The 56897-nt window shown below is 71.9% G+C and carries 49 protein-coding genes and 3 pseudogenes (1 of these 52 cut by a window edge); 12 read left to right on the forward strand and 40 right to left on the reverse strand.

Annotation, left to right across the window (positions count from 1 at the left end):
• The 5 genes from ilvC to AQJ11_RS22235 form a co-directional block, all read right to left on the reverse strand.
• The coding region (ilvC, locus tag AQJ11_RS22215) for a ketol-acid reductoisomerase (protein WP_059264254.1) at window positions 1-684 on the reverse strand (684 nt) is incomplete at its 3' end.
• 119 nt (window positions 685-803) lie between these two features.
• A complete protein-coding gene (gene ilvN / locus AQJ11_RS22220; protein ID WP_014675169.1) occupies window positions 804-1328 on the reverse strand; it encodes an acetolactate synthase small subunit in 525 nt (174 codons plus the stop codon).
• A gap of 20 nt (window positions 1329-1348) precedes the next feature.
• Window positions 1349-3199, reverse strand: a complete 1851-nt coding sequence (locus tag AQJ11_RS22225; protein WP_014675168.1) for an acetolactate synthase large subunit — start codon at window positions 3197-3199, stop codon at window positions 1349-1351.
• Window positions 3200-3442: 243 nt separating this feature from the next.
• Window positions 3443-6460, reverse strand: coding sequence for a putative bifunctional diguanylate cyclase/phosphodiesterase (locus AQJ11_RS22230; RefSeq protein WP_014675166.1), 3018 nt, complete (start codon window positions 6458-6460; stop codon window positions 3443-3445).
• Between the two features lie 386 nt (window positions 6461-6846).
• A complete protein-coding gene (locus AQJ11_RS22235; protein ID WP_244218317.1) occupies window positions 6847-7824 on the reverse strand; it encodes a 2-hydroxyacid dehydrogenase in 978 nt (325 codons plus the stop codon).
• 75 nt (window positions 7825-7899) lie between these two features.
• Here AQJ11_RS22235 and AQJ11_RS22240 point away from each other — a divergent pair, with 75 nt between their 5' ends.
• Window positions 7900-8898, forward strand: a complete 999-nt coding sequence (locus AQJ11_RS22240) for an aldo/keto reductase (protein WP_014675163.1) — start codon at window positions 7900-7902, stop codon at window positions 8896-8898.
• Between the two features lie 197 nt (window positions 8899-9095).
• Window positions 9096-10241 carry a PQQ-dependent sugar dehydrogenase gene (locus tag AQJ11_RS22245; RefSeq protein WP_014675162.1) on the forward strand — a complete coding sequence of 382 codons (1146 nt, stop codon included), beginning with the start codon at window positions 9096-9098 and terminating at the stop codon, window positions 10239-10241.
• Window positions 10242-10306: 65 nt separating this feature from the next.
• Here the strand turns inward: AQJ11_RS22245 and AQJ11_RS22250 are convergent, their stop codons facing one another.
• The 7 genes from AQJ11_RS22250 to AQJ11_RS22280 all read right to left on the reverse strand — a co-directional run bounded on the left by AQJ11_RS22250 (window position 10307) and on the right by AQJ11_RS22280 (window position 17916).
• Complete coding sequence (locus AQJ11_RS22250; RefSeq protein ID WP_014675161.1) at window positions 10307-10513, reverse strand: DUF6191 domain-containing protein; 207 nt, start codon at window positions 10511-10513, stop codon at window positions 10307-10309.
• Window positions 10514-10550: 37 nt separating this feature from the next.
• Window positions 10551-13589, reverse strand: a complete 3039-nt coding sequence (locus AQJ11_RS22255; protein ID WP_208616585.1) for a helix-turn-helix transcriptional regulator — start codon at window positions 13587-13589, stop codon at window positions 10551-10553.
• A gap of 95 nt (window positions 13590-13684) precedes the next feature.
• Complete coding sequence (locus AQJ11_RS22260) at window positions 13685-13876, reverse strand: hypothetical protein (RefSeq protein WP_014675159.1); 192 nt, start codon at window positions 13874-13876, stop codon at window positions 13685-13687.
• A gap of 206 nt (window positions 13877-14082) precedes the next feature.
• A complete protein-coding gene (locus AQJ11_RS22265) occupies window positions 14083-14682 on the reverse strand; it encodes a hypothetical protein (protein WP_059264134.1) in 600 nt (199 codons plus the stop codon).
• Between the two features lie 35 nt (window positions 14683-14717).
• Entirely contained in the window at window positions 14718-15290 is a 573-nt protein-coding gene (locus AQJ11_RS22270; protein WP_059264135.1) for a GNAT family N-acetyltransferase, read from the reverse strand.
• The gene (locus AQJ11_RS22275; RefSeq protein WP_059264136.1) at window positions 15268-17499 is read right to left on the reverse strand and encodes an MMPL family transporter; all 2232 of its coding nucleotides are present in this window, start codon (window positions 17497-17499) and stop codon (window positions 15268-15270) included. Before AQJ11_RS22275 ends, AQJ11_RS22270 begins: the two co-directional genes overlap by 23 nt.
• Window positions 17500-17607: 108 nt before the next feature.
• Window positions 17608-17916 (reverse strand): hypothetical protein, encoded by a 309-nt coding sequence (locus AQJ11_RS22280; RefSeq protein WP_059264137.1) that lies wholly within the window; start codon window positions 17914-17916, stop codon window positions 17608-17610.
• Between AQJ11_RS22280 and AQJ11_RS22285 the strand changes: the two are divergent.
• Window positions 17891-18576 (forward strand): annotated as a pseudogene (locus AQJ11_RS22285) (SAM-dependent methyltransferase). The gene AQJ11_RS22280 and the pseudogene AQJ11_RS22285 overlap by 26 nt on opposite strands.
• Here AQJ11_RS22285 and gatB read toward each other — a convergent pair.
• The 6 genes from gatB to AQJ11_RS22315 form a co-directional block, all read right to left on the reverse strand.
• Window positions 18563-20077: an Asp-tRNA(Asn)/Glu-tRNA(Gln) amidotransferase subunit GatB gene (gene gatB / locus AQJ11_RS22290; protein ID WP_014675153.1), complete on the reverse strand. Its 1515-nt coding sequence runs from the start codon at window positions 20075-20077 to the stop codon at window positions 18563-18565. The pseudogene AQJ11_RS22285 and the gene gatB overlap by 14 nt on opposite strands.
• Before the next feature lie 16 nt (window positions 20078-20093).
• On the reverse strand, window positions 20094-20333 hold the full coding sequence (locus AQJ11_RS22295) for a hypothetical protein (RefSeq protein WP_030346630.1): 240 nt from the start codon (window positions 20331-20333) through the stop codon (window positions 20094-20096).
• Window positions 20330-21832, reverse strand: a complete 1503-nt coding sequence (gene gatA, locus AQJ11_RS22300) for an Asp-tRNA(Asn)/Glu-tRNA(Gln) amidotransferase subunit GatA (protein WP_014675151.1) — start codon at window positions 21830-21832, stop codon at window positions 20330-20332. The genes AQJ11_RS22295 and gatA overlap by 4 nt, the downstream gene beginning before the upstream one ends.
• A 5-nt stretch (window positions 21833-21837) precedes the next feature.
• Window positions 21838-22134, reverse strand: coding sequence for an Asp-tRNA(Asn)/Glu-tRNA(Gln) amidotransferase subunit GatC (gene gatC, locus AQJ11_RS22305; protein ID WP_004925108.1), 297 nt, complete (start codon window positions 22132-22134; stop codon window positions 21838-21840).
• Between the two features lie 268 nt (window positions 22135-22402).
• Window positions 22403-22897, reverse strand: coding sequence for a cupin domain-containing protein (locus tag AQJ11_RS22310; RefSeq protein WP_059264139.1), 495 nt, complete (start codon window positions 22895-22897; stop codon window positions 22403-22405).
• Between the two features lie 77 nt (window positions 22898-22974).
• Window positions 22975-23346 carry a DUF4267 domain-containing protein gene (locus AQJ11_RS22315; protein WP_014675149.1) on the reverse strand — a complete coding sequence of 124 codons (372 nt, stop codon included), beginning with the start codon at window positions 23344-23346 and terminating at the stop codon, window positions 22975-22977.
• 96 nt (window positions 23347-23442) lie between these two features.
• On the opposite strand from AQJ11_RS22315, the gene AQJ11_RS22320 reads away from it, so the two are divergent.
• Complete coding sequence (locus AQJ11_RS22320; RefSeq protein ID WP_059264140.1) at window positions 23443-24021, forward strand: TetR/AcrR family transcriptional regulator; 579 nt, start codon at window positions 23443-23445, stop codon at window positions 24019-24021.
• 5 nt (window positions 24022-24026) lie between these two features.
• On the opposite strand, the gene AQJ11_RS22325 is transcribed toward AQJ11_RS22320, so the two are convergent.
• The 5 genes from AQJ11_RS22325 to AQJ11_RS22345 form a co-directional block, all read right to left on the reverse strand.
• Window positions 24027-26264 carry a putative bifunctional diguanylate cyclase/phosphodiesterase gene (locus AQJ11_RS22325; protein ID WP_059264141.1) on the reverse strand — a complete coding sequence of 746 codons (2238 nt, stop codon included), beginning with the start codon at window positions 26262-26264 and terminating at the stop codon, window positions 24027-24029.
• Window positions 26265-26523: 259 nt separating this feature from the next.
• Window positions 26524-28719 carry an NAD-dependent DNA ligase LigA gene (ligA, locus tag AQJ11_RS22330; RefSeq protein WP_059264142.1) on the reverse strand — a complete coding sequence of 732 codons (2196 nt, stop codon included), beginning with the start codon at window positions 28717-28719 and terminating at the stop codon, window positions 26524-26526.
• A gap of 15 nt (window positions 28720-28734) precedes the next feature.
• Window positions 28735-29742 (reverse strand): methionine synthase, encoded by a 1008-nt coding sequence (locus tag AQJ11_RS22335; protein ID WP_059264143.1) that lies wholly within the window; start codon window positions 29740-29742, stop codon window positions 28735-28737.
• Window positions 29743-29772: 30 nt separating this feature from the next.
• Window positions 29773-30471 (reverse strand): SDR family oxidoreductase, encoded by a 699-nt coding sequence (locus tag AQJ11_RS22340; protein ID WP_059264144.1) that lies wholly within the window; start codon window positions 30469-30471, stop codon window positions 29773-29775.
• A gap of 40 nt (window positions 30472-30511) precedes the next feature.
• Window positions 30512-31042 carry an LOG family protein gene (locus AQJ11_RS22345; protein WP_014675143.1) on the reverse strand — a complete coding sequence of 177 codons (531 nt, stop codon included), beginning with the start codon at window positions 31040-31042 and terminating at the stop codon, window positions 30512-30514.
• Between the two features lie 66 nt (window positions 31043-31108).
• Between AQJ11_RS22345 and AQJ11_RS22350 the strand changes: the two genes are divergently transcribed.
• Together AQJ11_RS22350 and AQJ11_RS22355 are read left to right on the forward strand one after the other, a co-directional pair.
• On the forward strand, window positions 31109-31432 hold the full coding sequence (locus tag AQJ11_RS22350; RefSeq protein ID WP_059264145.1) for a DUF427 domain-containing protein: 324 nt from the start codon (window positions 31109-31111) through the stop codon (window positions 31430-31432).
• Window positions 31433-31495: 63 nt separating this feature from the next.
• Complete coding sequence (locus tag AQJ11_RS22355) at window positions 31496-32278, forward strand: alpha/beta fold hydrolase (RefSeq protein ID WP_059264146.1); 783 nt, start codon at window positions 31496-31498, stop codon at window positions 32276-32278.
• A gap of 31 nt (window positions 32279-32309) precedes the next feature.
• Here AQJ11_RS22355 and AQJ11_RS22360 read toward each other — a convergent pair.
• The 4 genes and pseudogenes from AQJ11_RS22360 to AQJ11_RS22375 all read right to left on the reverse strand — a co-directional run.
• A pseudogene (locus tag AQJ11_RS22360) lies at window positions 32310-32936 on the reverse strand (tRNA methyl transferase PRC-barrel domain-containing protein); the annotation flags it as partial.
• A gap of 10 nt (window positions 32937-32946) precedes the next feature.
• On the reverse strand, window positions 32947-33699 hold the full coding sequence (locus tag AQJ11_RS22365; RefSeq protein WP_030741914.1) for a M48 family metallopeptidase: 753 nt from the start codon (window positions 33697-33699) through the stop codon (window positions 32947-32949).
• Window positions 33700-33760: 61 nt separating this feature from the next.
• Window positions 33761-37414 carry a type I restriction endonuclease subunit R gene (locus AQJ11_RS22370; RefSeq protein WP_244218319.1) on the reverse strand — a complete coding sequence of 1218 codons (3654 nt, stop codon included), beginning with the start codon at window positions 37412-37414 and terminating at the stop codon, window positions 33761-33763.
• Window positions 37415-37521: 107 nt separating this feature from the next.
• Window positions 37522-38079, reverse strand: a complete 558-nt coding sequence (locus AQJ11_RS22375; RefSeq protein ID WP_079082379.1) for an ATP-binding protein — start codon at window positions 38077-38079, stop codon at window positions 37522-37524.
• A 271-nt stretch (window positions 38080-38350) separates the two neighbouring features.
• Between AQJ11_RS22375 and AQJ11_RS22380 the strand changes: the two genes are divergently transcribed.
• Both AQJ11_RS22380 and AQJ11_RS46195 read left to right on the forward strand, forming a co-directional pair.
• Window positions 38351-39202 (forward strand): helix-turn-helix domain-containing protein, encoded by an 852-nt coding sequence (locus AQJ11_RS22380; RefSeq protein ID WP_059264147.1) that lies wholly within the window; start codon window positions 38351-38353, stop codon window positions 39200-39202.
• A 12-nt stretch (window positions 39203-39214) separates the two neighbouring features.
• Window positions 39215-39409, forward strand: a complete 195-nt coding sequence (locus tag AQJ11_RS46195; protein WP_079082386.1) for a DUF397 domain-containing protein — start codon at window positions 39215-39217, stop codon at window positions 39407-39409.
• Here AQJ11_RS46195 and AQJ11_RS22385 read toward each other — a convergent pair.
• The 5 genes from AQJ11_RS22385 to mnmA all read right to left on the reverse strand — a co-directional run bounded on the left by AQJ11_RS22385 (window position 39378) and on the right by mnmA (window position 46655).
• The gene (locus AQJ11_RS22385; protein WP_059264148.1) at window positions 39378-40613 is read right to left on the reverse strand and encodes a restriction endonuclease subunit S; all 1236 of its coding nucleotides are present in this window, start codon (window positions 40611-40613) and stop codon (window positions 39378-39380) included. The genes AQJ11_RS46195 and AQJ11_RS22385 overlap by 32 nt on opposite strands.
• A complete protein-coding gene (locus tag AQJ11_RS22390; protein WP_059264149.1) occupies window positions 40603-43197 on the reverse strand; it encodes a type I restriction-modification system subunit M in 2595 nt (864 codons plus the stop codon). The genes AQJ11_RS22385 and AQJ11_RS22390 overlap by 11 nt, the downstream gene beginning before the upstream one ends.
• Before the next feature lie 121 nt (window positions 43198-43318).
• Window positions 43319-44086, reverse strand: a complete 768-nt coding sequence (locus AQJ11_RS22395) for an RloB family protein (protein ID WP_059264150.1) — start codon at window positions 44084-44086, stop codon at window positions 43319-43321.
• Window positions 44087-44108: 22 nt separating this feature from the next.
• Complete coding sequence (locus AQJ11_RS22400; RefSeq protein WP_059264151.1) at window positions 44109-45404, reverse strand: AAA family ATPase; 1296 nt, start codon at window positions 45402-45404, stop codon at window positions 44109-44111.
• A 120-nt stretch (window positions 45405-45524) separates the two neighbouring features.
• Complete coding sequence (gene mnmA / locus AQJ11_RS22405; protein ID WP_059264152.1) at window positions 45525-46655, reverse strand: tRNA 2-thiouridine(34) synthase MnmA; 1131 nt, start codon at window positions 46653-46655, stop codon at window positions 45525-45527.
• A gap of 106 nt (window positions 46656-46761) precedes the next feature.
• Between mnmA and AQJ11_RS22410 the strand changes: the two genes are divergently transcribed.
• Window positions 46762-47448, forward strand: coding sequence for an N-acetylmuramoyl-L-alanine amidase (locus tag AQJ11_RS22410; protein ID WP_014675139.1), 687 nt, complete (start codon window positions 46762-46764; stop codon window positions 47446-47448).
• Here the strand turns inward: AQJ11_RS22410 and AQJ11_RS22415 are convergent.
• The 3 genes from AQJ11_RS22415 to AQJ11_RS49885 form a co-directional block, all read right to left on the reverse strand.
• A complete protein-coding gene (locus AQJ11_RS22415) occupies window positions 47441-48610 on the reverse strand; it encodes a cysteine desulfurase family protein (RefSeq protein WP_059264153.1) in 1170 nt (389 codons plus the stop codon). The two genes, AQJ11_RS22410 and AQJ11_RS22415, sit on opposite strands and share 8 nt — an antisense overlap.
• 380 nt (window positions 48611-48990) lie before the next feature.
• Window positions 48991-49275 (reverse strand): hypothetical protein, encoded by a 285-nt coding sequence (locus tag AQJ11_RS22420; RefSeq protein WP_014675137.1) that lies wholly within the window; start codon window positions 49273-49275, stop codon window positions 48991-48993.
• Window positions 49276-49353: 78 nt separating this feature from the next.
• Window positions 49354-49521, reverse strand: coding sequence for a hypothetical protein (locus tag AQJ11_RS49885; protein ID WP_014675136.1), 168 nt, complete (start codon window positions 49519-49521; stop codon window positions 49354-49356).
• Between the two features lie 145 nt (window positions 49522-49666).
• On the opposite strand from AQJ11_RS49885, the gene AQJ11_RS22425 reads away from it, so the two are divergent.
• Complete coding sequence (locus AQJ11_RS22425; RefSeq protein ID WP_014675135.1) at window positions 49667-50293, forward strand: TetR family transcriptional regulator; 627 nt, start codon at window positions 49667-49669, stop codon at window positions 50291-50293.
• Between the two features lie 29 nt (window positions 50294-50322).
• Here the strand turns inward: AQJ11_RS22425 and AQJ11_RS22430 are convergent, their stop codons facing one another.
• Complete coding sequence (locus AQJ11_RS22430) at window positions 50323-51285, reverse strand: helix-turn-helix transcriptional regulator (protein WP_059264154.1); 963 nt, start codon at window positions 51283-51285, stop codon at window positions 50323-50325.
• A gap of 101 nt (window positions 51286-51386) precedes the next feature.
• Here AQJ11_RS22430 and AQJ11_RS22435 point away from each other — a divergent pair, with 101 nt between their 5' ends.
• Complete coding sequence (locus tag AQJ11_RS22435) at window positions 51387-51986, forward strand: TIGR03086 family metal-binding protein (protein WP_059264155.1); 600 nt, start codon at window positions 51387-51389, stop codon at window positions 51984-51986.
• On the opposite strand, the gene AQJ11_RS22440 is transcribed toward AQJ11_RS22435, so the two are convergent.
• Window positions 51973-52863 carry a thioesterase family protein gene (locus tag AQJ11_RS22440; protein WP_059264156.1) on the reverse strand — a complete coding sequence of 297 codons (891 nt, stop codon included), beginning with the start codon at window positions 52861-52863 and terminating at the stop codon, window positions 51973-51975. The genes AQJ11_RS22435 and AQJ11_RS22440 overlap by 14 nt on opposite strands.
• Before the next feature lie 165 nt (window positions 52864-53028).
• On the opposite strand from AQJ11_RS22440, the gene AQJ11_RS22445 reads away from it, so the two are divergent.
• Complete coding sequence (locus AQJ11_RS22445) at window positions 53029-54288, forward strand: alpha/beta hydrolase (protein ID WP_059264258.1); 1260 nt, start codon at window positions 53029-53031, stop codon at window positions 54286-54288.
• Here the strand turns inward: AQJ11_RS22445 and AQJ11_RS46200 are convergent.
• The 3 genes and pseudogenes from AQJ11_RS46200 to AQJ11_RS22460 form a co-directional block, all read right to left on the reverse strand.
• Complete coding sequence (locus tag AQJ11_RS46200) at window positions 54197-54856, reverse strand: trimeric intracellular cation channel family protein (RefSeq protein ID WP_041665509.1); 660 nt, start codon at window positions 54854-54856, stop codon at window positions 54197-54199. The two genes, AQJ11_RS22445 and AQJ11_RS46200, sit on opposite strands and share 92 nt — an antisense overlap.
• A gap of 47 nt (window positions 54857-54903) precedes the next feature.
• The gene (locus AQJ11_RS22455) at window positions 54904-56295 is read right to left on the reverse strand and encodes a M1 family metallopeptidase (RefSeq protein WP_059264158.1); all 1392 of its coding nucleotides are present in this window, start codon (window positions 56293-56295) and stop codon (window positions 54904-54906) included.
• Between the two features lie 308 nt (window positions 56296-56603).
• A pseudogene (locus tag AQJ11_RS22460) lies at window positions 56604-56897 on the reverse strand (ABC transporter ATP-binding protein) (its annotated part continues 1185 nt past the right edge of the window); the annotation flags it as partial.

Below are 56897 nucleotides of genomic sequence, written 5' to 3' on the forward strand. Positions count from 1 at the left end.
ACACTCGAAGTAGGCGATCTCCGGCTGGTAACCGGCCTCGGTCAGCGTCTCGAAGCCCGCCTTGACCAGGGCGGCGGTGCCACCGCAGAGCACGGCCTGCTCACCGAACAGGTCGGTCTCGGTCTCCTCGGTGAAGGTGGTCTTGATGACGCCGGCGCGGGTGCCGCCGATGCCCTTGGCGTACGACAGGGCCAGCGCGAAGGCGTTGCCGGAGGCGTCCTGCTCCACGGCCACGATGCACGGGACGCCGCGGCCCTCCTCGTACTGACGGCGCACCAGGTGGCCCGGGCCCTTCGGCGCGACCATGCAGACGTCCACGCCCGCCGGGGGCTTGATGAAGCCGAAGCGGATGTTGAAGCCGTGGCCGAAGAACAGCGCGTCGCCGTCCTTCAGGTTCGGGGCGATGGACTCCTCGTACACCTGGGCCTGGATCGGGTCCGGGACGAGGATCATGATCACGTCGGCCTCGGCGGCGGCCTCGGCCGGGGTCACCACGCGCAGGCCCTGCTCCTCGGCCTTGGCCTTGGACTTGGAGCCCTCGTGCAGACCGACACGCACGTCCACACCGGAGTCACGCAGCGACAGGGCGTGGGCGTGGCCCTGGCTGCCGTAGCCGATGACCGCGACCTTGCGGCCCTGGATGATGGACAGGTCGGCGTCGGCGTCGTAGAACAGCTCGGCCACTTTTGGTTCTCTCCTTGTGTGCAGGTGGTGCGTCCCACCGTATGACGGCGGGCGGGAAGGAAGTTCGGGGGTCTCGGCATACGGGCGGCCGTTGATCCCAAGGCCGCCCGTTCCCAGTCTTACGCCGTCCGGTCGAGGGCGCGCAGCGAGCGGTCCGTGATCGAACGGGCGCCGCGGCCGATCGCGATCGTGCCGGACTGGACCAGCTCCTTGATGCCGTACGGCTCCAGCATCTTGAGCATGGCGGACAGCTTCTCGGTGGAACCGGTGGCCTCGATGGTCACGGCCTCCGGGGAGACGTCGACGGTCTTGGCGCGGAACAGCTGGACGATCTCCACGATCTGCGAGCGGGTCTCGTTGTCGGCGCGGACCTTCACCAGAACGAGTTCACGCTGCACGGCCTGACCGGGCTCCAGCTCCACGATCTTCAGCACGTTGACGAGCTTGTTGAGCTGCTTGGTCACCTGCTCCAGCGGCAGGTCCTCGACGCCCACCACGATGGTGATGCGGGAGATGTCGGGGTGCTCGGTGACGCCGACCGCGAGCGAGTCGATGTTGAATCCGCGCCGGGAGAACAGGGCGGCGATGCGGGCGAGGATGCCCGGCGTGTTCTCCACCAGGACGGAGAGCGTGTGCTTGGACATGTCTTCTTGCTCTTCCTCGCTCAGTCGTCTTCGTTGTCGCCGAAGTCGGGGCGGACGTCCCGGGCGGCCATGATCTCGTCGTTGGAGGTGCCGGCGGCGACCATCGGCCAGACCATCGCGTCCTCGTGGACGATGAAGTCCACGACGACCGGGCGGTCGTTGATGGCGTTGGCCTCCGCGATGACCTTGTCCAGGTCCTCCGGGCGCTCGCAGCGCAGGCCCACGCAGCCCATCGCCTCGGACAGCTTCACGAAGTCCGGCACGCGCGTGCCCTTGGCCTCCGGGTTGACGTCGTCGGGGCCGCTGTGCAGCACGGTGTTGGAGTAGCGCTGGTTGTAGAAGAGGGTCTGCCACTGGCGGACCATCCCGAGGGCGCCGTTGTTGATGATGGCGACCTTGATCGGGATGTTGTTCAGGGCACAGGTGGTCAGCTCCTGATTGGTCATCTGGAAGCAGCCGTCGCCGTCGATCGCCCAGACGGTACGGCCCGGCTGTCCGGCCTTGGCGCCCATCGCGGCCGGGACCGCGTAGCCCATCGTCCCGGCGCCGCCGGAGTTCAGCCAGGTGGCGGGCGTGTCGTACTGGATGAAGTGCGCGGCCCACATCTGGTGCTGGCCGACGCCCGCCGCGAAGATCGTGCCCTCGGGGGCGAGCTGCCCGATGCGCTCGATGACCGCCTGCGGGGAGAGCGAGCCGTCGCCGGGCTGGTCGTAGCCGAGCGGGTAGGTCTCGCGCCACCGGTTCAGGTCGTTCCACCAGGCGGTGTAGTCGCCCTTGTGGCCCTCGCTGTGCTCCTTCTGGACGGCCTGGACCAGGTCGGCGATGACCTCGCGGGCGTCGCCGACGATCGGCACGTCGGCGGCGCGGTTCTTGCCGATCTCGGCCGGGTCGATGTCCGCGTGGACGATCTTGGCATAGGGGGCGAAGCTGTCCAGCTTGCCGGTGACGCGGTCGTCGAAGCGGGCACCGAGGGCCACGATCAGGTCGGCCTTCTGGAGCGCGGTGACGGCGGCGACGCTGCCGTGCATGCCGGGCATGCCCAGGTGCTGCGGGTGGCTGTCGGGGAACGCGCCGAGCGCCATCAGGGTGGTGGTGACCGGGGCGCCGGTCAGCTCGGCGAGGACCTTCAGCTCGGCGGTGGCGTGGGCCTTGAGGACGCCGCCGCCGACGTACAGCACGGGCCGGCGGGCGGCGGTGATCAGCTTGGCGGCCTCGCGGATCTGCTTGGCGTGCGGCTTGGTCACCGGGCGGTAGCCGGGCAGGTCCATGACGGGCGGCCAGGAGAAGGTGGTCTTCTTCTGGAGGATGTCCTTGGGGATGTCGACCAGGACCGGTCCGGGGCGGCCGGTGGAGGCGATGTGGAACGCCTGCGCGATCACCCGCGGGATGTCCTCGCCCTTGGTGACCAGGAAGCTGTGCTTGGTGATCGGCATGGTGATGCCGACGATGTCCGCCTCCTGGAAGGCGTCCGTGCCGATCGCGGAGGACACGACCTGACCGGTGATCGCGACCAGCGGCACGGAGTCCATGTTGGCGTCCGCGATCGGGGTGACCAGGTTGGTGGCGCCGGGGCCCGAGGTGGCCATGCAGACGCCCACCTTGCCGGTGGCCTGCGCGTAACCGGTGGCGGCGTGGCCGGCGCCCTGCTCGTGCCGGACCAGGACGTGCCGCACCCGGGTGGAGTCCATCAGCGGGTCGTACGCCGGCAGGATCGTGCCGCCCGGAATGCCGAATACCGTGTCCGCGCCGACCTCCTCAAGGGAGCGGATGAGGGACTGCGCACCCGTGACGTGCTCGACGGGGGCGGACTGCTGTCCTCCGGAACGGGGCCGCGGCTGCGGATGGTGGGCCCCGGTGGCCTGCTCGGTCATCGGCATTCTCTTCTCGATGCTGAGGGTTTTTGCGAGGTTCGGGCGGATTTCGAGTGCTGCACGAAAGGCACTCGTGCAACAAAAAACCCCTCGTGCCGCAAGGCAAGCGAGGGGAGCGCGCCGGTGAGGTCGCTGGGGATTCCGGATCGTCCTCCGGTGGGTCCCAGCTCAGCCGACGCGCTGTCCAAGTACGAGAATTCGGGTGCGCATGGGACTGACCCTCCCCCCGGCACGCACCACGTGTCAAGTGGGTGGGACGGGAGTCTCAGCATGTGAGCGAAGGGCACTGCCGCCTCCGAAGACAGCGGGAACACCCCCTGTGTACACCCTCTCCGGCTCCCTCGCGCTGCCCACGAACGCGGGTTCGGCCGGGGCGTGCGGCACCGGGTAGTGGCCGGATCCGAGCGCCCGGCGCAGCCGGTACTCGTCCAGCGGACCGGCGAACGCCATGCCCTGCCCATGGGTGCAGCCCATCGCGCGCAACGCGACCACCTGCTCGGGCAGGTCCACGCCCTCGGCGAGCGACTGGAGCCCCAGATCGCCGGCGATCCGCAGCAGACCACTGGTGATCTTGTGCAGCCGTGCCGACTCGACCACGCCCTCGACCAGGCCGCGGTCGAGCTTGAGGATGTCCACGGGCAGTCTCCTGAGGGCCGTGATGGCCGCGTAGCCGCTGCCGAAGCCGTCCAGCGCGATCCGCACCCCGAGCCGGCTCAGCGCGGTCAGCCGCCGCTCCAGCTCGTCCAGACAGACACGGGGATCGGTCTCGGACAACTCGATGACCAGCGCCCCGGGCGGCAGCCCGTGCCGGGTCAGCAGCGCCTCCACCGAGCCGAGCGGCATCGAGCGGTCCAGCAGCCGCCGGGCGCTCATCCGGACCGCCACGGGGACGACGACCCCGGTCGCGGCCCGCTCGGCCGCCTGCTCCACGGCCTCCCGCAGGATCCAGCGGTCCAGCTCGGCGGTCTTGTCACCGTCCTCGGTCACCCGCAGGAACTCGGCCGGGGTGAACAGCACCCCCTGCGAGGAGCGCCAGCGCGCCTGCGCGGAGACCGCCGTGATCCGGCCGTTCTGCAAGCACACCACGGGCTGGTGCAGCAGGGCGAACTCGCCGTCGTGCAGCGCGGCGCGCAGCCGCGTGGCCAGCTCCGCCTTGCGGACGACGTCCTGCTGCATCTGCGGCTTGTACAGCTCGACCCGGCCCTTCCCGGCCGACTTCGCGCGGTACATCGCCAGGTCGGCGTTGCGCAGCAGCTCGCCCGCGCCGAGGCCCGGTTCGGCGAAGGCGACGCCGATGGAGGCGTTGACCCGGACGTCGTTGCCGTCGATGGCGTACGGGTGGGAGAGGGTCGTCCTGAGGCGGTCGGCGAGCTCCACGATGTTCCGCTCCCGGGCGGCCCGGTCCCGGGTGCCGTCCCCGACGATCAGGGCCGCGAACTCGTCACCGCCCAGCCGGGACGCGGTGTCCCCCTGCCGGACCGCGTCCTGGAGTCTGCGGGCGGCCTGGATGAGCAGTTCGTCCCCGGCCTGGTGCCCGATCGTGTCGTTGACGGCCTTGAAGCCGTCCAGGTCGATGAAGAGCACGGCCGTGCCCCACAGGGCTGCGCCCCGGTCGGTGGCCCGGCGGCCGGACAGGGCCTGCTGCACCCGCTTGGTGAACAGCGCGCGGTTGGGCAGGTCGGTCAGCGGGTCGTGCTCGGCGTTGTGCTGCAACTGGGCCTGCAACCGCACTCTCTCGGTCACGTCCCGGCTGTTGAAGATCAGCCCGCCGTGGTGCCGGTTGACGGTCGACTCGACGTTGAGCCAGCCGCCGTCACCGGAGCGGAACCGGCACTCGATGCGCGTGGTCGGCTCCTCCAGCGGACTGGCGGCGAGGAAACGGCGCACCTCGTGCACCACGCAGCCCAGGTCCTCCGGGTGGATGAGCCCGGCGAGCTCGGTGCCCACCAGTTCCTCCGCCGGCCTGCCGTACACCCCGGCGGCGGCCGGGGAGACGTACCGGAGGATGCCGTTGGGCGCGGCGATCATGATGACGTCGCTGGAGCCCTGCACCAGGGAGCGGAAGTGGTTCTCCTTCTGCGCCAGTTCCTGGGTCAGGGTGATGTTGTCCAGCAGCATGATGCCCTGCCGGATGACGAGCGCCAGCACCACGGCGCCCGCGGTGATCAGCACCACGTGGTCGGGCCTGCGGCCGTTGAGGACGTTGTACAGGATGCCGAGGGTGCACACGGCCGCGGCGAGGTACGGGGTGAGGGCGGCGAGGGAGCCGGTGAGCGGCCGGCCGGACGGGTACCGGATGTGCTCGCCGCCCGGCGCGGACAGCGGCAGGTGCCGGTCCGTGCTCCGCCGGCCCGGCAGGTGCTCGTGGACCACGCGCGTGTGCCCGTCCGCCGCGCGTGCCTCGCGCGCGTGCCGGCGCCGGGGCGCGGCCCAGGGCGCGTAGGCGAGCAGCAGCGAACCGGCGAACCAGCCCGCGTCCAGCAGTTGCCCGGAGCGGTAGCTGCTGTGCAGCAGCGGCGAGGTGAACAGGGCGTCGCACATCACGGTCAGCGCGAGCGCGCCGATCGCGGTGTTCACCGCCGTACGGTTGCCCGGGGCGCGGCGGAAGTGCAGGGCGAGCACCATGCTGACGAGCGCGATGTCGAGCAGGGGGTACGCCAGTGACAGCGCGGCGTGCGCCACGCTGGAGCCTTCGATCCGGGCCGCCTGGGCGAGGGCGAGGCTCCACGAGAGGGTGAGCAGCGAGCCGCCGATCAGCCAGGCGTCCAGTCCCAGGCAGATCCAGCCCGCCTTCGTCACCGGCCGCTTGGCGAGGACCAGCAGGCCGACGATGGCGGGCGGCGCGAAGCAGAGGAAGAACAGGTCGGCGTAGCTGGGGCTGGGCACGGGGCGGTCCAGCACGACCTCGTACCAGCCCCAGACCGCGTTGCCCAGCGCGGCCATGAGCGAGGAGAGGGCGAACAGCAGCCAGGCCGAGCGGAAGCGCACGCGTCGGGTGCGGGCGTACAGGAAGCAGGAGACGGCGGCGGCGCCCGCCGCCGCGCTCAGACCGAAGTCGCCCATGACCAGCGCGACTTGACTCGCGCCCCAGTCGAACGCGGCTCCGACGGCGTAGGCCGCGCAGATCAGGGCGAGGACGAGTTGTTCCATCAGCCGGGTGTTGTCGCCGATGGACGGCCGGCGGGGCGGCGGCGCCTCGTGCGGGTGGGGTGCGCGCGCCGCTCCGTCGAGGGTGGTCGTCACGGAGGGCGGGGCGCTCACCGGGGCCTCCCGGTGGGCGCCGCTCCCGTGTCCCGACGGTCCCGGTGCGCTGGGTGCGCATGCCTGCGGCGGCCGCTGTGCCTGCGCTGGTGGTGGCTGTGGTGGCTGGTGTGGTGGCCGCGCCTGCGCGCGCCCGTGCGCCAGGGTCGCCGTCGGCGGCTCCGCCGCGTCGGATCGTTCGTCCATAGGCCGTGCATCGCCCGTCGCCCCCCTCACGAATCTGAAATGTCCATCCCCGGCGCCGAGTGGTCAGTCGGCGCAGCCCCTGTCGGGACGATACACCAGTATCGTCACGCAGGGACATAGCCTCTCTACGCTCCGTGACGACCAGCGGTGATACGGGTACGGGCCGCGTCCGAAAGGTTGCGGAGGGTGCCGGAAGCGGCCTAGCGCCCGTTTGCTCCCCTGGTTTCGGGTCCGGTCGTAAGGATCACGTTCCGCAGGGGCTGCCGGTTCACGAACCGGGTCAACTGGTCCACGAGCAGCCTCTCGGCGCGGGGCAGGAAGGCCGAGGAGGGGCCGCCGACATGCGGGCTGATCAGCACTCCGGGCGCCTGCCACAGGGGGTGGCCGGGGGGCAGCGGCTCGGGGTCGGTGACGTCCAGGGCGGCGGTGATCCGGCCGCGCTCCAGCTCGGCGAGGAGCGCCTTGGTGTCCACGACGGGCCCGCGCGCGACGTTGACGAGCAGCGCGCCGTCCTTCATCCGGGCGAGGAAGTCCGCGTCGACGAGCCCCCGGGTCTCCTCCGTCAGCGGGGTGCAGAGGATCACGACATCCGCGTGTGGAAGCAGTGGAAGCACTTCGGCGATCGGAAGCACGGGACCGCGCGCGGTTGTGCGACCGGAGCGCGCGACGCGCGCCACCCGCGCGACCTCGAAGGGCACGAGCCGGTCCTCGATGGCGGCACCGATGGCCCCGTACCCGACGATCAGCACGCTCTTGTCGGCGAGGGCGGGGTGGAAACCGCCCTCCCAGCGCTCCTGTTGCTGGGCGCGGACGAAGCCGGGGACGCCGCGCAGCGCGGCGAGGGTGAGGGTGAGCGCCAGCTCGGCCGTGCTCGTCTCGTGCACCCCGCGCGCGTTGCACAGCCGCACGCCCGGCGGGATCACCGACAGCTGCCCGGTGATGTCGTCGACACCGGCGGTGAGCGTCTGGATGAGCCGCACGTTCGTCAGGTGCTCCAGCGGACCCACCCGGACCGACAGCCGCTTCATGTACGGCACCACGTACACGGCGCACTCCGCCGGGTCGCCGGGGTACGGCTGCGCGCCGTCCTCTCCCCCGTCCCAGAACAGGTACCGGGGCCCCTCGGGCAGCCCCTCGATCTCCTCGGGCGGAATGGGAAGCCACACGTCTGAACTCATGCCAGGAGGCTATGTCAGGCCCGTCCGCGCGCAGAGGTTAGGTTGGGGGCCGGGCTAAGGGAGGTTCACGAGCAGGTGGAGCGCAGGACGATCGGCGCGGGGGCGCTCGCGGTGGGGGCCGTCGGACTCGGATGCATGCCGATGAGCTGGGCGTACAGCGGATCGCGGCAGCGGGGTGACGAGTCGGTCAGAGCGGTGCACCGGGCGCTGGACCTGGGCTGCGACCTCCTGGACACCGCGGACATGTACGGCCCGTTCACCAATGAGCTGCTGCTGGGGCGGGTGCTCAAGGAGCGGCGCCGGGACGCCTTCGTGTCCACGAAGGTGGGGCTGCTGGTGGGCGAGCAGCACATCGTGGCCAACGGCCGCCCCGGCTATGTGCGGCGGGCCTGCGACGCCTCGCTGCGGCGGCTCCAGACCGATGTGATCGACCTGTACCAGCTGCACCGTGCCGACCCGGAGATACCCGTCGAGGAGACCTGGGGCGCGATGGCGGACCTGGTGCGGGCCGGGAAGGTGCGGGCCCTCGGCCTGTGCGCGGTGGGGGCGCGCGGCGGGCGCCGCCCGGGCGCCGGGCTGTACGACACGACGCTGCGCCAGTTGCAGCGGGTGCAGCAGGTCTTCCCGGTGACCGCGGTGCAGGCGGAGCTGTCGGTGTGGTCGCCGGAGGCGCTCCGGGAACTGCTGCCGTGGTGCGAGGCGCGGGGGGTGGGCTTCCTGGCGGCGATGCCGCTGGGCAACGGCTTCCTGACCGGCACGCTGACGCCGGGCGAGGGCTTCGAACCGGATGACGTACGCGCCCGGCACCCCCGGTTCACCGCCGAGATGATGGCGGCCAACCAGCCGATCGTCGCGGGCCTGCGGCGCATAGCCCGCCGGCACGGTGAGGACACGACCCCGGCCCAGGTGGCCCTGGCCTGGGTGCTGGCGCAGGGCCGGCACGTGATCGCGCTGCCGGGCACCAAACGGGAACGCTGGGCGGCGCAGAACGCGACGGCCGCCGGGCTGCGGCTGACCGCGCAGGACCTGGCGGAGGTGTCCGGGCTGCCGGCGGCCCAGGGCTCGTGGGACTGAGGTGTCCGCCACGAGGGTTGCGGTCCGCCCGCCGCCCGGGGGACACGGGACAGAGGTTTTCGCGGTCGGTCGTCGGGGATCGGGAACCCTGGGGGGTGCGGCTCGTGTTCGACAGGGAGAGCGTGCCGTCGGGCCCGCCTGTGGAGCGCCACCGGACCACCGCGGCGAAGGGAACCGTGATCGTGCGACGTAGAGCTGTGCCTGCCGGGCTGGCCGTGGCCGCCCTCCTGCTGACGGCCGGCTGTTCCTCCGGCGGCGGGGACGCTCCGGGCGGTGCGCCGGGCGCGACGACCGCCGGGGCCACCGCTTCCGGGCGCGGCACCGCCTCGGCCGCGCCGGTCCCCGCGGCCAAGGGCTCGGTGAAGGTGCTGCGCACGGTGGCCGAGGGACTGAAGACGCCGTGGGGGCTGGCTCCGCTGCCCGGCGGCGGCCTGCTGGTCTCCTCCCGGGACGAGGGCACGATCAGCCGGATCGACGAGAAGACCGGCCGGACGACCGAGCTGGGCACGGTCTCCGGGGTCTCGCCGGCCGGCGAGGGCGGCCTGCTGGGCATCGCCCTCTCCCCCGACTTCGCCGCGGACCACATGATCTACGCCTACTTCACCTCGGCCTCGGACAACCGCATCGTCCGGATGCTGTACGACGAGCGGAAGCCGGCCGGTGAGCAACTGGGCGCTCCCGACACGGTGTTCAAGGGCATCCCCAAGGGCCGCATCCACAACGGCGGCCGGATCGCGTTCGGCCCCGACCGCATGCTGTACGCGGGCACCGGCGAGAGCGGGGAGAAGGGCCTGGCGCAGGACAGGAAGTCGCTGGGCGGGAAGATCCTGCGGCTGACCCCGGACGGCGAACCGGCTCCGGGCAACCCGTTCCCCGACTCGCCCGTGTACTCGTACGGCCACCGGAACGTCCAGGGCCTGGCCTGGGACGACAGACAGCGGCTGTTCGCCTCGGAGTTCGGGCAGGACACCTGGGACGAGCTGAACGCGATCAAGCCCGGTGACGACTACGGCTGGCCCCAGGCCGAGGGCAGGTCCTCCGGCACCGGCTTCCACGACCCGGTGGCCCAGTGGCACACCGACGACGCCTCCCCCAGCGGCATCGCCTACGTGAACGGCGTGATCTGGATGGCGGGCCTGAAGGGCGCGCGCCTGTGGCGCGTGCCGTTGGACGGCACGTCGGCCTCGGCCGCCCCGCAGGCGTTCCTGACGGGCGTCTACGGCCGCCTCCGTACGGTCGTCCCGGCGGGCGGCGACAGGCTCTGGCTGGTGACGAGCAACACGGACGGCCGCGGCACCCCGAAGAAGGGGGACGACCGGGTGCTGGAGCTGCGGGTGCGGTGAGCGGCGCGCCTTCCGGTGCGGGTGCGGTGAGCGGCACGCCCGCTCGCCTTCGATGAGCCGCGCGGCTACTCGTCCTCGGTGGGCGCTTCGGGCTCCGGCTCGGCCGGAGCCGTCCGCGGAAGGCGTATCACCGCCTTCCCGGAGGTCAGGTCTATGGCGCCGCGGCCGGGGTCGTTGTCGCCCACGTCCTCACGGGTCAGTTCCAGCCGGTTCTGCTCGTCCCGGGTGTGCTTGCGGCCGGGCGCGAACAGTTCCTCGAACGCGTTGAACACGGCTCCCCCTCACTGCCGGTTTTCTCCAGCGTAGGTCTCAGCCCGGCGTTTCGGCGGCGAGCGTCCCGGCGGCGAACAGTCCCAGCCGGTGGGCCACCGCCGCCGCCTCGCCCCGGCCCGAGACGCCGAGCTTGCCGAGGATGTTGGAGACGTGGACGCTCGCGGTCTTCGGGGAGATGAACAGTTCCGCCGCTATCTGACGGTTGGTGCGGCCGGCCGCGACCAGGTGCAGGACGTCCCGTTCGCGACTGGTGAGGCCGAGCGCGGTGGCCGGGTCGGCGGGGGTCCGGCGGGTGGCGCCGGTCAGGGTGAGGCGGGCGCGCTGGGCGAGCCGGGCGACGGTGTCGTCGAGGGGGCGCGCGCCGAGGTGGGCGGCGACCGCCCCGGCCAGCCGGAGCAGTTCCACCGCGCGCTCGCGCTCGTCGTCGCCGCCCTCGGCCAGCAGCGCCGCGGCGAGGCGGTGGCGGACCCGGGCGAGGGCGTAGGGCCGGTCCAGGCACTCGAAGGCGGTGACGACCGGGGACCAGGTGTCGGCGGTGTCCCGGTCCTGTGCGCGGAGCAGTTCGGCGCGGGTCCACTGGCCGTAGGCCTGCCAGAGCGGGACGCCGGTGGTGAGGGTCCGTACGGCCGCCGAGAGGCGGTCGAGGGTCTCGGCGCGGCCGGGCAGGGCGGCGGGCAGGGTGCGGGCGTCGGCCTCGGCGGTGGCGGCGGCCAGCAACAGCGGCCAGCCGTAGCGGTGGGTGCCGGGCGGGAAGCCGGCGTCCAGGGCCGGGAGCAGTGCCGCGCGGGCGTCGGTGATCCGGCCCTCGGCGGCGGCGACCCCGAGGGCGATGCGGGCGACGGGCAGGGACTGCTGGGGCATCGGGTCGTGGGTGCCGTACCAGGCGCGGGCGGCGGCGAGGTGCCGGCCGGCCTCGGCGAGGTCGCCGCGGGCGAGGGCGAGGCGGGCCTGCGTCAGGGCGCCCGCGCCACGGGGCATGGCGCCGTGGCCGACCCGGGTGGCGTGCGCGGCGGCCTCGGCGGCCTCCTGCCACTGGCCGAGCGAGTACAGCGCCTCGGACAGGTTGCCCCACATCCACGCCCCGGAGTCCAGCAGCCCGTACGCGCGGCAGAACTCGATGCCCTCGCGCAGCAGGGGGACGGCCTCCCGGTCCCGGCCGACGCTCTGCAACACGGACGGCAGGTTCACGTAGGCGCGGGCCGCGACCTGGTGCATGCCCTCCGCGCGGGTGTCCCGCAGCACCTGCCGCATCTCCGCGAGACCGGCCTTTGGCGCACCGGCCTCCACCGTCAGCCCGCCCAGGGTGAGGCGGGCGTCCAGCTCGGTCTCGCGGGCGCCGACCATGTGGGCGTACTCCACGGCCCGCTCGGCGGCGGCCAGGGCTTCGGGGCCCGGCCGGCGCTGCATGGACCAGCTGGCGGCGACCGCCAGTACCTCCGCGTGTACCTCGGACGGCGGCAGTCCGCGCACCAGGTCCTGGGCGGTGGCCAGTTCCTGCCGGCCGTCGCCGCGCGCCATGGCCTGCACCAGCCGGGAGCGCTGCACCCAGAACCAGGCGGCGCGCAGCGGGTCCGGCTCCTCGTCCAGGAGGCGCAGGGCCCGCTTGGTGATCTTCAGGGCGCGTTCGCGCTCACCGCCGAAACGGCCCGCCACGGCCGCCTCGGCCAGCAGGTCGAGGTAGCGCAGCGGTGTGGTGGCCGGGTCGCAGCCGCACGGGGGGTAGACCTCGGCGTAGTCGACCGGGCGCAGGGCGGAGCGGATCTCCTCGGGCGCGCCGTCCCACAGCTCCATCGCCCGCTCCAGCAGCCGCAGTTGCTCGGTGTAGGCGTGCCGGCGGCGGGCGACGACTGCGGCGGACAGGACGGCGGGCAGGGCCTTCGCGGGGTCGTGGGCGTGGTACCAGTAGCTGGCCAGGCGCATCACGCGGGCGTCGGCCGGGACCAGCGTCGGGTCGGCCTCCAGGGCCTCGGCGTAGCGGCGGTTGAGCCGGGAGCGTTCGCCGGGCAGCAGGTCGTCGGCGACGGCCTCGCGGACCAGGGAGTGCCGGAAGCGGTAGCCGTCGCCGGTGCGGGTGGCGGTGAGGATGTGGGCGCCGACGGCGGCCCGCAGCGCCTCGATGAGGTCGTCCTCGGCGAGCCGGGCCACGGCGGCGATCAGCCGGTACTCCACCGTGGAGCCGCCCTCGGCGACGATCCGGGCGACCTTCTGGGCGCTCTCGGACAGGGCTTCGACCCGGACGAGGAGCAGGTCGCGCAGGGAGTCGGTGAGGCCGGCGCAGTCGCCCGCCGTGGCGGCGACGGCGAGTTCCTCGATGAAGAAGGCGTTGCCGTCGGAGCGTGCGTAGATCTCGTCCACCTGGGCGGGGTCGGGTTCGGCGGCGAGGATGCCCGCGATCTGGCGGCCGGCCTCCTCGCGGGTGAAGCGGGCGAGTTCGATGCGGCGGACGGTGCGCAGCCGGTCCAGTTCGGCGAGCAGCGGGCGCAGCGGGTGGCGGCGGTGGACGTCGTCGGAGCGGTACGTGGCCAGGACGAGGAGGCGGCCGGCGCGCAGGGTGCGGAAGAGGTAGGCGAGGAGGTGGCGGGTGGAGGCGTCGGCCCAGTGCAGGTCCTCCAGGACGAGGACGGCGGTGTGCTCGGCGGCGATCCGTTCCAGCAGCCGGGCGGTGAGTTCGAACAGGCGGGCCGTGCCCTGTTCGTCGTGGCGGCCCGCGCCGGCCTCGCCGAGGTCGGGCAGCAGCCGGGCCAGTTCCTCCTCCTGGCCTGCCGCCGCGGCGGCGAACTCCTCGGGCAGGGCGTCGCGCAGGGCGCGCAGCGCGGCGGAGAAGGGGGCGAACGGCAGCCCGTCCGCGCCGATCTCCACACAGCCGCCGACGGCGACGACGGCGCCGTGCCGGGCGGCGGCGGTGGCGAACTCCTCCACGAGGCGGGTCTTGCCCACGCCCGCCTCGCCGCCGAGCAGCAGCGCCTGCGGCTCGGCCGCTGCGGCACGGGCGAGCGCGTCGTTCAGCGTGTCCAGCTCGTCGGCGCGGCCGACGAACACGGGACTGACGGACCTGTTCTCCACGGGCCCGAGCATCGCACGGGGCCGGAACGGCCCGGCACCGGTTTTCCACAGTCCCTGTGTGATGGTCGTACCGGTGTCTGGCGGTGCCGAACCGGCGGACGGCAGGGTCACGCGGTGCGTGGCAGCCGGTGCCGGCGGGGGCGGTCGGTATGCGACTCGGCGGCCGGGGCACCGTCGCCGGCGGGCTCGGCGCCGCGGGCGGCGCGACGGGAGCGCACGGCCTCGCGGGCCAGACGGTCCTCCTGGGCCGTGCGACGCAGCTCGGCGGAGCGGAGGCGGTGGAGTTCGAGGGCGTACATGGCGGGTCCTTCGGCAGAGACGGTGTCGTGTGCCGCTTTCCGCGACGCCTCCACCCTCGCCTGCCAGGGGTATCCGCCACATCGGGAGAGTGCCGCATCTTCGGGCGGCCGGCGGGCCGCACGCGCGCGTAAGGGGCCTTAGGGCGGCGGTGAGTCGCTCACGCGCGCCCTAAGGCCCCTCAAGGCTGTGGGTTCCCGGCGCCCTCTCAGCCGGTCGAGGGCAGGCCGAGCAGGGCGTCGGAGTACTTCAGGACGGCGAGCAGCAGTCCGATGACGCCGAGCGAGACGCCCGCCCAGGCGACCGACTTGATCCACGCGGCCTGCGGGCGGCCGGGCGTGCCGAACGCGGGCCGGGCCAGCACGACCACACCGGTGATGAGCGCGGCCAGCGCGAACAGGCCGGCCCACAGGGCGGTGGTGTGCCAGGCGTCGCCGTAGACCTCCTTGATCTGCGTGGCGACGCTCGCGGTGGAGGACGTCCGGAGCTGGCCGACGAGCTGCTCGCGCGCGGACGCGACGGTGCCGATCCAGCCGCCGCTGAGCGAGACCAGGCCCAGCGCCGCCGAGACGACGGCGCCGGCGCCTTGGCCGACCCCGGAGGGCGCCTTGCCGCCGGCGGCTTCCGTCGCATCGCCTGCCTCGCCGCCGTCGGCTTCCGCGGCCTCCTCGGGGGCCTGCTCCCCGGCGGCCTGGTTGTCGGCGGTCTGCTCCTCGGCAGGGCCGGCCGTCGTCGTCTCGTCGTCCTTGCGCGCCTCGGTGCCGGGCTCAGTGCCGCCCGTGGCGCCTTCCGCTGTCTTCGTTGCCATGCCTGGCACCGTACGGACGCTGTCTGAGAGGTCTCTTAATGATCGCTGTGCGCGGTACGCGCGCGTGCCGCACGCCACTCGGGCGCGAGCACCGACCAGATCTCGGTGCTGGTGCGCACGCCCCGGTGCCGGTAGTTCTCGCGGAGCACGCCCTCACACGTCATGCCGAGCCGCCGGGCCACGTTGATGCTCGGCTCGTTGGCCGAGGACACCTGCCACTCCACCCGGTGCATGCCGCGCTCCTCGAAGGCCCAGTCGAGCAGTACCCGCATCCCGCGCGTGACCAGTCCGCGCCCGGCCGCGGCCGGCTCCAGCCAGCAGCCGGCCTCGCAGACCCCGGCCGGGGTGTCCCAGACGCGGAACAGCAGGCCGCCGACGAGCTTGCCGTCCAGCCAGATGCCGTGCACGCCCCCGGCGTCGGCGGCGCGCTTGTCGGCGTACGCCTTCAGCCAGCCACGGGCGCCGTCGAGGTCGGACACCACGTCCGCCAGGCCGATGTGCCGGCCGATGAACTCCCGCCCGCGGTCGATGTTGGCGAGCAGTTCCTGCGCGTGCCAGACCTCCAGGGGCCGCAGTTCGGCGTCGTCACCGAGCGATATCGCGTACATCGTGCCGTTCTTCCTTCCGTGGTTCGTGCGCCGGGACCCGGCCGAGCCCGTCCCGCGCCGCGCGGCGCCCGGACGGCTCGATGCCGAGGCGCGGCAGGCGGCGCTCCAGCCAGCCGGGCAGCCACCAGTTGGCGGCGCCGAGCAGATGCATCAGGGCGGGCACGAGCAGCGTACGCAGGACGAAGGCGTCGACGGCCACGGCGGAGGCGAGCGCGATGCCGAACAGGGCGATGACGCGGTCGCCGCTGAGCACGAAGGCGAGGAAGACCGCGATCATGATGACCGCGGCGGAGTTGATCACCCGGCTGGTCTCGGCGAGGCCCACCCGGACGGCGCGCCGGTTGTCGCCGGTGGCCAGCCACTCCTCGTACATCCGGCTGACCAGGAAGACCTGGTAGTCCATGGAGAGCCCGAAGAGCACCGAGACCATGATCACGGGCAGGAAGGGCTCGATGGGGCCCGCGCGGCCGAGGCCGAGCGGTTCGCTGCCCCAGCCCCACTGGAAGACGGCGACGACGATGCCGAACGCGGCGGCGACGGCGGCCACGTTCATCGCGGCGGCCTTCAGGGGGATGCCCAGCGAGCGGAAGGCGACGAGCAGCAGGAGGCAGCCGAACCCGACGACCGCGCCGACGAACAGCGGCAGCTTGCCGACGATCACTTCCGCGAAGTCGTCGTAGCCCGCGGTGACGCCGCCCACCTGCACGGCGAGCGAGGTGCCGCGCTCCGCGCGCGGGAGCACACCGGTGCGCAGCCGGTCCACGAGATCGCTGGTGTCCTGGGACTGCGGCGCGGACTCGGGCACGACGGTGAGGTACGCGGTGTCCCCGCCGGTGGCGTAGGTGACCGGGGTGACGGAGGCGACGCCCGGGGTGGCGCGCAGGGTGGTGTCGAGGTTGTCGAGGGCGAGTTTGTCGTCGCCGCCGTCCACGCGCGTGACGAGTGTCAGCGGCCCGTTCACGCCGGGTCCGAAGCCTGCCGCGAGCAGGTCGTAGGCCTGGTGGGTGGTGGAGGTGCGGGGGTCGTTGCCCTGGTCGGAGGTGCCGAGGCGGAGGGAGAGGGCCGGCAGGGCGAGCACGGCGACGACCGCGAGGGCGAGCGATCCGAGCAGCCGGGGGTGGCGTTCGATCAGCGCCGACCAGCGGGCGGCGAGGCCGGTGGTCGGTTCCGGGCGCGGCCCGTGCTCGGCGAGCCGGCGCCGTTCGCGCCGGCCGAGGGCGTACGGGCCGAGGTACGACAGCAGGGCGGGCAGCAGCGTCACGGAGGCCGCGACGGTGAGCACGACCGTCAGACAGGCGGCCACGGCGACCCCGTTGAGGAAGCCCAGCCGCAGTACGAGCATCCCCAGCAGGGCGATGCACACCGTCGCACCCGCGAAGACGACCGCGCGCCCGGTGGTGGCCACGGCGTGCGCGGCGGCCTCCGGGACGCTCAGGCCGCGCTTCAGGCCGCGCCGGTGTCTGGTCACGATGAACAGCGCGTAGTCGATGCCCACGCCGAGGCCGATCAGCATGCCGAGCATGGGCGCGAAGTCGGCGACCGTCATGAGGTGTCCGAGCAGCCCGATGCCGGCGTACGCGGTGCCGACGCCGACCAGCGCGGTGGCGATCGGCAGCAGGGAGGCGGCGAGCGAACCGAAGGCGAGGAACAGCACGGCGGCGGCGACGAGCACCCCGACCGCCTCGGCGGTGTGCCCGCGCGCGGACCCGGTGAGCCCGATGGCGGTGCCGCCCAGCTCCACCCGGAGCCCCTCGCCCGCCGCGGCCCTGGCCGTGCGCACGACGGCCCGCGCCTCGGCCCCGGCGATGTCGTCGGCCTGCCGCGCGAAGGTGACGGTGGCGTAGGCCGTGTGGCCGTCGGCGCTGATCCGGTGGGCGCCCTGGCCGCCGTAGGGGCCGGACACCGAGGCCACGCCGGGCAGTGCGGCGATCCGTCGCAGGGTGCCCGCCATGGTCCGCTCGACGCCGGCCGCGCGGACCGTGCCGGTGACGGTGTGCCAGACGACGGTGCCGCTGTCCCCGCCCAGCCCCGGGAAGCCCTCCTTGAGCAGCCGGGCCGCGCGGCCGGACTCGGTGCCGGGGACCTCGTAGTCGTGCGAGTACACCGGACCGGCCAGGGCGGCGCCCGCGGTGACCCCGCCGAAGGCGAGGAGCCACAGCAGGACGGTGATCAGGCGGTGCCTGACACACCACCGCGCGAGGTCTGCCACCGACGTGCTCCCGGAAGACGATGTGTGCATCCTTCGCCGGGAACAAACGCCGATAAACCGGACACCCCGCAAAGAACACCTCGGGCTGGCGGTCGAACTGAAGGCACGTCAGTCGAACTGGTCCCCGAACGCCATGACCATCGTCCCGGCGATGAGCAGCCACAGGGCCCTGCGGGTACGGCCCTTGGAGCCGAGCAGCGCCGCGAGCGCGCAGACGGCGGCGCCGAGGGCGTAGGCCGCGGGCACGCGGGCGGGCGCGGACCCGGTGAGCCGCAGCAGGGAGGCGGCGAGTCCCGCGAGGCACAGGAGCGCTCCGGTGCCGGCCGCGGTCCACCGGGCCCGCCGGGCGTCCTCGACGTACCCCTCCGGCTCCTCGGTTATCGGGGGCTCGATGTCGGAATCGGTGCGTCCACTCATGGCGGGCGAGCGTACCGTTCCCGGCCGGGGAATCCTGGTCCGGGGCGGTGCCGGCGGCTGCGTCGAGAACCGGACGGGCCCGCACACGCTGTGGCTGCCGCAGTGGCCGGCGCCCGGGTGCTCGACCTCGGCTGCGGACGGGCCATGACCTCCGCCTTCCCGGCCAGGGGGTACGGCCTCCAGGTCACCGCGGCCGGCCTGTGGGTGAAGCCGGACGAGGACGCCGTACGCGTCGCCGAGGCGGGGGTGGCCGACCGGGTGCTGCCCGTCCTCGCCGAGGCGCACGATCCGCCGCTCGCCGAAGCCTCGTGCCACGCGGTCGTGTCCGTCGACGCCTACCCGTACTGCGGCACGAACGACCGGTACCTGCCCACCCTGACCCGGCTGCTGGAGCCCGGCGGGCGGATCGGGGCGGTGGTGCCGTCGGTGCGGGAGGAGATCGCCGGGGCCGAGCCGCCGGAGCACCGCACGGCCCCCTGGGACCCCGGGCTTCGGGCGAGCGAGTTCATGGCCGGGCCGGCACGCGACTCGGTGGAGCCGCCGACCGCCGACCGGGGCGCCTGCCGGGGTCCGCCCGGCCATGGGACGCCGTACCTGGCCGTACGGCCCCGGAGGGCGTCCCTCCGGGGCCGTACACCGCCTGCTGTCAGCCCTCGCTGACGCCCAGCTTCTGAAGGATCAGCTCCTTGACGCGGGCCGCGTCGGCCTGGCCGCGGGTGGCCTTCATGACCGCGCCGACCAGGGCGCCGGCCGCGGCCACCTTGCCGCCGCGGATCTTGTCCGCGATGGCCGGGTTGCCGGCGATGGCCTCGTCGACGGCCGTGCCGAGCGCGGAGTCGTCGGAGACGACCTTCAGACCGCGCTTGTCGACGACCTCGTCCGGGGTGCCCTCGCCGGCGAGGACGCCCTCGATGACCTGGCGGGCCAGCTTGTCGTTCAGGTCACCCTTCGCGACCAGCTCGGCGACCCGGGCCACCTGCTGCGGCGTGATCGCCAGCTCCTCCAGCGCCTTGCCGGACTCGTTGGCGCTGCGCGCCAGTTCGCCCATCCACCACTTGCGGGCGGAGGCCGCGTCGGCACCGGCGTCGATGGTGGCGACGATCGGGTCCAGCGCGCCGGCGTTGAGGATCGCCTGCATGTCGGTCGCGGAGATGCCCCACTCCGCCAGCAGCCGGGTACGGCGGGCCAGCGGCAGCTCGGGCAGCGCCGCGCGGATCTCCTCGACCCACTCGCGCGAGGGCGCGACCGGCACCAGGTCGGGCTCCGGGAAGTACCGGTAGTCCTCGGCCTCCTCCTTCACGCGGCCCGAGGTCGTGGACCCGGTGTCCTCGTGGAAGTGGCGGGTCTCCTGGACGATCGTGCCGCCGCCGGAGAGGACGGCCGCGTGCCGCTGGATCTCGAAGCGGGCCGCGCGCTCCACCGAGCGCAGGGAGTTGACGTTCTTCGTCTCCGAGCGCGTGCCGAACTTGTCGGCGCCCTTGGGCATCAGCGACAGGTTGACGTCGCAGCGCATCTGGCCCATCTCCATGCGGGCCTCGGACACGCCGAGCGCGCGGATCAGCTCGCGCAGCTCGCGGACGTACGCCTTCGCCACCTCGGGGGCGCGCTCGCCGGCGCCCACGATCGGCTTGGTGACGATCTCGATCAGCGGGATGCCGGCGCGGTTGTAGTCCAGCAGGGAGTGGGACGCGCCGTGGATACGGCCGGTGGCGCCGCCGACGTGCGTCGACTTGCCGGTGTCCTCCTCCATGTGGGCGCGCTCGATCTCCACGCGGAAGACCTCGCCGTCCTCCAGCTGCACGTCGAGGTAGCCGTTGAAGGCGATCGGCTCGTCGTACTGGGAGGTCTGGAAGTTCTTCGGCATGTCCGGATAGAAGTAGTTCTTCCGGGCGAAGCGGCACCACTCGGCGATCTCGCAGTTCAGCGCGAGACCGATCTTGATCGCGGACTCGACGCCGGTCGCGTTGACGACCGGGAGCGCGCCGGGCAGGCCGAGGCAGACCGGGCAGGTCTGGCTGTTCGGGTCGGCGCCGAGCGCCGTCGAGCAGCCGCAGAACATCTTCGTCTTGGTGCCGAGTTCGACGTGGACCTCAAGGCCCATGACGGGGTCGTACGACGCCAGCGCGTCCTCGTACGACACCAGGTCGGTCGTGGTGGTCACGGTGAAAACTTCCCTCTCAGCCCAGCAGGACGTCGTCGTCGCCCAGCCGCTTCAGCTCGCGGTAGAGGATGGCGAGGCCGGTGACGATGCCGGCGGCGGTGACGACGGCGTCGACGAGCCGCAGCGTGTCGTTCTCGGCGCGGGCCTTCTTGATCTGCTTGGCGGCGCCGACCGCGCCGAACGCGGTGGCGGCCATGGACAGGTACGTACCGGACCTGGACTTCTTGAAGCCCTTGGCCTTGGTCAGTGCGCTCACAGCGACGGTGCCTCCTCCAGCAGCGGGTGACCCCACTTTTCCACGAAGGCGGCCTCGACGGCGGCGCCCACCTTGTACAGCCTGTCGTCCTTCATCACCGGGGCGATGATCTGGAGGCCGACCGGGAGGTTGTCCTCCGGGGCGAGCCCGCAGGGCAGGGACATGGCCGCGTTGCCCGCCAGGTTGGTCGGGATGGTGCACAGGTCCGCGAGGTACATCGCCATCGGGTCGTCGGCGCGCTCGCCGATCGCGAAGGCGGTGGTCGGGGTCGTCGGGGAGACGATCACGTCGACCTGCTCGAAGGCCTTGTCGAAGTCCTGCTTGATCAGCGTGCGGACCTTCTGGGCGCTGCCGTAGTACGCGTCGTAGTAACCGCTCGACAGGGCGTACGTGCCGAGCATGATGCGGCGCTTCACCTCGGGGCCGAAGCCCGCCTCACGGGTGAGGGAGGTGACCTCCTCGGCGGAGTGCGTGCCGTCGTCGCCGGCCCGCAGGCCGTAGCGCAGGCCGTCGAAGCGGGCGAGGTTCGAGGAGCACTCGGAGGGGGCGATCAGGTAGTACGCCGACAGGGCGAGGTCGAAGGACGGGCAGTCCAGCTCGACGATCTCGGCGCCCAGCTCCTTGAGCAGCGCGACCGACTCGTCGAAGCGCTGGATGACACCCGCCTGGTAGCCCTCGCCGCGGAACTGCTTGACCACGCCGACGCGCATGCCCTCGACGCTGCCGTTGCGCGCGGCCTCGACCACCGGCGGGACCGGGGCGTCGATGGAGGTGGAGTCCAGCGGGTCGTGCCCGGCGATGACCTCGTGCAGCAGCGCCGCGTCGAGCACCGTGCGGGCGCAGGGGCCGCCCTGGTCGAGCGAGCTGGAGAACGCGACCATGCCGTAGCGGGAGACCGCGCCGTACGTCGGCTTCACACCGACCGTGCCGGTGACGGCGGCCGGCTGGCGGATGGAACCGCCGGTGTCGGTGCCGATGGCGAGGGGGGCCATGTGCGCGGCCAGCGCGGCGGAGGAGCCGCCGCCGGAACCGCCGGGGATCCGGGTGAGGTCCCACGGGTTGCCGGTCGGGCCGAAGGCGCTGTTCTCCGTCGACGAGCCCATGGCGAACTCGTCCATGTTGGTCTTGCCGAGGATGACGACGTCGGCGGCCTTGAGCCGCTTGGTGAGCGTCGCGTCGTACGGCGGGATCCAGCCCTCAAGGATCTTCGAGCCGACGGTCGTGGGCACGCCCTCGGTGGTGAAGATGTCCTTGAGCGCGAGCGGGACGCCGGCCAGCGGGCCGAGCTTCTCGCCGCGCTCCCGCTTCTCGTCCACGGCGCGGGCCTGGGCGAGGGCGCCCTCGCGGTCGACGTGGAGGAAGGCGTGCACCTTCTCGTCGACCGCCTCGATCCGGGCGAGGTGGGCCTCGGCGACCTCGACGGCCGTCAGCTCGCCGGAGGCGATCTTCGCGGCGGTCTCGGCCGCGGTGAGCCTGATGATGCTGTTCTTGTCCGTCATGGCGGTCACTCCTCCCCCAGGATCTGCGGCACCTTGAAACGCTGCTGCTCCTGTGCCGGGGCGCCGGAGAGCGCCTGCTCGGGGGTGAGCGAGGGACGGACCTCGTCCGGCCGCATGACGTTCGTCAGCGGCAGCGGGTGGGAGGTCGGCGGTACGTCTTGGTCGGCGACCTCGCTGACGCGGGCGACCGCGCCGATGATGTCGTCCAGCTGTCCCGCGAAGTGATCGAGTTCTTCGGGCTTCAGCTCCAGACGCGCCAGCCGGGCGAGGTGGGCGACCTCCTCGCGCGTGATGCCAGGCATGCAGCGATCCTCTGGGGTGAGTGTGTGTGGTTTGTGCCGGGGGCTGGTCGTGCCGTTACCGTCGTCCGCCCGAAGGGCGGGTCGCGCGGCGGCTGGTGCGTGCGATCGCAAGGCGCCGGAGCGTCCTCGTGGCGGAGCCACGTGGACGGTTCGGCGACGCGGCGATCGTGCGTGCCGGGCGTCGCGCGACAGACGGAACGGGACGACCAGCCCCAATCCTATGGGGCGGGGCGGCGTGACCGTGAAACGGTTTCCTCCCGCCCCGGCCTCAGCGGCGCCGCCCGTCCCAGGCGTCGCTCCTCAGGAAGTGGTTGTCGTACAGCTCCTGGACCTCCAGCAGGCTCTCCGGGGCGACCTCGCCGAGGCGGATGCGCTGGAGGTGGCGGAAGTACTCGAAGCGCTCGACGCCCGGGGTGATGACGATGAGCAGGTCCGCGGTGCTGCCGGGGGCGGCGGCGAAGGCGTGGGGCCGGTCCGGCGGCACGATGATCAGGTCGCCGCGCCCGGCGGTGACGACGTCGTCGCCGGACAGCACCTCGGCCTCGCCGTCGAGCAGGTAGAACATCTCCGCCGAGTTGTGGTGCACATGCGGACGGGCCCCGTCGGCGCCCTCGGCGAGCGTGACGCGCACGGTGGACAGCGCGCCGCCGCTGGCGCTGCTGTCGGCCAGCAGCTTGACGGCGACGGGCGCGCCGCCGACGACCTCGGCCCCGGCGTCCCGGACGAGCACGGTGTCGTCGAACTCGGGCACGAACAGCGACATGACACTTCCCCCTTGTGTGGTGATCGGACCGCGGGACGGCGGTCGGACCGTTGGATGACGGCCGGACCGCCGTGTGGTCAGACCGCGAAGAGCAGTCCGGCACTGATCAGTACAACGACCGCGGTGGCGAAGTGGATCCCGAAGGCGACGGCTTTCGGGCCGCCGTTGCGCAGGACTATCAGCGTGTCGACGAGCGGGACGAGCGCGACGCAGACCATGAACCAGGCCTCGGCGCGGGCTCCGGCGAAGGCGAGCAGGGCGAGGCCCACCAGCCCGAGGGTGCCGTCCCTGAGTCCCTTGACCGACAGGTAGGCGCGGGCGTCGCCGTGCGGGTCGGCGGGGACCCCGTAGCCGGCCGCCGCGGGGCCGGGCTGGAACCAGAAGCGGTAGGCGAGGAACACGCAGAACAGGTCGAGCAGGACGGCCAGGGTGTACGCGGTGACGGTCATGTGCTGGTCTCCCCCATCGGTTTCTAGCAGCGCTAGGTATGAGAGCGAAGCTAGCAGAGCATCGACAGATTGGCTAGCGTTGCTAGAATCGCGGCCATGTCGATCCAGACGCGCCGGGAGCGCGAACGAGCGGAACGGGAGCGGCTGATCGTCACGGCCGCTCGGGAACTGGCGGAGGCCGAGGGCTGGGACGCCGTGACCACGCGCCGGCTGGCCGCCGAGATCGAGTACAGCCAGCCGGTCCTCTACAGCCACTTCAAGGGCAAGGACGCGATCATGGCGGCGGTCGCGGTGCAGGGCTGCGCCGACCTGGCGACGGAGCTACGCCGGGCCCGTACGGCGGCGCGGGGCACGCGGGGGGCACTGGCGGCGGTGGCGGAGACGTACACCTCCTTCGGCAGGCGCCGGCCCGCCCTCTACGACGCGATGTTCACCCACCTGGTGGACCTGCCGTTCGCCACGGAGGAAGCTCCGGCCCCGCTGTGGGACGCCTTCACCGAACTGCGTCTCGTGGTGGAACCGATCGCGGCCGAGGGCGATGACCTCGGGCTGCTGACGGAGACGTTCTGGGCGGGGCTGCACGGGCTGGTGACGCTGATGCGGAGCGGCAGGCTGCCGGAGCACGCGCACGAGGCGCGCCTGGCCCTGCTCGTCGGCCACTTCGCGGGGCGCTAGGCGAGCTACTCCGCCGCGGGCAACGCGGCGCGCGGGCGCTGCCAGCCACGGGAGCCCCGCGCCAGCAGCCACGCCGTGGTCTCGTCGGGCGGCATCGCCGCGGCGACCAGCCACCCCTGCACCGCGTCGCATCCCAGGTCCCGCAGCCGCTCCCACGTCTCGTCGTCCTCGACCCCCTCGGCGACGACCAGCAGACCCAGCGAATGCGCGAGATCCACCGTGCAGCGCACGATCTCCGCGTCCTGGGCGTCGACGGCCAGCCGGGCCACGAAGGAGCGGTCGATCTTCAGCTCGCTGACCGGGAGCCGCCGCAGGTGCACCAGCGACGAGTAGCCGGTGCCGAAGTCGTCGAGGGACATCTTCACGCCGTGTCCGGTGAGCCCGGCGAGGGTGTCGGCGGCCCGCTGCGGGTCCTCCAGCAGCACGTGTTCCGTGATCTCCAGCTGGAGCGCTCCGGCGGGGACGCCGTGCCGGGCGAGGCGCGCGGCGACCGATCCGGCGAATCCGGGGGTGTGCACATCGCGCGGGGAGACGTTGACGGCGACCGGCACCCGCAGGCCCTGTGCGCGCCACCGGGCGACCTGGCCGAGCGCGGTCTCCAGGACGTACTCGGTGAGGTGGGGCATCAGCCCCGAGGACTCGGCTATCGCTATGAACTCGTCCGGCGGCACCTTCCCGCGCTCGGGGTGCACCCAGCGGACCAGGGCCTCCAGGCCGGCGACCTGTCCGTCGAAGCGGACCTTGGGCTGGTAGTGGAGCTGCACCTCGTGCGCGTCCAGAGCCCGGCGCAGGTCGCCCAGCAGGCCGAGGCGGTCCGGGGTGTTGGAGTCCCGCTTGGACTCGTACACCTCGACGCCCGTACGGTCCCTCTTCGCCTGGTACATCGCGACGTCGGCGCGGCGCAGGAGCCCTTCGGCGTCGAGCGCGTGGTCGGGGAAGACGGCGACGCCGGCGCTGGCCTCCAGGACGAGGGTGAGTCCGTCCAGGTCGAGCGGGGAGCTGAGGGCGGAGACGAGGCCGCGGGCGACCCGGGTGGCCGACGTGGTGGAGTCGGCTACGGGCAGTAAGACGGCGAACTCGTCACCGCCGAGCCGGGCGGCCTCGGCGCCGCGCGGCAGGGCGAGCCGCAGCCGGTCGGCGATCTGGAGCAGCAGCCGGTCACCGGCCAGATGACCGAGCGTGTCGTTCACCGACCGGAATCGATCGAGGTCGATGAGCATGAGCGCGGCGCGTGCCCCGATGCGGTCGGCGTCGTCCAGGGCGGTCCAGATGCGCTCCAGCAGCCACTGCCGGTTGGGCAGCCCGGTCAGCGGGTCGCGGAGCTGCTCCTCGGCGCGGGCGCGGGCCATCCACAGCGTGGAGTCCAGGGCGATGAGCGGGACGGCGAACAGCGGGAGGAGGACCGGCCGGGCGACGGCGACCACGCACAGCAGGGGCGCGATGCCGAGCAGGGCGACGGCGACCAGGCCCTGCCGGACCAGGGCGGTGCGGGCGACGGTGGGCACCCCGCCGCCGCGCGGGGCGTTCAGGTACCACAGCAGGCCGCGGCTGACGGCGAGGTAGGCGACCGCGACCAGCACGATCTCGGGTGCCGTGGCGACGCTCCAGCTGTCGGGCCGCCAGGGTTCCTCCACGCTCGGGACGTTGCCGAACGCGCCGAGCAGCAGGGCGCCGACGCCGATGCCGAGGATGTCCACCGCGCCGTGCAGCACCCCTTGCCGCCAGCAGTTGCGGCGGGCGATGCCGACCAGGACGACGACGGTGAGGCTGACCAGACCGGCGGGCACCCAGCCGTACAGCAGCAGGACCGCGAGGGTGAGGGCGGCGCCCGATCCGGTGCCGCCCCACCAGCGGGCGCGGCCCAGCATCACGAGGTGGCCGACGATGACGCCGGTGAGCAGGGCCAGCGACCAGCCGACCGTGCCGCCGGGGAAGAGGGCGTGGTGGCCGGCGTAGGCGCGGTAGAAGCCGGCGCCCAGGACGAGGCCGGCGGCGGCCACGACGGCCGCGGGCAAGGCGGTCCCGGACAGGTGCCGTTCGGTGTCGGCGCCGGCCAGGCCGGGGGCGGGCGCGACGGCGGACAGGGGCGTGCGGGCCTCGCCGGCGGTGCCCGGTCCGGCGGGGCGCGGCCGCACGGCCGTGCGCGCGTCGGCCCGTCCGGTCCACCGGTTCCCCCGCCACGCGCCCGCGCGGCGGCGCAGGCGCAGCCATGAGTCCGGGGCGGCGCTCTCGGTCGGTTCCATTCCCGTCCCTCTCACAGCCGGCGGTGCCCACGCCACGCGGCCCGATCCCCGACAACCATCAGCAGCTCCGCGTCGAAGAAACCCTCTCCGCGCCTCTGGAGGGCACGGAGGTGCCCCAGCCGTAGCTGGGCACGGCAGGCGCACACCTCAACAGTAGGCCGCGGAAGGCTTCCACGGGCAGCGGTCTCCGACGGTTGCCCGAATGCGCCCGGGCCACCCGTATGCATCTGATATGCGCCGATCGGGTGGCCTTCAACCGCTACTCCCCGGTCGGAAGCGCGACTTCGGCCGCCGCTTCGGGGCCCTGCTCCAAGAGGACTCCGAAACCGTCCTCGTTCAGCACGGGAACCTTCAGTTGCATGGCCTTGTCGTACTTCGATCCGGGGTTGTCACCCACAACGACGAATGAGGTCTTCTTCGACACCGAACCGGTCACCTTCGCGCCCTGGCGCTGCAATGCCTCCTTCGCGCCGTCCCGGGTGTGGTTCTCCAGCGTGCCGGTGACGACGACCGTGAGCCCCTCCAGCGGACGCGGCCCCTCCTCCTCGCCGGACGCCTCGTCCTCCAGGGGGACGCCCGCGGCCTTCCACTTGCGGAGGATCTCGCGGTGCCAGTCCTCGGCGAACCACTCCTTGAGCGCGGCGGCGATGATGGGGCCGACGCCGTCGGTGGCCGCCAGCTCCTCCTCGGTCGCCTGTTCGATGCGGTCGATGGACCGGAACTCGCGCGCGAGGGCCTGCGCGGCCACCGGCCCCACGTGCCGGATCGACAGCCCGTTCAGGAAGCGGGCCAGCGGACGGGACTTGGCCGCCTCGATGTTCGCCAGCAGGGCGAGGGTGTTCTTCTTCGGCTCGCCCTTCTGGTTGGCGAAGACCGTGACGACCTTCTCCTCGCCCGTCTTCGGGTCGTGCTTGGGCAGACCGCTGTCCGGGTCGAGGACATAGGCCTTGATGGGCAGCAGTTTCTCCACCGTCAGGTCGAACAGGTCGCCCTCGTCCACCAGCGGCGGGTCGGCGGGCTCCAGCGGGCGCGTGAGCGCGGCGGCGGCCACCGCGCCGAAGTGCTCGATGTCCAGGCACTCCCGGCCGGCGAGATAGGACACCCGCTCCCGCAACTGGGCGGGGCAGGTACGGGCGTTGGGGCAGCGGAGGTCGATGTCGCCCTCCTTCATGGGCCGCAGCGGCGTCCCGCACTCGGGGCACTCGCTCGGCATCACGAACTCCCGCTCGCTGCCGTCCCGCAGGTCGACCACCGGGCCGAGGATCTCCGGGATGACGTCACCGGCCTTGCGCAGCACCACGGTGTCGCCGATGAGCACGCCCTTGGCCTTGACGACCTCCTGGTTGTGCAGGGTGGCGAACTCCACCTCGCTGCCCGCGACCTTGACCGGCTCGACCTGCGCGTACGGCGTGACCCGGCCCGTGCGGCCGACGCCCACCTTGATGTCGACGAGCTTGGTGTTGACCTCCTCCGGCGCGTACTTGTAGGCGATCGCCCAGCGGGGCGCCCGCGCGGTGGAGCCGAGCCGGCCCTGGAGGCGGATCTCGTCCAGCTTGACCACGACACCGTCGATCTCGTGCTCGACGGAGTGGCGGTTCTCGCCGTAGTACGCGATGAACTCCCGTACGCCGGCGAGGTCGTCGACCACGCGGTTGTGCGGGGAGGTGGGCAGGCCCCAGGTCTTGAGCAGGTCGTACGCCTGCGAGAGCCGGGTCATGCCGGTGAAGCCCGCCAGGGCGCCGATGCCGTGGACGACCATGTGCAGCGGGCGGGTCGCGGTGACCCGCGGGTCCTTCTGGCGCAGCGAACCGGCGGCGGCGTTGCGGGGGTTGGCGAACGGCTTGTCGCCGGCCGCGACCAGGCGTTCGTTCAGTTCGAGGAACTTCTCCATCGGGAAGTAGACCTCGCCGCGGATCTCCACCAGGTCGGGCACCTTGTCGCCCGCCAGGCGGTCCGGGATCTCCGCGATCGTCCGGACGTTCGGCGTGATGTCCTCACCGGTGCGGCCGTCGCCGCGGGTGGCCGCGCGCGTGAGGCGGCCCTTCTCGTAGGTGAGGTTGACCGCGAGGCCGTCCACCTTCAGCTCGCACAGGAAGTGGTACGTCTGGTCGCCCAGCTCCCTGGCGACACGGTCGGCCCAGGCGGCCAGCTCGTCGTCGTTGAACGTGTTGTCGAGCGAGAGCATCCGCTCGCGGTGCTCGACCGCCGTGAACTCCGTCTCGTACGACCCCGAGACCTTCTGGGTCGGCGAGTCCGGGGTGCGCAGCTCCGGGTACCGCTCCTCCAGGGCCTCCAACGACTTGAGGAGCTGGTCGAACTCCGCGTCGCTGATGACGGGAGCGTCCTTCACGTAGTACCGGAAGCGGTGCTCCTCGACCTGCTCCGCCAGCTGCGCGTGCTGGTCGCGGGCCTCGGCGGGCACCGCCGTCGTCTCCGCCTGCTTGTCGCCGGCCACCGTGTGGTCCTCCCGTCACTCAGGGTTGTCCGCGAGGGATCTCGCCGCCCGGACGCAGTGGGCGAGCGCCTGGCGCGCGTACGCGGGGGAAGCGCCCGCCAGCCCGCACGCCGGGGTCACCGTGACCGCCTCCGCGAGCAGCTCCGGGTGCAGCCCCAGCCTGCGCCACAGCGTCCTGACACCCATGACGCTACCGGCAGGGTCTGACAACGGGCCGTCCGTGCCCGGCACGACACCGGTGAACAGCCGCGTACCGCCCTCCACGGCCTCGCCGACCGCCTCGTCGTCACGCTCGGTGAGGAGCGCGAAGTCGAAGGAGACGGCCGCCGCGCCGGCCCGCCGCAGCAGGGCGAACGGCACGTCCGGGGCGCAGGAGTGCACCACCACCGGCCCGTCGGCGTGCGCGCCGACGACGTCGCGGAGCGTGGCCTCCACGACCTGCCGGTCCACGGCCCGGTGGGTGCGGTAGCCGCTCGCCGTGCGGACCTGTCCGCGCAGGACGGCCGTGAGGGAGGGCTCGTCGAGCTGGAGGACGGTCCGGGCGCCCGGGACGCGGCGCCGCACCTCGGCGAGGTGCAGCCGCAGCCCCTCGGCGAGCGAGGCGGCGAGGTCCCGGCAGGCGCCGGGGTCCGACAGGGCGGCCTCGCCGTTCTTCAGCTCCAGGGCGGCGGCCAGCGTCCACGGCCCGACGGCCTGCACCTTCAGGTCGCCCTCGTAGCCCTGGGTGAACTCCTCCAGGGCGTCCAGGTCCTCGCCGAGGAAGGACCTGGCCCGCTTGGTGTCCCGGCCCGGCCGGTCCCCGAGCCGCCACCCGCTGGGCTCCACGCGGGCGTACAGCTCGACCAGCATCCCGGCGGTCCGGCCGATCATGTCGGCGCCGGGCCCGCGCGCGGGCAGCTCCGGGAGGAACGGGAAGTCCTCGAAGGATCCGGTGGCGGTCTTGGCGGCTTCCCTCGCGTCCCCGCCGGGCAGGGAACCAACGCCCGTGGCCCCCGGGAACCTGAACTGGCTGTTTTCGCTCACCAGGGAAGCCTACGGAACCCCCGGCCGAGGTCAGCGCCCCGGACGTACCGTCAGGTCGTTGATCTCCGCGTCCCTGGGCAGGTCCAGGGCGGTCAGGATCGTCGTGGCGACCGACTCGGGGTCGATCCACTTCGACGGGTCGTACTCCTTGCCCTCCTGCTGGTGCACCTTGGCCTGCATGGGGCTCGCGGTGCGGCCCGGGTAGACCGAGGTGACGCGGACGCCGTTCGCGTGTTCCTCCTGGCGCAGGGAGTCGGCGAGGGCCTTCAGACCGTGCTTGGAGGCGGCGTACGCGGACCAGCCGGCACTGGCGGAGAGGCCGGCGCCGGAGTTGACGAAGATCACATGGCCGCGGGCCGCGCGCAACTGCGGCAGGAAGTGCCGGGTCAGCTCGGCGGGGGCGATCAGGTTGACGTTGAGCTGGTGGCGCCAGGACTTCGGGGTCAGCTCGCCGACCTCGCCGAGGTCGACGACTCCGGCGACGTGCAGCAGGGAGTCGACCCGGTCCGGGAGCGTCTGGTGGGAGAACGCCCAGGACAGCTTGTCCGGGTCCGCCAGGTCGCCGACGAGGGTGCGCGCGCCGGGGAACCCGGCCGCCAGGTCCTTCGCGCGGCCCGCGTCGCGCGCGTGCAGCACGATCTCGTCCCCGCGCGCGTGCAGCCGGCGGGCCACGGCCGCGCCGATGCCGGAGCCCGCCCCGGTGATCACATGAGTAGCCATGACCGCCATGCTCGCATCACCGGACGCGGAGCCCCGCGGCGGCAGCCGCTCATGCCGCGGCCTCCAGGTACGCCAGGGCCCTGACCGGCTCGTCGGCGAAGAAGACCAGTTCGGCCAGCGGACGGGGCAGGAAGCCCTCGGCCTCCATGCGGCGGAACTGCTCGCGCAGGCCGTCGTAGAAGCCCGCCGTGTTCAGCAGCACGACCGGCTTGTCGGTGCGGCCGTGCTTCTTCAGCTCCAGGATCTCGGTGGCCTCGTCCAGCGTGCCGGTGCCGCCCACCATGATCACCACGGCGTCGGCCTTCTCCAGCAGCAGCTTCTTGCGTTCGGCCAGGTCGGCCGCGATGATCATCTCGTCGGCGCCGGGCCGCGCCTTGTTCGCCAGGAACTCCACGGAGACGCCCAGCAGCCTGCCGCCCGCCTCCTGCACGCCGTCGGCGACCACCTTCATCAGACCGACGTCGGAACCGCCCCAGACGAGCGTGTGGCCGGCCTTGCCGAGCAGTTCCGCGAACTCGCGCGCGGGGCGCGTGTAGCGCTCGTCGAGTTCGGCGGCGGACAGGAAGACGCAGATGTTCATGGCCCCTACCGTACGGTCTCCGCGCCGGGCGGGAAGAAGCACGCCCCGTCCTGGCGCTGAACCGGTATGACCCAAGGACACACGATCACGATCCACAAGAGCGAGCGGCACGTGCGCGTGGTGCGCGGCGACCAGGTGCTCGCGGAGTCCGACCGGCCCCTGGAGCTGCATGAGACGGGCTGCCCGGTCAGGTACTACATCCCCGCCGAGGACGTACGGCTCGATCTGCTGACGCCGTCCGGCACGCACACCGTGTGCCCCTTCAAGGGCACGGCGTCCTACTGGTCGCTGCCGGACGCGCCGGACCTCGTCTGGGCGTATCCGGACCCCAAGGACGGGGTGGCGGAGATCAAGGACCACTACTGCTTCTACGACACCGAGGTCGCATGACCACCCCCGGCACCGCCGTGTCGTGACCGATGACCGCCGCCCCGTGCGGCAGTCTGCACGGCCATGGACAAGAAGACGACTTCCCGCGACGGCACCTCCCTCGCGTACGGAGTGATCGGCCAGGGGCCCACGGTGATCCTGGTGAGCGGCGCGATGTCCACCGGCGGCACCGTGGCGCCCCTGGCCCGGCGCCTCGCGGACCGCTGCACGGCCGTCGTCTACGACCGCCGGGGCCGCGGCGCGAGCGGCGACACGGCGCCGTACGACGTCGACCGCGAGGTCGAGGACCTGGCCGCGCTGATCGACGCGGTGGGCGGCGAGGCGGCGCTCTTCGGGGTCTCCTCGGGCGGCGCGCTGGTCCTGCGCGCGGCGGCGAGCGGGCTGCCCGTCGCCCGCGCGGCGGTCTACGAGGTGCCGTACGCCGACCACCTGGCGGGCGGTGCCGCGCGTGAGGCCACCTACAAGGAGCAGTTGGGCAAGGCGCTCGGGGAGGACCGGCTCGGGGACGCGGTGGAGCTGTTCCTGCGCCTGACCGGCCTCGGCGAGGAGATGATCCAGCGCGCCCGGGAGTCGCCGATGTGGGCCGGCATGGAGGCCGTCGCCCCCAGTCTCGCCCACGACGACGCGGTCATGGGCGACGGCCTGCTCCCCCGGGACCGGCTCGCCGCGATCGGTGTGCCCGTGCTCGCGGTCGCGGGCGGCGCGAGCCCGGGGTGGATGCGCGAGGCGTCCCGGGAGATCGCCGAGACGGTGCCCCAGGGCACGTACCGGGTCCTGGAGGGCCAGACCCACATGGTGGAACCGGACGTGCTGGGGCCGGTGCTGACGGAGTTCTTCGCGGGCTGACCCCGCCGTCCTCCCGGGACGGGGGGCCGGTTCAGACCGCCGCGGCCGTCGCGCGCGTGGTCGACGCGATCGTCGCCGAGCCCACCACGCGCGTGCCGTCGTACAGGACGATCGCCTGGCCGGGGGCGACGCCGCGGACCGGCTCGGTGAAGGTCACGCGCAGCTCGCCGTCGACGGGTTCGGCGGTCACCTCGGTCTCGCCGCCGTGGGCGCGCAGCTGGGCCGTGTAGGTGCCGGGGCCGGCGGGGGCGGTGCCGCACCAGCGGGGCTTGATCGCGGTGAGCGCGGTGACGTCCAGGGCGTCGGCCGGGCCGACGGTGACGGTGTTGGTGACCGGGGAGATGTCCAGGACGTAGCGCGGCTTGCCGTCCGGGGCCGGGGTGCCGATCCGCAGGCCCTTGCGCTGGCCGATGGTGAAGCCGTACGCGCCCTCGTGCGTGCCCAGCTTGGCGCCGGACTCGTCCACGATGTCGCCCTCGGGCCTTGCCGAGCCGCTTGGCGAGGAAGCCCTGGGTGTCGCCGTCGGCGATGAAGCCAGATGTCGCGAGAGTCCCCTTCTCTGGTCCGTTGCCATTTCGGAGGCCTGGTTGAGTTCGTGAATGTCATCCTCATTCACGATCATTTGCCCGCCACTTCCCGCACAGACCGCATCGAAGCCCGAGCGCTGGCTAGTGCCTTGGCGAGGAGACAGCTCCGCGCCACAGTCGCGGCTCTTCCTGCGCGAACCGCCGTTCGCGCACGTCGGCGTCGGGTAGGGCGAGCCGGACGGCCCCTCGGAAAGCCGCTCCGTGTCCGGGGTGCTTGAGGTGGCAGAGTTCATGGATCAGGACGAGGTCCACCAGGGCGACCGGGAGCTGTATCACAGCCCAGTGCACGGTGATCGCGCCCTCAGGGGAACAGACACCCCAGCGACGGCCGAGGTCCCGCACCTCGATACCGGCCGGGTCACGCACTCCGGCCAGTGAGGCCAGCGGCGGCAGCCGGGCGGCGAGCCAGCGCTCCCCGCGGCTGCTGTACCACTCCACAAGGGGTCCCGCATCAGCGGCGGCCGACCGCGATCGGGGCAGCTCCAGCCATCCCTGTCGCAGTCGTGCGTGACTGCCGGCGTCGTCGGCAGTGAGCTTGAGCCGGTATCGGCGGCCCAGGTAGGCGAAGCCTTCGCCGCCGATCAGGTCCTTGACCGGTTCGGCCGCCCGCAGGTCCTGACGGCGGCGGACCTCGGCGGCGAGACGCGGCATGCGGCCACGCACCGCGTCAGCAATCTCCTTGGGATCCGCGTCTGCGGGAATCGCGAAGAGCACACGGCCGTCCTCGGCGATTTCGATGCCGAGTGTGCGGCGGCGGGGCCGCACGACGACATCCCACCGCCATCCCCGGGGCACGGGGAGATCAGCGATGGCCTGTTCGACGACGGTACTCACCCGTTCTTCCTACCATCCGGGCACGACATCACTCTGCCCCGCGCCATCGGCGGTCACCGATTCAGGTGCCACCGCCGTCCGCCTCGTCGCGCGGCCGGTAACCGCGGAAGTACTCGTGCCTCTCCACGGCCAGCTCCGTCAGATGGCTCGCGAGGTCGCCGATGTCGTCCCAGTCCATGGCGAGCCAGGTCTCCAGGTGCTCACAGAGTTCACTGCGCATGCGGTTGCGGGCGGCGATCTGCGTGTGTATCTGCGGCCGCCGGACGAGCACCGACATCTCCATGGTGAGGCCGCGGGCCGCCCGGATCAGATCGGTTTCCGGCGGCCATGGTTCGCGCACGGCGTCTTCGGCGTGCTGCTGGAGCAGTCCGAGGACCAGTCGTTCGGTGCGGGAGTCGAGGCCGTCGTCGTTCTCCGGCTCCTGCTCCGCCGCGGCCACGTCCCCGACCAGACGCGCCAGGTCGGCCGCGGCCTGCTCGAAGTCGTCCTCCATCCGCGCGATGATCTCTTCGAGCCGGAGACTGAACCGCTGGTAGCCCGCCCGGTCGCCGCCGATTTTCGCGGTGATGCGTAGCTTCAGCGAGCCGGTCATGTACGAGCATCGTGTCCGGGGGTCGGCGTTCGCGTCGACCCGTTCCATGAACTCCGGGTCGGTGAGTTCGACGGGTGGGATCCGCTGCCGGATCCCGGTGGTCTGGATGTGCTGCGAGATGAGCCGGCGGACCTTGGCCCCGTAGCGGCGCGGGCTGAACTGTTCGCGACCGTCGAGGTATCGGCGTCTGGCCAGGTACTGCAGTGTGCCCAACTGGCCGGCCAGCTCCCGGTACTTCAGCGCCTCCGGGTCCGGCAGGACCGCGTTGAGCGCGGTCAGGAAGTCCCGGACGCGTTCGTCGAACTCACCCCGCAGCAGTGGGTCGTCGAGGCGTTGGCCGAGGAAGTCCTCCCACTGGGACTCGTCGCCGGGGTCGGTGACGTGCTGCCCGGCCAGGAAGCGGGTGGCCTTCGCCCCGAGGTCTTCCAGTAGGGCCTTGGCGGCGGCGTCGGACCGCAGCAGCAGTCCGTCCCCGTCCGGGCCGCGGCCGTCGGGCTGCGGTCCCTCGTAGTCCGGCTGGAGGTGGTCCACGGATACGTTCCGGTAGCCGAGGACGTGCCGCAGGTGCTCCTGGTCGTAGGAGGCGAGCGAGCGGGCCAGTTCGGGGCCGATGCCGATGTAGTCGACGACCTGGCCCCACTTCTTGGCCGGGTAGGGCCGGTTGGTGCGGGCCACGGCCTGCAGCAGTCCCGCGCCGGACAGCTTGCAGTCCAGGTAGAGGACCTGCTCGACGGGTGCGTCGAAGCCGGTGAGCAGCATCGACTGGACCACCAGGAAGGCCATGGTCTCCGGTGGCTCGCCGCCCTCCGTGTCCGGCGGCGCGGGCGGTCCGTCCGCGGGCAGGTCGAGGTCGACGTTCCACACCTGGCCGCCGCTCGCCGGGGTGCCGACGCCGGACGGCTGCAGCCCGTGCGTCCTGACGTTCCATGCCGGGTCGGCCGTGATGTCGCGCGGCGGCAGCCCCTTCTTGAAGCGTTCGATGTGCGCGTCCTGGTGGCTCTTGGTGACCCACGGCCGCCATGACTTCGGGTCGCTGGTGCCCTGCTTGGCTGGGGAGATGACCACGGCCGCGTCGAGCGTGCGCAGTACCTCGCGATCCGGCAGGAGCATGAGGAGCGCCCGCTCCTCGTCGCCGGCTTCGAGCGCCGCCATGGGGTCGGCGACCAGGGCCGGGTCGAGCGCGTCGAGGCGGGCGACGAGCCGGTCGCGGGCGGCGAGCAGCGCGGTGCGGTAGCGGACGGCGGCGAGCCGGGAGACGGTGGCGATCTGCGCCCCGAAGCGGTCGGGCAACGCGGTGCGGGCCCAGTGGTCGAGCATGTGCTCGGCCTTGGCCTCGATCACCGACGGGGCTTCCAGGATCTCCTTGCGGCGTCCGAACTTACGCAGCACCTTGGCCCGCAACTCCGGATCGGACGGCACCTTCTCCTCGAACCGGGCGTCGAGGGCGGCCTGTTCGATGACGTCGAGCGGTACGGCGTACGCCTCGTAGCGGACGGGTACGACGGACCGGTCGAGTTCGGCGTCGCGCAGGGTGTACGTGTCGGCGTACGGGCCGAAGATCTTCTCGCTGCGTTTGCGGTTGCTGCTGATCACCGGGGTGCCGGTGAAGCCGACGAAGGCGGCGCGCGGCAGCATGGCCCGCCAGCGGGCGTGCTGCCACTTGTCCTGGCCCCGGTGGGCCTCGTCGATCAGGACGACGACGTGGTGGTGCGGGTTGGCCACCCGGTTCTGTACGTATCCCTCGTCCTCGCCACCGTCCTCGTCATCGTCGTCGGGGACGGTGTCGGGCAGTGACTCCTCCCGGCCGTCGTACGCGGTGTCGTCGCGCTGTGCCTTCTGCAGGGTGACGAGGACGACGTCCCCGACGTCCACCTCCAGGTACTTCCTGGCCCGCTTGACGCTCGGCGCGCGGTGCACCTTCTCCTCGGTGGCGGCGAGGCTCGCCCGGATCTGCTTCTCCAGGTCGATGCGGTCGGTGACCACGACCACCTTGTGCGACTTCAGCGCGGGACGGCTGCGCAGGTGCCGGACCAGGAACGCCATGGTCAGGCTCTTGCCGGAGCCCTGGGTGTGCCAGACGACACCGCCCCGGTGGCTGACGGCCACGCCGGCCGCCGCCTTCCGGTCCCGCTCCTCCAGCTTCCGCGTGAGCGCCTTCACCGCCTTGAACTGCTGGTGGCGGCCGACCAGTTTGACCGTACGGTGACCGCTGCCAAGCCGGGTGGTGAAGTCCCGCACCAGGTCGAGAAGATGGGCAGGACGCAGCATCCCGGCGACCAGGATCTCCTGGTCGGTGAGGGCCGCCGACGCGGGCTTGCCCACCTCCTCGCGTACGCGGTCCTCGCTCACGGGAGCGACCGTGCGCCAGGGGGCGAAGTGCCGGGGTTCGGCGGTGACCGTGCCGGTCTCGGCGTGGTCGCGGTCGGTGGCGACCAGGACCTGCGCAAAGCGGACGAATTCGGGCACGGCGGTCGGGGAGTTGACGCCCGCGTACCGGAGCACCTGGTCGACGGCATCGTCCAGGGCGGCCCGGACGTCTCCCTGAGGGCCGGACACCACGGGCGCCTTGCACTCGATCACCACCCAGGGCAGCCCGTTGACGAACAGCACGAGGTCGGGCGTGACGGGAGCGGCGTCCTTGCGCTCGACCCGGAACTGGGAGACGACGAGCAGGTCGTTGCCGCCGCCGGGAGTGTCCGGGTGCTCCCCGAACTCGCCGTCCCAGTCGACGAGCCGTACGTGTTCGGGGTCGCCCTTCGTCCAGCCCGGCAGGGTGCGGGCGTTGCGGCCCTTGCGCAGGAGATCGGTCACCTCCAGGTTCCCGGCGACGCCGCGTTCCTTCGGGCCCTGCCCCGGCGCGGTGCCCTGGACCAGGGCGAGGAGATGGTCGAGCTGCGCGTCGCTCAGCCAGGGTTTTCCGTCCGACGGTCTCGGGTTGATCCTGGCCACGGCGGCCTTGAACCGGTCCGCGTACACGACGGTCTCGAAGCTCGTACGGTCCGAGGCGCGGGGCGCGGTGGCGGGTCCGACGGTCGGGCCGCCCCGGAGATGGGTCCAGCCCATCGCCGTCAACTGCTCGATCAGCGGCCGCTCGGTCCTGACGTACTCCGGCTGCTCCGCCACGCGCCTGTCCTCCCCCGGCCACCGGCCTCGATCCCCGCCCTCCGGTACAGGACAGGTGATCGAAACTCTATCGGCGGCCGGAGAGTGTGGCGGGGGATGCGCGCGGATCAGGCCGCGAGCACGGGTGAGGGTGGCTGGAAACCATCGCCGAGGGCGAGCTCGAACCAGATGGTCTTACCGCCCGGTCCGCCGTTCGGCCCGTCGACGGACCCGCAGCCGCCCCACCGGTCGGCGAGGCTCTCGATGATCGGCAGCCCACGACCGCAGGGAGCGTCGGGATCGGGCATCACCGCGCCCGGCGCGAACGGGGGTAGATCCGGACTCGCGTCCCACACGCTCACCCGCAGCGCGGGGCACAGCCAGTGCATCCGGACGATGACCGGGCCCTTGGTGTGCCGCACCGAGTTGGTGGTGAGTTCGCAGGTCAGCAGCTCGGCCCGGTCGGCGAGTTCACCGATGCCGTGCGCGTGGAGCACGGCACGGAGGGTGCCCCGGACGATCCGGGGACCGCGCGGGTCGCAGGGGAGGTGGATCTCGTACACCCAGGGGGCGGTGAAGGGGAGGGGGGCGGGGTGGTCACCGTGGCCGACGTCGTCACGGACGGCGTAACGGACGGGGTGGGTCGATTCGTTGGACGGTTCGGTGCTCTGTTCGTTGCTGCTCACGAGGGTTTACCTCCGTGGTGCGGAACGGGTTCTTGGGGGCGCCTGCTTGCGAACTGGCGGCTGGCGGTGGCAGTGCCGACCCCCTGCCTTCCGGAGGGCAGGGGGCCGGTGCGCTTCCGCGGGGCGGCGGGAACTTGAGTGACGCGCTACACAATGTAGAGCGATCCACTTAACCCGTGCCACGCTTTGAACTGGAACGAGTGAATAATTGGATTCGGTTGGACCCGCCCCACCAGCGTCGGCACACTGTGCGCGAGCAAGGAGGCTGCAAATGGCACCGAAGCACCAACCCACGATCCGTCAGCGTCGACTCGGCGCCGAGCTGCGTCGGCTCAGAGAGTCCGCAGGCATGTCCGCTCCCAGGGCAGCCGAGTTGCTGGGCACCGACCGCACCAACATCTCCAACATCGAGGCCGGTCGGTACGGCATCAGTGAGGATCGTCTGCGTCGGCTCCTGAGCATCTACGAGTGCGACGACGAGGAACTCATCGATGCCCTGGCATCCATGACCGGCGGTCGCCGGAACGGCTGGTGGGAGGAGTACCGGGGCAAGATCCCGCCCGATTTCCTCGACACATCGGAACTGGAGCACTACGCCACGAGCCTGCGCTCAGTCCAGACAGCCCATCTTCCCGGCATCTTCCAGACCGAGGACCACGCTCGCGCCCTGTTTGACCTGTCCATCCCGACCCTGCCCCGCCTTGAGGTGGAACTCCGCGTCGCTCATCGGCTGGCGCGGCATGCACGGATTGCAGACGAGCCCGGCATCCCCTACGTCGGACTCATCCACGAATCCGCGCTGCGCATGCAGGTGGGCGGGCGCAAGGTGGCCAAAGCCCAGCTCGCTCGCCTCCTGGAAGAAGGCGAGCGTCACAACGTCACTCTCCGGGTCATCCCATTCTCAGCGGGCGGCTTCCCCATGGCCGGCGACTCCGTGATGTACGCGGCGGGCCCCAGCCCTCACCTGGACACAGTCCTGGTCGACTCCCCGCTCGGCGCCGCCTTCTTCCACTCCTCCACTCAACTCGCCAACTTCCGTCGACGACTGGACGCGATCGAAGAGGTGGCGTTGAATCCGAAGCAGTCATCAGATGCCATCGCCGAAATCGCCAACGACCTGTAAGAGGTGCCCGTCGTGTCCGCCCTGAAGTGGATCAAGTCCTCCTACTCCGAGGCCAGTGGCAACAACTGTGTTGAGGTCGCCTGGACGCAGACAGGAGTCGCTCTGCGAGACAGCAAACGCCCGGCGGATGTGATCGTCATCGGCCGGGCGTCGCTTGGTGCGCTGGTAGGAAGCCTCAGGTCCGGTTCACTCGGGACCGGCCGCTGAGGAGATCTTCGACGACGACCCGTTGCGTAACACGAAGCTTGGTCAGCTCTCGCTCCAGCGTCCCGATTCGCTGCTCGAACGCCTCGTGCGCGGCAACGATGTTGCGTTGTTCGGGCAGCGGCAATCGCGGAACCTCCAGGGCTCGTACGTCGGCCTGCGTGACGTTGTTCTGACCTGTTCCACCCTTCAGCAGGTTTCCAATCTGCCTCCGAACCTCCGGAGCTCCGAGCAGGATTGCTAGATAGACGGGGTCAACCACTGTCAGGTCAGGAATGAGTCGCAGCACCTTGTCCGACAGCATGAGCCTCGGACGAGTCGTAGTAACGTAGCAAGAAACTCCCACCAGAGAACGGGCACCATTGGCCCGCGCAAGCAAGATGTCGCCTCTCTTGATCTCCAGCTCCGGGCGATGGACCTGCCCCATCGGCAGGCGCTTGGCCTCGCCGTCGATGAACCGGCCCGACGTAACCGCGCTTACCTTTACAACACCCCATTCACCGACGTCAGGCTGCTCAGCGTCGCATGCAGGGCTCCACCCAGATTCGATGTCGATCAGGCATTGAGAAAGAGCAACTCTTCGGGTGACCTCCGCCATAGTCTGGGCCACGACAGCTTGCTCAACAACCCGAAGCTTGCCCAGCTCCCGCTCCAACGCCCCGATCCGCCGCTCGAACGCCTCGTTCGCGGCGACGATGTCGCGTTGTTCGGGCAGCGGTGGGACTCCGATCTCCAGCGCGCTGAGTCGGTTCGTGTCCAGGCGCCCTGTGCCATGGCTGGTCTCCTCGACCATGCTCAAGATCGTCGGGGTCAGTACCCGCATGGCATACGCCAGGTAGTACGGATCGATGCCATCGTCTGGTACAAGCGCCTTACAGTCCTGGCCAAACGCCACTTCACGCTGCGTCACCCCAATCCGGAACTCCGACTTGAGGCTCATCCCTCTCACAATGAAGAGCACGGCGCCCTTGTCGACCAGTCGTGAGCCGTTCTCTGCCCCGAGCCGGGTAACACGGCGCTCAGAATCCGTAATGCGGAACTGCTTCATGCTCGCGCCGCTGATCCAGGGGATGTCTCCGTCCCAGTACGCCTCGTTTGAGGTGCTCGGCGTCCCCCCGGACATCCACCGACCGGCATCCGCCAATCTGACCCGCTGCCACTGCTCGGGCCAGGAACAGCTTCCGGTCTTCACCATCTCAACGCCCATAACCCAGCACCCCCAGCCACTCCGCAAGCCCCTTCGCGGCGTCCCCGCTCTCGTCCTCCAGGTCCGTCAGCGACACCTCGTACTTCTCGGCCCAGCGTCGGAAGGAAGCGACGATCTCTCGGCGGCCCGCTGCCAACGCCGCGTTCAGGCGGTCGGACAGGTCACAGCGGAGGACCGCCAGGACGACGCCCTCCGGGCCGCCCTCCTCTGCCTTCTTCAGGTCCGCCGCCGCCTTCAGGTCCGGCAGGAAACGGTCGTCCAGCGACTTGCGCTTCTTGCGCGCCGCCGTTAGGGCCCTTTTGGCCGCCGTCAACGCCTTGTCCAGGGCGGCGAGCTTCTCCGGGTCGACCGGCTCCGCCGGTTCACCGGACGCGGCGTCGGACTCGTCGTCCGCACCCGCATCCGCCACCGCCGCCCTCGCCTCAGCCGCCGTCTTCGCCGCGGCTTCCGCCTCCGCGACGGCCTTGTCGGCCGCCTTGACGAGCTCCAGGAACTCCGGGATCAGCTCCCGTACGACCGGCTGGTCGAGGGCCCTGCGTCGCTCCGCCGGGGAGACCAACGTGCGCTTCGCGTCATCCGCGCCCCCACCCGGGACCGCCGGATCGACGATCGCCTCGACGGAGTCGACCCAGCCTTCCAGGACCCGCTCGAAGCCGCCCGCCGCGAGGGCCTTCATGTCGTAGCGGTTCTCCGTCCACCAGGCGGCGATGATGCCGACGGTCGTGAACTCGTCGAGAACCCCGGCTCCGCCGACCGCGGCCGTGAACCCGTCGAGGAGCCCGCTGCGCAGGTCCATCAGCTTCCGGTCCGCCGCAAGCTGGGCGAAGAGACCGGAGCTCTTCATCCACCACTCGTCGAACGTCTCGCGCAGCTCCGCCTCCCGCGCGTACGTCAGTCGCGGAATACGGGCGGCCGTGGCCTCCGCGCCCTCTGGCAGGAAGTCGTAGTACTCGCCTGAACCCTCCCGGCGCGCGAACAGCGAACCGGCGTCGACCCCGTACGCCTTGAACAGCCCCTCCTTGGCCGCGACCTCGGCGACCGGCACGCCCCCGTACAAGTGCGCCCGCACGTCCTGCGGCTCCGCGGGCGGCGAGTTGTCCACCCAGCGGCGGATGTTGAAGTTCGCCTCGGGGACGCCCTTCGCGTCGGGGGCGAGGAGTTCGTCGCGGTGGACCTCGCGCGAGTAGCCGTCGATGAGGCGCCATTCGCGGAAGACCGTCACGATCTTCTCGATGTGTTCGGGGCCGAGTTCGTTCTGGTTCCGGCCGGGAGTGAAGTCCCGGTCAGCGTTGATGAAGAGGACCTTCTCCCGGCGCTTCGGGTCGGTCTTCCCGTGCGGGGGCCGCAGGATCAGGATGCAGGCCGGGACGCCCGCGCCGTAGAACAGGTTCGGGCCGAGGCCGATGACGGCCTCCACGCAGTCCGCGCGGAGCATCCCGATGCGGATGTCGCGTTCCTTGCCGCCCCGGAAGAGCACCCCGTACGGCATGACGACGGCCGCTCGCCCGCCGTCCTCCTCCAGAACCGACACCATGTGCTGGACGAACATCAGGTCGGCCTTCTTGCCGCTCCCGGGCGTCCAGCCCCAGTGCATCCGCTTGCCGTGGTCCTCGTCGGCCTTGGCGACGGCGTCCTCGTCGTATGGGAGGGAGAACGGAGGGTTGGAGAGGATCGCCGAGAACTTGCGCAGCCGCCCGTTCTCGTCGAGGTGGAGCGGCTCGGCGAGGGTGTCGCCGTGCTGGAGGTCGAAGGTGTGGATGCCGTGCAGGACCATGTTCATGCTGGCCATGGACCAGGACGGGCCGTTCTTGTCCTGCCCGTTGACCGACAGTTCCTCAGGGTCGCCGCCGTGTTCCTCGACGTGCTCGCGGGCCGCGATCAGCATGCCACCGGATCCCGCGCACGGGTCGTACACCGACTCCCCGGGCTGCGGGTCGACGAGGCGCACCATCATCCGCACCACCGAACGCGGCGTGTAGAACTCGCCGCCGCGCTGGCCGGCCGAGTCCGCGAACCGGCCGAGAAGGTACTCGTAGGCCGCGCCCAGCATGTCGGGGAACTCGAAGTCCTCGTTGCGCAGCCGGTAGAGGCTGAAGTGCCGGATCAGCGAACGGAGCTCGGGGTCGGTGAAGCGCGGCTTGGTGCCGACCACCTCGTTGAAGCTGATGTGCGAGGCGATGCCCGCGAGCAGGTCGTTGCCCTCTTGCAGCGCCACCAGGGCCTCGTCGAGGCCTTGGCCGACGTTCTCGGTCAGGGCCATGATGCCGGGCGCCGGGGTCTGCGGCCTCTCCGGGTCGTGGTGTGGTCCACGCCACCAGCGGGCCCGCGGCGGCACGTAGAAGACGCGGGGGTAGGCGGCCGGATTGTTCGCCTTGGCCAGTGCCCTCGCGTCGTCGCCGCCGGTCTGCGCGAGCCGCTCCTCGTACACCCGCTTCCACTCCGGCTCGAACTCGTCCGAGGCCCGCTTCAGAAAGAGCATCCCGAAGATGAAGTCGCGGTACTCGGAGGCGTCCATCCGGCCGCGCAGGATGTCGGCGGCCGAGAAGAGATGGCGTTCGAGCTCGGGCAGGGTGATTCTGGCCACGCGCGGATCCTTCGTACGGAAAATGGAGGTGCTACGGAAGGTTAGACGGCCCGCCGGTGCGGGAGCCAACCCGTGCCGAACCCGGACATCGCCGCTGCACGGCGAAGGGCGCGGCCGTCGCTCAAACCTTGACGATGCCCAGGCTGACCAGGAGCCGCCACACGTCCGTGGACGGGTCACGGCTCAGGACCTCGCAGTTCTTGGCGTGCCCCGAGCGGGCGGCCCGTTCCTTCGCCGAGCGACCGTACTTCGGGGCCTCGAATGTGGCGTTGGCGGGCTTGCACGAACCGTGCTCGCACTGACCGACCAGGGCTCGCGCGTGCTGCACCGCCGCCTTCTCCTTGCCCTTCAGCGCCTTGGTACGGGCAGCGTCGAGGCCCTTGTCGGGCTTGTCGAACCGCTTGTACGCAGGGTCGGCCTTGCGCAGCTTCTCCAGGACGTGCGTGTTCTTCGCCGCGCCCTGGGCGCCGCCGAACGGCTGGAAGTGCAGCAGCAGCCACAGTTCGAAGGAGGGGTGGGAGAAGCAGACCTCGGTGTCCGAGGCCGCTGCGGCCTCGAAGGCCTCTGGGATGTCGTGGTGGCTGTCCCGGTCGAAGAGCACCCAGGTCTCGTCCTCCCCCTGAGCGGCCTCGACCACCGCCTTGACGGCACGGGACGGGATCAGGCCGTCGGCCTTGCGGACCGGCTTGATGGTGAAGGCCGGCCGGCCGGTCTCGCTGTCCCCGCTCCCGTACTCCTTGTTGAGGTAGCGCAGGTAGTCGTACTCGGTCGCCTCGCCTTCGCATCCCACGTACAGCACCCGCTCGCGACGTGAGTACTGCGACGGAGGCGCCTGCGGCGGCATCACCGTGCTCGCCGCGTCCTTCTTCGACCTGCGCCTGCTGCTCATGCTCCGTGCCCACCCCGCTCGCTCACGCCGTCGCTGCCGCCTTCTCCTCGAACCAGGACACCTCACGGGCGATCTCGCCCGGGGTCACCCGGGGCACCCCTCCGTACCGGCCCCGCAGATAGCCGCGCTCCAGGTCCTCGCCGGCCTCGGGGTGTGCGGCGACCAGCGGATACAGCTCGGTCGCGCCGGACTTCGTCTTCGCGGTGAGCCATACCTGGTCGCGGCCGAGCGGACGGTCCAGCACGGCGTTGCCGAGCAGCGTGGCGTCGTGGGTGGTGAAGATCAGCTGGGCACCCTTGGCATTGGCCTTACGGTCCTGGAAGAGGCGGACGACCTCGGCGGCCAGCGTGGGATGGAGACTGGAGTCGAGCTCGTCGACCAGCAGCGTCGTCCCGTTGTCGAGGACGGTGAGCATCGGGCCGAGGAAGGCGAACCACGCGTGTGTGCCGAAGCTTTCCTCGGTGAGGAAGTCGAGGGCCACGGCTTCCGCCCCCTCCGTCCGGTGCCGAAGAGAGACCGCACCGGTGTCCGGATCGAGATCGAAGCCGGTGACGCCCAGGTCGGCGGCGGCCAGGAGCTGGACGAGCCGTTCGCGATAGCCGGTGTCGTCATGGAGCTCGGTGAGGCGGCGCTTGGTCCAGTCGGCACGGTGTGTGATGTCCTCACCCGGGGTCATCAGCCACAGGTTGTTCAGGAACCAGCGATGCAGGGCGGACAGCTGAGGGTCGTTGAGGGTGGCCGCGGTGGAGAGGAAGAGGGCGTTCGGCCGGGTGAGTGCGACCAGGTCGTCGCGGCGGCCGGTGAAGGCCGGGCTCTCGAAGAGGTACTCGTCGCCGTCCTCTGCCGGGCGGTCCGCCTCCCTGTCGAACCAGACCTGCCGGACGCCGCCCGGGTAGGCGTGCAGCCATTCGGCCTCGACCCGGTCGTCGGAGAGTTCGAAGCCGTAGGTGTAGCGGACGGGGGTGCGGACGCCGAGGACCAGGTCCACCTCGAAGAGGGTGGTCTCCTCGGCGCTGGCGGCGTCCAGCTTGAAGGGCTGCCGGTGAGGTACCCCGGGATACTTGGCCCAGTCCGCGAACGAGGTGCGTACCGCCTCCCGCATGGCATGGAACGCGCTGAGCATGTTGCTCTTGCCGGAAGCGTTCGCACCGAAGATCCCTGCCACGGGCAGCACCGGCACGTGCCCGCCATCGCCCTGAGCGATCCCGCTGTCCCGCGCGATGCTGTCGGCACTGTCCACACTGCCCGCAGCGACAAGTGTCAGCTCGGCCTCGTCCCGGATCGAGCGGTGATTCGCCACTCGAAAGCGCAGAAGCACCGTCCACCTCCCGAAGGGGCGGGAAAGTCCCGCCGCCGGCTCACACTGCGCGGACCTTCCGCGACGGCCAGCCTATGCCGGGCTGGTCGGACCGTGCCAGCTCCTGCGAGCCCTCGATGATCAGGCTGTGGCAGCTTCCCGGCGAGCCGTGGACGCGATCGTCGCCGAGCCCACCACGCGCGTGCCGTCGTACAGGACGATCGCCTGGCCGGGGGCGACGCCGCGGACCGGCTCGGTGAACGTCACGCGCAGGGCGCCGTCGACCGGCTCGGCCCTCACCTCGGTCTCGCCGCCGTGGGCGCGCAGCTGGGCGGTGTAGGTGCCGGGGCCGGCGGGGGCGGTGCCGCACCAGCGGGGCTTGATCGCGGTGAGCGCGGTGACGTCCAGGGCGTCGGCCGGGCCGACGGTGACGGTGTTGGTGACCGGGGAGATGTCCAGGACGTAGCGCGGCTTGCCGTCCGGGGCCGGGGTGCCGATCCGCAGGCCCTTGCGCTGGCCGATGGTGAAGCCGTACGCGCCCTCGTGCGTGCCCAGCTTGGCGCCGGACTCGTCCACGATGTCGCCCTCGGCCTTGCCGAGCCGCTTGGCCAGGAAGCCCTGGGTGTCGCCGTCGGCGATGAAGCAGATGTCGTGCGAGTCGGGCTTCTTGGCCACGGCCAGGCCCCGGCGCTCGGCCTCCGCGCGGATCTCCTCCTTGGTGGTGACCGTGTCGCCGAGCGGGAACATCGCGTGCGCGAGCTGCCTCTCGTCCAGCACCCCGAGGACGTAGGACTGGTCCTTCGCCATGTCGGAGGCGCGGTGCAGCTCGCGGGAGCCGTCCGGGTTCAGGATCACCTTGGCGTAGTGGCCGGTGCAGACGGCGTCGAAGCCGAGGGCCAGCGCCTTGTCCAGCAGGGCGGCGAACTTGATCTTCTCGTTGCAGCGCAGGCACGGGTTCGGGGTGCGGCCGGCCTCGTACTCGGCGACGAAGTCCTCGACGACGTCCTCGCGGAAGCGGTCGGCGAGGTCCCAGACGTAGAACGGGATGCCGATGACGTCGGCCGCGCGGCGGGCGTCGCGCGAGTCCTCGATGGTGCAACAGCCCCGCGCGCCGGTGCGGAACGACTGCGGGTTCGCGGAGAGCGCGAGGTGGACGCCGGTGACGTCGTGGCCGGCTTCCGCGGCGCGCGCGGCGGCGACGGCGGAGTCGACCCCGCCGGACATGGCGGCGAGGACGCGGAGGGGGCGGGTGCGCTGCGGGGTGTCAGTCATAGCCCTTCCAGGGTACGGGGCGCGGGAACCGCGTCGGCCTGATATCCGTTGACGATCGCAGAGGGTGACGACGGGGCCGGCGGCAGCGGCGGCGACGGGGGCGGACATGGGCGCGGCGAAGGACGACACGGACCGGCGGCTGGGGCGGCGGGCCCTGCTGGTCGGCGGGGCGGCGGCGGCCGTGGGCACGGCCGTGCTGGCCCGGGAGGAGCTGTCCCGGCTGTGGTGGCGGATGCCCGGGGTGGACAAGTCGCGGGTGGCGGGCGCGGTGGACTTCCGGGGCGCGCGCTGGGTGGGTGCCTCGGCGGCGAACTACCGGCTCGCGGACCGGCCGTCCGACTACCCGGTGGACCGGGTGGTCATCCATGTCACCCAGGGCGGCTACGCGTCCGCGGTGAAGGTCTTCCGGGACCCGGGGCACGGGGCGGCGGCGCACTACATCGTGCGCAAGGACGGGCGGGTCACCCAGCTCGTCCGGGAGCTGGACGTGGCCTTCCACGCGGGCAACCGGGAGTACAACGAACGCAGCGTCGGCATAGAGCACGAGGGCTTCGTGGAGGACGCCTCGTCCTTCACGGACGAGATGTACGCGGCCTCGGCGCGGCTGACCGCGGCGGTATGCGGGCGGTACGGCATACCCGTGGACCGTGAGCACATCATCGGGCACGTCGAGGTGCCGGGGACGGACCACACCGATCCGGGGCGGTTCTGGGACTGGGACCGGTACATACGCCTGGTCCGCGCCGAGCGGGAGAAGGCCGGGAGGACCGCGTCACCCCGCGCGGCTACGTGAGACCGGCCGCGCGGGCGCGTTCCACCGCCGGGCCGATCGCCTTGGCCACGGCCTCGACGTCCGCCTCCGTGGAGGTGTGGCCGAGGGAGAAGCGCAGGGTGCCGCGGGCCAGGTCCGGGTCGGTGCCGGTGGCGAGGAGGACATGGCTGGGCTGGGCGACGCCCGCGGTGCAGGCGGAGCCGGTGGAGCACTCGATGCCCTGGGCGTCCAGCAGGAGCAGCAGGGAGTCGCCCTCGCAGCCGGGGAACGTGAAGTGGGCGTTGGCCGGGAGCCGGCCCTCGGGCGCCGGGTCGCCGCCGAGGATCGCGTCCGGTACGGCGCGGCGCACGGCGTCGATCAGCTGATCCCGCAGGGCGCCGATCTCGCGCGTGAACCACTCGCGCTGTTCGGCGGCGAGCCGGCCGGCCACGGCGAAGGAGGCGATGGCCGGGACGTCCAGCGTGCCGGAGCGCACGTGCCGCTCCTGGCCGCCGCCGTGCAGGACGGGTACGGGGGTGTGCTCGCGGCCGAGGATCAGCGCGCCGATGCCGTACGGGCCGCCGATCTTGTGCCCGGAGACGGTCATGGCGGCCAGGCCCGAGGCCTCGAAGTCGACCGGGACCTGGCCGAAGGCCTGGACCGCGTCGGCGTGCAGCGGGATGCCGAACTCGGCGGTGACGTCGGCCAGTTCCCGGATCGGCATGACCGTGCCGATCTCGTTGTTGGCCCACATCACGGTGGCCAGGGCGACGTCGGCGGGGTTGCGGGCGATGGCCTCGCGCAGCGCCTCGGGGCGGACCCGGCCGTGGGAGTCGACGGGGAGGTACTCGACGGTGGCGCCCTCGTGCTCGCCGAGCCAGTGCACGGCGTCCAGGACGGCGTGGTGCTCGACGGGGCTGGCCAGGACGCGGGTGCGGGCCGGGTCTGCGTCGCGGCGGGACCAGTACAGGCCCTTGACGGCGAGGTTGTCGGCCTCGGTGCCGCCGGAGGTGAAGACGACCTCGCTGGGGCGGGCGCCGAGGGCTTCCGCGAGGGTTTCGCGGGATTCCTCGACCGTGCGGCGTGCCTGGCGGCCGGATGCGTGGAGGGAGGAGGCGTTGCCCGTGATGCTCAACTGGGCGGTGAATGCCTCCGCCGCCTCCGGGAGCATCGGGGTGGTCGCGGCGTGGTCGAGGTAAGCCATGGTGAGGCGATTCTACGGCTCCCCTGCGGTCGGCTTCGGCCGCGAGGGCGTGCCGTTGGCTCCGCGCGTTGCGCCGGCCGCGCCTGAGTGCCTTGCGTCGGCCGCGCTGGACGCCTTGCCTGCGGCCCCGCCTGGGCGCCTTGTGTCGGCCGTACCTGGGCTTGGTGATGGCGCACCCGGCGCTGTCGGCCGTGCCCACCCGTTCCGCCCCGCGGAACGATTGCCCACGGCGGGCAGGGCGGGTGCGGCGGTGCGGCCGGTCCGGCGGCGGTGCGGGTGCGGCGCGGCGACGGGGCGGCCGGTCGGCGGGTGCGACGGCGGTGCGGCGGGGGGCCGTTGCCGCGTTGCCGCCCGCGGTGCGCCGCGGGGTGCCGGGTGGGTCACAGGCTCCAGGACACCGTGCCCGAGAGTTCCATCGCGATCACCAGGACCGCCAGGTCGGCGACGCCCAGGGTCAGACCGAGGTAGGCGCGGCCCCGGCGGGTCGTGCCGCGCCAGAGGGCGACCGCGGCCAGGACGATGGCGATCGGGCCGAGGAAGAGGTTCAGGACGAGCAGGCCGAGGAGGCCGAGGATGAAGGACGCGACGGCCATGCCGTCGGCGTCACGGGGGCGCGGGCGGGTGTCGGTGCGGGGGCGGCCGGTGGCCGGTGCGGTGAGGTGCATGACGCTCAGCTCCTGAGTCCTTTCCGGTGGTCGGCTGGCCGGGGTTCCGGGGTCAGTCGGCCGGGGCGGTCGGCCGGGTCAGTTGGCCGAGGTGTGGCGGCGGCGCCCGTGGCGCTCGCGGATCGCGAAGACGCCGAGCCAGACGGCGATGACGGCGGCCAGGACGGCGGTGACGGTCAGCGGTGCGTGAGCGACGGTGCCCAGCACGACGCCGAGCAGCATGAGTGCGGCGACGAGGAACAGCATGGGATCAGATCCCCCCTCCGATATGCCTCGTGGTCAGCCGGTGTGAAGTTTGGGTGAACAGTTGTAGTAACAGTTGTTCACTGACTTCGAGTCTAACGCTCCCGGCGGCTTTCAAATTCCAGAGAACAGTTGTTAACTGGATGACATGAGTCACACCCTCGGCATCCGGCAGGCCCAGAAGCAGAAGACCCGGCAGGCGTTCCTCGACGCGGCGCTCGCCCTGCTGGAGGAGCAGAGCCTGAGCAGCCTGGGTCTGCGCGAGGTCACCCGGGCCGTCGGTGTCGCCCCGACGGCCTTCTACCGGCACTTCCGCTCGACCGCCGACCTCGGTGTGGCCCTGGTCGACGAGGCGCTGGGCAGCCTGCATCCGATGGTGCGGACGACGGTGTCCACCACGGGCGACAGCGAGGAACGCATCACGCGTGCCATCGAGTTGATCGCCCGTCACGTAGACGCGTACCCCGCCCATGTCCGTTTTATCGCCCGGGAGCGACATGGCGGAGTCCAGCCGGTGCGCGAAGCCATCCGGGCCCAACTGCACCGGTTCGCCGAGGAGGTGAAGGCCGAGCTGGCCAACGACCCGGAGGCGGCGGGCTGGAGCGACGACGACCTGCTGATGCTCGCGCACCTCTACGTCGACCAGATGCTCATCACCGCCTCCCTGTTCCTGGAGGCGCTGGAGGCCCCGGCGCAGGAGCGGGAGCGGGTGACGCAGCTCGCCGCCCGCCAGCTCCGGCTCATCAGCATCGGCCGCAGCCACTGGCTGGACTGAGAGCCGTCCCGCCACGGGTGAGCCGCCGCTCAGCCCTGCTGGTACAGGGCCGTGACGCAGCGGGCGCCGGTCAGCAGTTCCGCGCGGGCCTCGGGCGGGTCCAGGACCTCCACCCGGTCGGAGAACGCGAGGAGTTGGCGTACCGCGCGCAGCACCGGGTAGGCCAGCCGCGCGGTGACCCACTCGCTCGCGCCGTCGTCCTCGGGCGGAGCCGTCAGCTGTGCGGCGGCCATGCGCTGGAACATGTCGAGCAGTTCGCGCCGTACCCGCACGGTGACCTCGATCCCGTTCTCCCGTTCCTCCACCTGCCGGCGCAACAGCTCCCAGACGTCGGCGAGTTCGACCCCGGGCCGGCGCCGTACGGGCTCGTCCAGCAGCCGGGCCGAGCGCACCCGGTCGGCGCGGAACAGCCGGGGCCCGCCGCGCCGGTCGGCGACCAGGTACCAGACCCCGGCCTTGGCGACGAGGCCGTAGGGGTCCACGGTGTACGTCCGCGGTTCCCGCTCCCCGCTGTGCCGGTAGCGCAGCCTCAGGCGCCGGTCGGAGAACACCGCGTCCTGGAGCACGTCCAGGTCGACCGCCTGCCGCGGGCCGCCCTTCCAGCGGGTGGCGTCGACCAGGACGCGGCGGCTGGTCACCTCGGCGGCGGGCCGGTGCGGCGCCGGCAGCGCGGCCATCACCTTGCGCAGGGCCGAGCCGAGGGCCGCGTCGAGGCCGAGCGCGGCATGGGCGCCCTGCGCGGCCAGGATGAACAGGGCCCGGGACTCGTCGGCGGTCAGCCCGGTGACGTCGGTGCGGAAGCCGGGGAGGAGTTCGATGCCGCCGTGCCGGCCGCGCTCGGCGTACACCGGGACGCCGGCGGCGGACAGTGCCTCGACGTCCCGGTAGATGGTGCGCACCGACACCTCCAGCCGGTCGGCGAGTTCGGGCGCGGGGACACGGCCCCGGGTCTGGAGGAGCAGCAGGATCGAGAGCAGCCGGTCGGACTTCACCGCGCCAGGATCCCGCCGCCGCGAAGTGCCCCGCAAATGCTGACGCCGGTTGTCAGGTTATCCGGGCATCCTCGCCTCACCGACCGAGAGAGAGGCACACCATGACCAGCACCGGTTTCGTCGACCCGCGTCCCGTGTACGTCCGCGCCACCGAGCAGGCCGCCGCCCTGATCAAGACCGTGCGCCCCGAGGACCTGGCCCGGCCGACGCCGTGTTCCGAGTTCGATGTCCGGGCTCTGCTGAGCCACGTCGTCGGCGGCACCCGGCGGATCGCGGTGGTGGGCGAGGGCGGTGACGGGCTCGCCGTGCACCCCACCGCCGACGGCGTCGCGGACGACGGCTGGGCCGCGGCCTACGACGAGGTGCGGGCCCGTGTCCTCAGGGCCTGGGAGAGCGACGAACGGATGGTGACCCCGGTGCGGGTGCCCTGGGGCGAGGTCCCCGGCCACGCGGCACTCTCCGGTTACGTCATGGAGGTCGTCACGCACACCTGGGACCTGGCCGAGGCGATCGGCGCCGCGGGCGAACTCGATCCGGAGTTGGCCGAGTTCGCGCTCGCGACGGCCCGCGCGGTGCTGCCGGACACCCGGCCCCGCGGCGCGGAGACGCCCTTCGAGGCCCGCCGCGAGGCGCCGCTGGGAGCCGGACCCTACGAACGCCTGGCGGCCTGGCTGGGGCGCGAGCCGCTCAGCCGAGCCTGACCCGGGCCAGCTGTCGGGACTGGGCGACCAGGCGGTCCGCGCTGTCCCACACCTCGGCGTCCTCCTCCAGGAAGCCGCCGGCCAGGTTGCGGGTGGTGATGGACACCCGCAGCGGGCCGGGGGCCGGGCGGTGGCGGACGTGGACGGTGAGTTCCACGGTCGGCACCCAGCCCTTGAGGCCCAGTTCGAAGGCGGTGGGCGGGAGGGCGTCCACGGCGAGGAGCAGCGAGAGCGGGTCGGCGTCCCGGCCGTCGGCGAGGCCGAACCAGGCGCGCATCTCGCCCTTGCCGGAGGGCGCGCCGAGCGCCCAGCCGAGGGTGGCGGGGTCGAGTTTGAGCATCAGCCGGTCGGCGATGGCGGAGCTGCCCTCGACCGGGGAGCCACCCGACGGCAGCCGGGTGTCGGATGCGGCGTCGGCGGAGCCGAAGCACTGCTCCAGCGGGGGCATCGCGGGCGGGGTGGCGGTGGTACGGACGTCGTCGGGGAGGGTGGCGAGGTCGCCGTAGGAGGCGAGGACGCGGATGCGTTCGACCTCGTTTCCCTCGTCGTCGTACTGGAAGAGCGAGGCCTGGCCGGTGGAGAGGGTGCGGCCGGTGCGGACGGTCTCGGTGCGGACGACCGCCGGGCCGGGCCGGGAGGCGGTCAGGTAGTGCGCGGTGACGGAGAAGGGGTCCGGGTGCGGCAGGGTGTCCGCGAGGGCCCGGCCGAGCACGGCCAGCAGGTAGCCGCCGTTGACGGCGCTGATGATGGTCCAGCCGGCCGAGAGGTCGATGTCGTAGACGCCGGGCTCGCGCCGGGTGACCGCGGTGTCGCGGTCGAACTCGCTGTCGCCGATCAGGGCCCGTGACGGGGAGGGGGCGGAAGCTGCATCTGGCATGGCTGAACGGTACAGCAGAAAACTACTAAGCGGTAGCTTTCTTGGCTCATGGTGAGATGATCAGCGGATGATCCGCTCCCGCCCCCGGGTGAGGTTCCGGCAATTTCTCGGTAAGTGTCCGGACTCGTCCACAACCTCCGGCCGCGGATCGCCCTCTATGGGGACATGAGTCTCACCGGGACCCCGTTTCTCTACACGACCGTCCTGCTGGCGGTCGTCGCCCTCATACTGCCGCTCGTCCTGTGGTCGCGGATGCGTGGGCCCAAGCCCCTGCGGATCACGGCCCGGGTCCTCATGCTGCTGTTCGCCCAGGGCACGGCCGTCACCCTGGTGTTCGTGCTGGTCAACAACCAGAACAACCTCTACGACAACTGGGCCGACCTGCTCGGCACCGGCGACCACGTCCAGCAGGCCGCCGACCTCGGCAGGGACGGCACCGGCGGTATCGCGGTGACCCGGCTGCCCAGGGTCAGGCAGACCTTCCCGGCCGCCGACGGGCCCGGCATGCGCGCGGCCGGCGGAGTCCGCGTCACCCAGCTCAGGGGCCGGGTCTCCGGCGTGAACGCCGAGGTCTACGTCTGGCTGCCGCCGCAGTACGGCGAACCGGCCTACCGGAACAAGAAGTTCCCGGTGGTGGAGCTGCTGCCGGGCTACCCCGGTTCCGCGAAGGCGTGGTTCGGGTCGCTCAAGGCGCACGAGCAGTTGCTGCCGCTGATGAGGAGCGGGCGGGTGGCGCCGTTCATCCTGGTCGCCCCGCGCACCAACCTGCTGGCCGGCGTGGACACGGGCTGCGCCAACATCCCGGGGCAGGTCAACGCCGACACCTGGCTCAGCATCGACGTCCCGAAGATGGTCATGGACAACTTCCGGGCCCAGCCGGCCCCCCAGGGCTGGGCGGTGGCCGGGTACTCGGCGGGCGCGCACTGCGCGGTGAAGCTCGCCGTGGCGCACCCCGACCGGTACCGGGCCGCGGTGAGCATGTCCGGCTACAACGACCCGATCGGCGAACGCGACTCCCTGGCCGCCCAGACTCCGGCCCTGCGCGCCGCGAACAACCCCTATCTGCTGCTCCGGCGGGCGGCCGTGCCGCCCCGGATCGCGCTGTACCTCTCCGGCGAGTCCGGCGACGGCTACCAGGCGGGCATGGCCCTGGAGGCCGTCGCCAAGGCGCCGACCACCGTGCGGGTGGTGTTCCTGCCGCGCAGCGCGGGCGGTCACACCATGGCGCTGTGGCGCCCGCAGGTCGACACCGCGTTCCGCTGGCTGACCCTCCAGATGGGCCAGGGCCGCGCCAAGGGCCAGGACACCTCCGTCGCCGGGACCGCCCCTGGGACTACTCCTCGGTCACCGTCGACCGGCGGTTCCACGCACGCGGCGCTCGCCAGTGGAACCGCATCGCGAGCAGACGCAGCACGAAGGCCGTGATCACCGCGAGCCCGCTGGTGAACGGGGTCAGGACGTCGTAGCGGATGCACAGGACGACCATCGTGGCGCCGACCATCGCCGGGACCGCGTACAGATCGCGGTCCCAGCGCAGTAGCGAGGGCACCTCGTTGGCCAGCACGTCCCGCAGGACGCCGCCGCCCACGGCGGTGGCGAGGCCCAGCGTCGCCGACGCGGTCAGGCCGAGGCCGTAGCTGTACGCCTTCGTCGTACCGCTGACGCAGAACAGGCCGAGGCCGGCCGCGTCGAAGACGAGCACCGCCGCCTGGATGCGCTCCACGTGCGGGTGCAGGAAGAAGACGACGAGCGTGGCGAGCAGCGGGGTGACGAAGTACCCCAGGTCCGTGAAGGCGGCCGGGGGTACGGCCCCGATCACCACGTCGCGGAACAGCCCGCCGCCCAGCGCGGTGACCTCGGCGAGGACGGCGATGCCGAACACGTCGAAGTTCTTCCGTACGGCCAGCAGGGCGCCGGAGATCGCGAAGACGAAGATGCCGATCACATCGAGCGTGTGCTGGACGGAGGGACTGAAGAGTTGCTGGAGCTGCACCCTGACATTCTCGCCTGCCCGAGTGCGTGAACCTTACAAAGCCAGGCTCACAGGGTGGGCTTCCCTGTGGTGAACAGCCAGGTGTCGAAGAGATCGTCGAGCTGCTGCCCGCTGACGCGCTCGGCGAGGCGGACGAAGTCGGCGGTGTCCGCGTTGCCGTACCGGTGGAGCTTCGTCCAGGCCGGCAGCAGCTTGAAGAAGGCCGTGTCACCGATCCGCTCGCGCAGCACCTGGAGGGTCATCGCGCCGCGCTGGTAGACGGCGGAGGCGAACATCGTGTCCCGCTGCGGGTCGGCGACCTTGATCTGCCAGAAGGCGGAGTCGGCGGGACGGGAGTCGTAGCCGGCCAGGAAGGCGTCGTGGGCGGTGCGGGTGCCCTGGTGCTCGGCCCACAGCCACTGGGCGTAGGTGGCGAAGCCCTCGTTGAGCCAGGTGTCCTTCCACTGGGCCACGCTCACCGAGTCGCCGAACCACTGGTGGGCCAGCTCGTGCACGATGGTCGACTCGTTGCGCACGGCCGAGTAGGCGGGCTTGCTCTGCACCTCCAGCGAGAACCCCGCCTGCGGCATGTCGTCGACGATCGCGCCGGTCTCCTCGAAGGGGTACGGCCCGAAGACCTGCGACCAGTAGTCGGTGGCGGCGGCCGTGACGGCGTACACGTCGACGTTGTTGCTGTTCTTGAGCACGGGGTCGATGGCGACGTAGACGGGGGTGCCGCCGGGGGTGCGCCCGGTGCGCACGTCGAACTTCCCGATGGTGGCGGTGGCGAGGTAGGTCGCCATCGGCTTCGACTCCCGCCAGTGGGTGTACGTCGAGCCGCCCTTGTCGTACGTCGACACCAGCCGGCCGTTGGAGACGCCGGTCAGGCCCCGGGGAGCCTTGATCCGGATGTCGTAGGTGGCCTTGTCGGCGGGGTGGTCGCTGGACGGGAACCAGGTGGAGGCGGCGTTGGGTTCGCAGGCGACGAAGACGCCGTCGGAGGTCTTCATCCACCCGTAGTCGGAGCCGAAGATGATCGGTCCGCCGAGGGGCTGCGGTACGCCGCCGTAGGTCACGGAGACGGTGAAGTCCCGTCCCGCGGAAAGCGGGTGGCGGGGGGTGACGATGATCTCGTCGCCGTCCCGCGTGAACCGCGCGGATCTGCCGTCGACCTGGACGCCGGTGACCTCCAGCTGCTGGAGGTCGAGGTCGAAGGAGGAGAGCTTCTGGGTGGCACGGGCCGTGAGGGTCGTACGGCCGTCCAGCCGGCCGGTGTCCGGGGCGTAGGCGATGTCCAGGTCGTAATGGCGGGCGTCGAAACCGCCATTGCCCAGCCGGGGGAAGTAGGGGTCGCCGATGCCGGGGGCGCCGGGGGTGGGGGCGGAGGAGGCGGCGATGACGAGGAAGGAGGCTGCCGCGGTGGCGACAGCCCCCAGACGTGCCGAACGGGAGAGTGCCATGTGTCGTCCCTTTCGAGCGTGCCGATCAGTGGTCGGGCACGGACGACTCTGCACTCCCCCGTTCGGGCATGTACATGACTTTACCTAGTTGTCATGTGCTACTTGTCGGTTGACTCCTGGGAGTCGGCGCCGGACGCCTTGCCGGTGGCCTCGGCCTCGCGGCCGGTCTCCTCGGCGACGGCCTCGGTGTCACCCGAGCCCTCCGCCGGAGCGTCGGCCGCGGCGCCGGTGGCGGTGGCGGGCTCCTCGGCGGGGGCGTCGGCCGCGGGCGCGGCCTTGCCTGCCGAGACCTTCGCACCGGGACCGGTCTTCACACCGGAGGCCGGCTCCTCTTCGGAAGCCGCCGCCTCTTCGGAAGCCGCCTTGGCCTCGGGCGCCTCTTCGTCAGAAGCCTCTTCTTCGGAAGCGTCTTCTTCGGAAGCCGTCTTGCCGGAAGCCGTCTCCTCCTCGGAAGCCGCCGGCTCCTTCTCGGAAGCCGCCTCCTTCTCGGAAGCCGGCTTCTCCTCAGAAACCGCCGGCTTCTCTTCGGAAGCCACCGCCTCGGAAGCCGCCGCCGCTCCGGCGGCAGCCGTCTCCTCCGCAGCCGTCTCCTCCGCAGCCGT

Source organism: Streptomyces corchorusii, assembly GCF_001514055.1.
In the GTDB taxonomy this organism is placed as follows: Bacteria; Actinomycetota; Actinomycetes; order Streptomycetales; family Streptomycetaceae; genus Streptomyces; species Streptomyces olivaceoviridis.

Coding starts and splice junctions, on each gene's coding strand:
- AQJ11_RS22270 (WP_059264135.1), bottom strand. CDS start 15,290: ATGTACGCGATATCGCTCGGTGACGACGCCGAACTGCGGCCCCTGGAG.
- AQJ11_RS22235 (WP_244218317.1), bottom strand. CDS start 7,824: ATGAGTTCAGACGTGTGGCTTCCCATTCCGCCCGAGGAGATCGAGGGG.
- AQJ11_RS22385 (WP_059264148.1), bottom strand. CDS start 40,613: ATGGGCGTTGAGATGGTGAAGACCGGAAGCTGTTCCTGGCCCGAGCAG.
- AQJ11_RS22395 (WP_059264150.1), bottom strand. CDS start 44,086: ATGAGCAGCAGGCGCAGGTCGAAGAAGGACGCGGCGAGCACGGTGATG.
- AQJ11_RS22255 (WP_208616585.1), bottom strand. CDS start 13,589: ATGCTCGGGCCCGTGGAGAACAGGTCCGTCAGTCCCGTGTTCGTCGGC.
- AQJ11_RS22435 (WP_059264155.1), top strand. CDS start 51,387: ATGACCAGCACCGGTTTCGTCGACCCGCGTCCCGTGTACGTCCGCGCC.
- mnmA (WP_059264152.1), bottom strand. CDS start 46,655: ATGACTGACACCCCGCAGCGCACCCGCCCCCTCCGCGTCCTCGCCGCC.
- AQJ11_RS22380 (WP_059264147.1), top strand. CDS start 38,351: ATGGCACCGAAGCACCAACCCACGATCCGTCAGCGTCGACTCGGCGCC.
- AQJ11_RS22265 (WP_059264134.1), bottom strand. CDS start 14,682: ATGGCAACGAAGACAGCGGAAGGCGCCACGGGCGGCACTGAGCCCGGC.
- AQJ11_RS22445 (WP_059264258.1), top strand. CDS start 53,029: ATGAGTCTCACCGGGACCCCGTTTCTCTACACGACCGTCCTGCTGGCG.
- AQJ11_RS22280 (WP_059264137.1), bottom strand. CDS start 17,916: ATGAGTGGACGCACCGATTCCGACATCGAGCCCCCGATAACCGAGGAG.
- gatA (WP_014675151.1), bottom strand. CDS start 21,832: ATGACGGACAAGAACAGCATCATCAGGCTCACCGCGGCCGAGACCGCC.
- AQJ11_RS22325 (WP_059264141.1), bottom strand. CDS start 26,264: ATGGAACCGACCGAGAGCGCCGCCCCGGACTCATGGCTGCGCCTGCGC.
- AQJ11_RS22425 (WP_014675135.1), top strand. CDS start 49,667: ATGAGTCACACCCTCGGCATCCGGCAGGCCCAGAAGCAGAAGACCCGG.
- gatC (WP_004925108.1), bottom strand. CDS start 22,134: ATGCCTGGCATCACGCGCGAGGAGGTCGCCCACCTCGCCCGGCTGGCG.
- AQJ11_RS22310 (WP_059264139.1), bottom strand. CDS start 22,897: ATGTCGCTGTTCGTGCCCGAGTTCGACGACACCGTGCTCGTCCGGGAC.
- AQJ11_RS22225 (WP_014675168.1), bottom strand. CDS start 3,199: ATGACCGAGCAGGCCACCGGGGCCCACCATCCGCAGCCGCGGCCCCGT.
- AQJ11_RS22410 (WP_014675139.1), top strand. CDS start 46,762: ATGGGCGCGGCGAAGGACGACACGGACCGGCGGCTGGGGCGGCGGGCC.
- AQJ11_RS22355 (WP_059264146.1), top strand. CDS start 31,496: ATGGACAAGAAGACGACTTCCCGCGACGGCACCTCCCTCGCGTACGGA.
- ilvN (WP_014675169.1), bottom strand. CDS start 1,328: ATGTCCAAGCACACGCTCTCCGTCCTGGTGGAGAACACGCCGGGCATC.
- AQJ11_RS22420 (WP_014675137.1), bottom strand. CDS start 49,275: ATGCACCTCACCGCACCGGCCACCGGCCGCCCCCGCACCGACACCCGC.
- AQJ11_RS22415 (WP_059264153.1), bottom strand. CDS start 48,610: ATGGCTTACCTCGACCACGCCGCGACCACCCCGATGCTCCCGGAGGCG.
- AQJ11_RS22260 (WP_014675159.1), bottom strand. CDS start 13,876: ATGTACGCCCTCGAACTCCACCGCCTCCGCTCCGCCGAGCTGCGTCGC.
- AQJ11_RS22350 (WP_059264145.1), top strand. CDS start 31,109: ATGACCCAAGGACACACGATCACGATCCACAAGAGCGAGCGGCACGTG.
- AQJ11_RS22315 (WP_014675149.1), bottom strand. CDS start 23,346: ATGACCGTCACCGCGTACACCCTGGCCGTCCTGCTCGACCTGTTCTGC.
- AQJ11_RS22440 (WP_059264156.1), bottom strand. CDS start 52,863: ATGCCAGATGCAGCTTCCGCCCCCTCCCCGTCACGGGCCCTGATCGGC.
- AQJ11_RS22320 (WP_059264140.1), top strand. CDS start 23,443: ATGTCGATCCAGACGCGCCGGGAGCGCGAACGAGCGGAACGGGAGCGG.
- AQJ11_RS22345 (WP_014675143.1), bottom strand. CDS start 31,042: ATGAACATCTGCGTCTTCCTGTCCGCCGCCGAACTCGACGAGCGCTAC.
- AQJ11_RS22455 (WP_059264158.1), bottom strand. CDS start 56,295: ATGGCACTCTCCCGTTCGGCACGTCTGGGGGCTGTCGCCACCGCGGCA.
- AQJ11_RS49885 (WP_014675136.1), bottom strand. CDS start 49,521: ATGCTGTTCCTCGTCGCCGCACTCATGCTGCTCGGCGTCGTGCTGGGC.
- AQJ11_RS22340 (WP_059264144.1), bottom strand. CDS start 30,471: ATGGCGGTCATGGCTACTCATGTGATCACCGGGGCGGGCTCCGGCATC.